We start from the raw sequence: 54732 nt of genomic DNA, 5'->3' as shown, positions 1-54732 counted from the left end.
TCACTTGCCCAAAGCCGTCAAGTTCAACGACGTGCTGAGCAAGGGGCATGGCCAGCCAGTGGCTGAAGCCAACCCGGCCAGCAGCGATGTCGCGGTGCTGCAATACACCGGCGGCACTACCGGCGTGGCGAAAGGGGCGATGCTGACCCACCGCAACCTCGTGGCCAACATGCTGCAATGCAAGGCGCTGATGGGCTCCAACCTCAATGAAGGTTGCGAGATCCTGATCACGCCGCTGCCGCTGTACCACATTTATGCGTTTACCTTTCATTGCATGGCGATGATGCTGATCGGCAACCACAACATCCTGATCAGCAACCCGCGCGACCTGCCGGCGATGGTCAAGGAACTGTCGAAGTGGAAGTTCAGCGGTTTCGTCGGCCTCAACACCTTGTTCGTGGCCCTGTGCAATAACGAAGGCTTCCGCAAGCTGGATTTCTCGGCGCTGAAAGTTACCTTGTCCGGTGGCATGGCCCTGCAACTGGCTGCCGCCGAACGCTGGAAAGCGGTCACTGGCTGCTCCATCTGCGAAGGTTACGGCATGACCGAAACCAGCCCGGTGGCCACCGTCAATCCGATCCAGAACATCCAGATCGGCACCATCGGCATCCCGGTCCCGTCGACCCGTTGCAAAGTCATTGACGATGCCGGCGTGGAACAGCCGCTGGGCGAAATCGGCGAGCTGTGTGTCAAAGGCCCGCAGGTCATGAAGGGTTACTGGCAGCGCCAGGAAGCCACCGATGAAATGCTCGACAGCGAAGGCTGGTTGAAGACCGGTGACATCGCGCTGATCCAGCCTGATGGCTACCTGCGCATTGTCGATCGCAAGAAAGACATGATCCTGGTCTCCGGTTTCAACGTGTACCCGAACGAACTGGAAGACGTGCTCGCGACCCTGCCGGGCGTGCTGCAATGTGCGGCCATTGGCGTGCCGGACGAGAAGTCGGGCGAGGCGATCAAGATCTTTATCGTCGCCAAACCGGGCGTGACGCTGACCAAAGAGCAAGTGATGGAGCACATGCGTGCCAACGTCACCGGCTACAAGGTGCCGCGTGCCGTCGAGTTCCGCGATGCGCTGCCGACCACCAACGTTGGCAAGATTCTGCGTCGTGAACTGCGCGATGAAGAGTTGAAGAAAATCGCCGCGAAAAAGGTCGGCGCGTAACACCAAAAAGCCCCGCGGATGCGGGGCTTTTTTTGCTCGTCTGACAGGTCTTTGTTGCCTGTCAGGCCGCCTTCGCGAGCAAGCCCGCTCCCACATTTGATCGCATTCTTATTGGAATAACGCGGTTTAATGTGGGAGCGGGCTTGCTCGCGAAGCTTTTGCTTTTGGCTTACAGGCGGAACGGCGCGAAGTTGACGTTGGTGCCCGCCGGGCGCATGTCCTGCAAGTACGAATCCTTGTCGGCACTCAGCTCCAGGCTCAAGGCCGCCTTGCGCTTGCCTTCATTGCGCACCACCAGGCCTTCAAGCTTCTCGCGCAGGAACACGGTCGGCACTTTCAGGTGCAGCAACTCGTCGGTGTCCGGCGTGTGCATCAGCAAGTGAACCCACTCGTACTGACCAACGGCCAGGCGCGCGACCGGGATATCGAACCACCAGATGTTGCGGTTGCGGTTCAATTCGGTGAAATGGCAGTTGTTGACGCCAAGCACGGCACCGCCAAGTTCCTGGTTTCTGCGGGCAATGGCCTGCTTTTTATCGAGTTTCATAACATTCCTACGGGGTTGGATCGTCAGCGCCAGGGCCTGAATACGTTGCGCATTCTCGGGTGTTGGTCGGCAAACATAAAGCCCAACCTGCTGAGATCGACGAAATGGGCGGCACAAATAAATGAAACTCCGCACAAATGCCCCCGGTCAATCCTTGTGTAACGACTTTTTCTCATTGAAACGTTCACAGGAGAATCACCATGAGCAGCACGGGCGATAAAGTAAAAGGCCTGGCCAATGAAGCCGCCGGCAACGTCAAGCAAGGCGTCGGCAAGGCCACCGGCAACGAAAAAATGCGCTCCGAAGGCGTGATGCAGGAAAGGAAAGGCGAGGCCCAGCAAGCGGTCGGCAAAGCCAAGGATGCCCTCAAAAAAGGCATCGACAAGGCGTGATCCGACGTGTGAAACGTCTTGCAAACGGCCATCCAGCGATGGCCGTTTTTGTGTCAGCCTGAACTTGAACCAGGAAATTGTTTCAAAGTCGCCAAGTAGGCTACTTTGATGTAGAAATCAGCCCCCTGAGTCGCCACGACTTCAACCCTCTTGCGGCGAATGGAGACGCTAATGATTTTCCCGGACATGAGAGGCCTGCCCCTGCACCGTGTGATGATGCGCACGGTCACCGAGTTCATCGACGATGAAATGTCGACCTATGCCTCGGCGCTGGCCTATCAAATGTTGTTTTCGCTGTTTCCCTTCATCCTGTTCCTGATTGCCCTGATCGGTTTCCTGCACCTGCCGGACTTTTTCTCCTGGCTGCGCCTGCAATCGGAACTGGTCTTGCCGCCCCAGGCGCTGGAACAGGTCAACCCGGTGATTGACCAGCTCCAGCAATCCAAGGGCGGCTTGCTCTCGGTGGGTATCGTGATTGCGCTGTATACCGCCTCTGCCGGTGTGCGGCTGATGATGAGTGCGATGAACGCCGCCTACGATGTGGTCGAAGGCCGGCCGATATGGAAGCGTTTTCCACTGTCGGTCATTTACACCGTCGGCATTGCCGGGATGCTGCTGGCCGCCGCCGCGCTGATGGTCCTCGGGCCGCAAGTCATGGGCTGGATTGCCTCGCAAGTTGGCCTTGAAGACTTTATCGTCACCTTGTGGACCATCGTTCGCTGGCCGGTCATCGTGATTCTGTTGATGGTCGCGGTGGCGTTGATCTACTACGTCATGCCCGATGTCAAACAGGAGTTTCGCTTCATCACCCCGGGCTCGGTGCTGGCGGTGGTGGTGTGGATCATCGCGTCGCTGGGCTTTGGTTTGTACGTCAAGGAGTTCGCCAACTACAACGCCATGTATGGCAGTATCGGCGCGATCATCGTGCTGTTGCTGTACTTCTATATTTCAGCCGCAGTGCTGTTGCTCGGTGCGGAGATGAATGCGGTGATCGAGCACATGTCGCGCGAGGGCAAGGACCCGGGCGAGAAGGTTGCCGGCGAGCACGGTCCTGGCCACGAAGAGAAACATCACGTTTCCGGGCTGGGACGCGATCATTCGGTTAAAACACCCACTGACGAAGTCATCAAATGATCCGTGAAATCCTGAAAATGGGCGATGAGCGCCTGCTGCGCATTGCTCCGCCGGTGCCAGCCGAAATGTTCGACAGCCCCGAGCTGTGGCAGCTGATCGACGACATGTTCCAGACCATGGAAAGCGTCGGTGGGGTCGGCCTGGCGGCGCCGCAAATCGGTGTCGACCTGCAATTGGTGATCTTCGGCTTCGAGCACAGCGAGCGCTATCCCGACGCCGAAGCGGTGCCGCAGACAATTCTGATCAACCCGTTGATCACGCCGCTGAGCCCGTTGATGGAGGAGGGGTTCGAAGGCTGCCTGTCGGTGCCCGGCCTGCGTGGCGCGGTGCAACGTTACCAGCAAATTCGCTACGAGGGTGTCGACCCCAAGGGCGAGCCGATCGTGCGCACGGCTTCAGGGTTTCATGCGCGTGTGGTGCAGCATGAATGCGATCACCTGATCGGCCGTCTGTACCCGTCGCGCATTACCGACTTCAGCAAGTTCGGGTTTACCGAAGTCATGTTCCCGGACCTTGATCCCAACGCCGACGATTGATCCTGTAGGCGCCCCCAATCCTTGTAGGAGCGGCGGTGTGTTCAGGTTGTGCGCGGTTCCAGCCCCATCGCAATCATCGGTTTGCTGCGGGCATAGCGGCTCAGGCGTTCGACCATGGCGTAAGGCATTTGTGGATCGAAAACAAAGCCGCGACGTTCATAAAAATCACGCAAATCCGGATGGCAAAACAGCCACACCGGCAGTTCAAGGTCCTTGACCGCCGCTGCGATCAACGCGCCGGCCACCCCTTGCTCGCGACAGGCCGGATCAACGAACAGCCCCGTCAACCAATGCCCGCCCGCTACCGGCCGCAAACACAATGCGCCGACGATTTCTTCGCGCCGGGCGACCCACAATCGAGCGTCGCGCACGGCTTTCATCGACGATTGGTGAGCGCGATAAAACTTGTTCATCAGCGGCCATAGCGGCTCGTCGAGCACGGTGTACTGAGTGTCTGGCATGGTTTGGGCTGTCGGTGTGCAAAGCGGGCGATTATAAAAGAACGCGCGCGCAGCGATAGGTGTATACCTGATCTCACATCCCTGTGAGTGGAGTACGCATCATGTCCAAAGGTATGGATTCGAAGAAAGCAGCGAAGAAAAAGCCGGCGAAAACCGCCATCGAAAAGCGCGCAGACAAGAAGGCCAAGAAGGTGGATGTGTTCGGTCATTGATCCTGCGACAAGGGAGCCCGGCAATCGGGCTCCTGCGGCAGGTCTAACGAAAAATAGCCAAATAATCTGCAAGATTTCCCAAGGCTATTGCACAGAAGGGGACTGGTCCCGATCTGAGCAACGCCATGCCCCATTACTTCGACAGTGCCCATCGAGAAGAAATCGAAACCCTGCGTCAACGCCTGACGGCCCGCACCGAATGGCCGACCTGGCTGTTGTTGATCGGCGTGTATGGCGGCTGGTTCAGTATTGTCCTGGCGGGTGACCGTTTGGGCGTGTGGTGGAGCACCCTGCTACTGATTCCGTTGCTGGTGCTGTGGTTGTCGGTGCAGCACGAATTGCTGCACGGTCACCCGACCCGTTGGACCTCGCTGAACAAAGTCCTCGGTTATGCACCGTTCGCCGTCTGGTATCCCTACACCCTTTATCGCGACAGCCATTTGCTGCATCACCGTGACGAAGACCTGACCCTGCCGGGTCGCGATCCGGAAAGTCGCTACCTGAGCGTCGAACAGTGGCAGGGCCGTTCGCTGTTCGAACAGGGCCTGCACTGGCTGAACAAAACCGTCCTGGGGCGCTTGATTCTCGGTGCGCCGCTGGCCTTGCTGGCACTGGCCCGGGAGGAGTGCCAGCGACTGAAAGCCGGTCAGCGACAGGCGTGGCTGATGTGGCTGAGCCATGGCGCACTGACGATTCTGATGCTGGTGTTCATCGCCCGCTACAGCGTGTTGCCGGTGTGGCATTACCTGTTCCTGATCAGCGTGCCGGCGCTGTCGATTGCGATGATTCGCTCCTATTATGAGCATCGCCCGCATGCCGAACCCGAGCAGCGTACGGTGCTCAACGAGGCCGGGTGGCCATGGCGCTGGCTGTTCCTGAACCTCAATTTTCATCTGGTGCATCACGACTTGCCGGGGTTGGCGTGGTACGACTTGCCACGTGCTTACCGGGCACGCCGCGAGCAGTGGCTGGCGCGCAGTGGCGGATTTCTGGTGCAGGGTTATGGGCAGTTGTGGCGTGAGAACGGTGTGAGGGCCATCGACAGCCCACAGCATCCGTTTAGCTAATGCATAGTCACCATTGAACCCTGTGGGAGCGGGCTTGCCCGCGATTGCTTTTTTCACATCCAACGCATCTGATGACTGGTCTAACGCTATCTCGGGCGAGCCCGCTCCCACAGGGTTACTGGTTGTGTGGAAGATTTCGATGACTCAACACATTGCCGAATTACTGATGTACGTCGCGCCAGAGCCGATCCGCCAGGCCAATGAACGCTGGTTGACGCGAATCCTTGAACGGCTCGGCAGCGATCGTCTTGATGCCAAAGACCTGTCACTGACAGACCTCTGGCTCTCTCCGCATCTGCTGCTGACCCAAACCTGCGGCTATCCGCTGATGACGGCGCTGCGCGGGCGGGTCCGGGTGATCGGACGGCCTCGCTATGAACTGCCGGACAGCAGCGGCGGCAACCATTGCAGCTTGCTGTTGAGTCGTGCCGATGACGCTCGGCGGACCTTGCCCGACTTTTGCGACAGTCGTGGCGTGATCAATGGTGAAGATTCCAACAGCGGCATGAACCTGCTGCGCCATCGACTGGCACCGCTGCATCGCGATGGCCAGTTCTTTGCCAGCGTGGCCATCAGCGGCAGCCACCGCGAAAGCCTGCGCTGGCTGCGTGAAGACCTGGCCGACCTGGCGGCCATTGATAGCGTCACTTACGCCTATCTGGCGCGGTACGCCGAAGAAGAGGTCGCGGGGCTGCACGTCATCGCGCGCAGTGCATTGAGTCCGACGTTGCCCTTTATCACGACGGCGGCGGCGAGTGATCAAGAGGTTGAACAGATTCGGCTCGTCATGAATCAAACCTTGAAAGAATTGCCTGACGTCGTCGAAATCCTCGGACTTGAGGAAGTACTGCCCGCAGAGGAAAGCGACTATCAGGTGGTACTCGACTACCAGCAAGAGGCTGAAATGTCGGGTTATGGTCGCTTGCGTTGAAATTCTTAAAAAGCATATAAAAATGCCTTTTAAATATTATTAAAGAATAAGGCTCCTTGTTAGGATCGCACCACCGGATCACCGGACATTCAGCGACCCCTAACCCAGGAGCCCCTATGTCCGGCCCCGATCTATCCCATCGTCACTCTGTGGACGGCTTGTTCCGCGCCCACTACCGCTGGCTCTGCACTTACCTGCGCCGTCATCTGCACGACGTGGCGGGCGCCGAAGATATTGCCGCCGACACCTTCGTACAACTGCTTGAAGCGCCCGGTCTGAGCGCGATTCGCCAACCCCGCGCCTTGCTCACCACCATCGCCCAACGCCTGCTCTATCAGCGCTGGCGGCGTGCGGATCTGGAGCGCCGGCATCTGCAGCAGATCGATGCGGATTGCGCCGCTTCGCCCGAAGAACTCGCGCAGGTCTCACAAGCCTTGAACCGCCTCGATCACAGCCTGCAGCGTTTGCCGGGCAAGGTCCGTTCGACCTTCCTGCTGGCTCGCGTCGACGGTTTGACCTACCCGCAAATCGCCGTCGAGCTGGGCATTTCCCAGCGTTCGGTCAGCGTTTACATGACCCGCTCCCAAGCGCTGTGCGATCGCCACAGCGCCAACCAACTCCTGTTAGACAAGAGGTCCGCATGAGATCGATCAAAACCCTGCTCGGCAGTTCGCTGTTGGCGCTGAGCCTTAGCGTCGGCGCGGTATCGGCGACGGAGAAAACCGCGCCGATTCACTTCGGCGATATCACGTGGGAGAGCGGCAGCCTCATCACCGAAATCCTGCGCCTGATTGTCGAGAAAGGTTACGGCTACCCGACCGACACGTTGCCGGGCAGCACCGTCAGTCTTGAGGCGGCGCTGGCCAAAAACGACATTCAGGTGATCGGCGAAGAGTGGGCCGGGCGCAGTCCGGCGTGGGTCAAGGCCTCTGCCGAGGGCAAGGTGTTTGGTTTGGGTGATACCGTCAAAGGTGCCACCGAAGGTTGGTGGGTGCCGGAATACGTGATCAAGGGCGACCCGGAACGTGGCATCAAACCGTTGGCCCCGGAACTGAAATCCGTTGCAGACCTGGCGAAGTACAAGGATGTGTTTCGCGACCCGGAAGACCCGAGCCGTGGTCGCTTCCTCAACAGCCCCACGGGCTGGACGTCGGAGATCGTCAACAGCCAGAAGCTCAAGGCGTATGACCTGACCGCCAGCTACGTCAACTTCCGCACCGGCTCGGGTGCGGCGCTGGATGCCGAGGTAGCTTCATCGATCCGCCGTGGCAAACCGGTGTTGTTCTACTACTGGTCGCCAACGCCGCTGTTGGGGCGCTTCAAACTGGTGAAACTGGACGAGCCGCCGTTCGACGCCGACGCCTGGAAGACCTTGGCTGATGCCAGCAATCCCAATCCCAAGGGCACGCGCTCGATGCCTGCCAGCCTGGCCATCGGTGTGTCTGCGCCGTTCAAGGCGCAGTACCCGGACCTGGTGGCGTTCTTTGAAAAGGTCGATTTGCCGATCGATTTGCTGAACCGGACGCTGGGGCAAATGAGCGAAAAACGCCTGCCACCGCGTGAGGTGGCGCAGGCGTTTTTACGTGAGCAGCCGCAGGTGTGGAAGGCTTGGGTGCCGGGGGAGGTGGCGACCAAGGTGAGTGCAAGTTTGTAGTTTATCGGGCACGTCGTCGATGCGATCAGCCAGTTCAACTCGACGTTGCAACTGAACTGACTCTCGCAGCGACACATTCGCTGTAGCAGCTGGCGCAGCCTGCGTTCGGGTGCGCAGCAGCCGTAAAATCCGAATGCCCGGTTCTTCTGTCGGACCGCGTAAACCGGATTTACGGCTGCTGCGCAACCGAACGCAGGCTGCGCCAGCGGCTACAAAACGGGTGTGGTATGTGCCGTTAAAGCGATGCCAGGAACTTGTCGACTACTTGAGTGCCGCTTTTTTCGCTACTGCCGGCTTCTTTCTCGACCTGCGCCAGTTTCATCTTGTCCTGCAGGCGATCGGCGATTTCCTGGGCGACTGCCTGTTGTTTCTCCGGCGGCATGGCTTTCAAGTCTTCCTCGGTAATACCCATTTCCTTCAGGATACTGTCGCGCAGACGCTGTTCCGGCGTTTTGCTCATGTAGTTCTTGAAGTCGGTCATGGCCGCGCTGTCGGAGGACTGGGCTTTGACATCGGCCGGAACTTTGGACGGATCGGCGGCTTGCAGCGCCACGCGGGTCTTGGCGAACGCTTCATCAACGTTGTCGCTGATTTTGCTCGCATCACTGACTTGTTGCGTGGCCTGTTGGGTCGCGGACGATTGCACCTGCGCCTGCACGTTGGTTTGCAGTGCCTGCATCATTGCACCCTGCAAGCCGCTTTGCAGACCGGCGGCGGCTTCGGCTGCCGGATCTTCGCCGGGACGCTTGGGCAGGGGAAGCATTTGGACTTGTTTTGCACTGACCAACATGATGGGTAGACCTGTGGGTAATGGCTGACCGATGGGCAGGAGCAAATACTGTGCCGCAGCGCAAAGCCTCGGGTTTGCAAAGGCTTTGCAAGGGGAGGGCGCAGGTCCGGCGGTCAGGGGTTGCCGTCAGGCGGCAGAGATCTACCGCGGCGCCGTCAAGGCAGGCCGTTACATCCGTGTTTCAAGAAGCCCTGGCGTTGGGCCAGGCGCTGAAAATACTCGTCGATGACGGGGAAGTCCGGCCGTTCCATCGGCGTCATCAACCAGCGATTGACGGACAGCCCGACGACAATGTCCGCCAGCGTGAACTCGGACCCGGTGACAAACGCCCCGGTTGCCGAGAGCTGATGGGCAAGAATGTCCATCTTCTGGTTCCAGCCACGCAGGCCGACGGCGATGCGATGCGGGTCCTGATATTCCGGGTCTTTGCGCACCAATGCGCTAAACGCGTAGCTCCAGGACGAATTGAGGTCGGTTGCTTGCCAATCCATCCATTGCTCCACGCGCGCGCGCGCCAGCGGTTCGTGTGGCAGCAGGTGAGTGTTGTGGTGTTTGCCGGTCAGATAGCGGCAGATGGTGTTGGATTCCCACAGCACGACGGTGCCGTCGATGATCACTGGCACCTGGGCATTGGGGTTGAACCTGAGGAATTCCGGGCTATGGGTTGAGGCAAAACCGCTGCCCCAGTCCTCGCGTTCGTAGGCGATGCCCAGTTCCTCGCAGGTCCAGAGGACTTTTCTGACATTGATTGACGAGGCTTTGCCGAGAATCTTCAGTACAGGGTCCATTGAGCTACTCCGTTAGCGAATACGCTTCGGGACTTTAAGGTTAGTTGAAAACGTAATCACGTGCTTTCGCGCACCTTCAACTCAAACCCCATGTCTTGCACCGGTTTGGCCACGCTATTCCCGGCCATCAGGGTCAGCATCAATTCCGCCGAGCGCCGGCCGATGGCCTCTCGCGGTGTGTTGATGCTGCTCAGGCGCGGGACCATGTGGGCGGAGGCGGGCAGGTCGTTGAAGCCGAGGATGGCTATTTGTTCCGGCACCTTGATGCCATGGCGCAGGGCTTCGAGCAGTGCGCCCTGGGCCAGGTCGTCGTTGCCGAAAAAGATCGCATCGACATCGGGGTGACTGGCCAGCAGTTGCAGGAACAGTTCTCCGCCTAATCCGACGGAGGAGGCGCGCGGGGTCAGCACTTCCAGATCAGGGTCGTACAAACCGGCCTTTTGCAGGGCTTTGCGAAAACCCTCGCCGCGCAACAAGGTGCGCTGGTCCAGTTGTGCGCCGATGTAGGCCAAGCGCTTGCGGCCACGGGACAGCAAGTGCCCGGCAGCGGTTTCGCCGGCCGCCAGTTGTGAGAAGCCGACGCAGTTCACGCCGGCCGCGCTGTCCAGTTCCATCATGTACACGCACGGGATGTTGCTCGCCTCGATCATCCGCCGCGAACTTTCGGTGCGGTCGAAACCGGTCAGCAACAGACCGCGAGGCTGATACGCCATGTAGTTGCGCAGCAGGTTTTCTTCTTCATCGCGCGAGTAATGGAAGTTGCCGATCAGCACTTCGAAGCCTTTGGGGCGCAAAACCTGATGAATGGCTTCCAGGGTGTCGATGAACAGCAAGTTGGATAATGAAGGCACCAACACCACCACCGAATGGCTCTGGGCCGAGGCCAGGGCGCGGGCGGCGGGGTTGACCACGTAGTTGAGTTCCAGCGCGGCTTTCTGGACTTTTTCCACCAGTTCGGTGGCCACCGTGCTGACGCCACGCAGGGCGCGGGAGGCGGTGATCGGGCTGACGCCGGCCAGTCGGGCAACTTCATTGAGGGTAGGGCGGCCAGTGGTGCGCGTATTTTTATCGTTTTTAGTTGGGGTCATCGACGGCTTGCCAAACAAAATTCAAGGCACTAAGGTAGCGCTGTCCCGAAGCAGCTGCAAATGCGTAAGCGAGTTTTGCCTGAACCTCGCTTCTTGGCGTTGGGAACGAACATGCTGCAACCCACAAAAATGACAAGAAGGCGTCGGCAACTACTGCTTTTGGTCTAGTGTCATAACTGGCAAAGGTAGCGCTGTCTGCGCGCTGAGGTGTTACATGAATCATCCCATCACCGCCCTGGTCATCATGGGCGTTGCCGGTTGCGGCAAGACGTGCGTCAGCGAGGCCTTGTGCCAACTCAGCGGCGCCACTGCCATTGAAGGCGATACTTTCCACCCTGCCGCCAATATCGAAAAGATGAGCGCGGGTATCCCCCTGAACGACGAAGACCGTGCCGGCTGGCTCGACAGCCTGTGCGATGAACTGCGCCGCATCGATGCCAAGGGCGAACGCCCGGTGCTGACGTGCTCGGCCCTCAAGCACATTTATCGCGAGCGCTTGCGCAGTGCCTTGCCGGGCCTGGGTTTCGTGTTCCTTGAACTGACCCCTGAAGTCGCCGCTGACCGCGTGTCCCACCGCCCGGGCCACTTCATGCCGTCGACATTGATCGAAAGCCAGTTCGCCACCCTCGAATCGCCCGTGGGCGAGCCGTTGACCCTGGCGCTGGATGCATCGGTCTACAGCGTCGAGCAATTGGCCGCACAGGCGCATGTCTGGTGGCAGGCCCATGGCCTGAAACACGCTGTATGAGCGTTCCCGGAAAAGATAGCGCTGTCCTGATGGCGTGCGAATTACCCGCTTTAATAACAACAACAACCAGGAGACACCCCTAATGTTTGGCATGTCCCACGAGACGTTCCTGCTGCTCGATGCAGTGGTCACGGTGATCGGGCTTATCGTCTTGATCACCAAGTTCAAGTTGCACCCATTCCTCGCACTGATCATCGCCGCAGCCTTCCTCGGGCTGACCTCCGGCATGCCGATAGGCACCATCATCAAGGCGTTCCAGGACGGCTTCGGTGGCGTGCTGGGTTTCGTCGGCATCATCCTCGCGCTGGGCACCATGCTCGGCAAAATGATGGCCGAATCAGGCGGTGCGGATCAGATTGCGCAGACGTTGATCCGCGCCTTCGGCAAGGACAAGGTGCAGTGGGCGATGATGTTCGCCGCGTTCCTGGTCGGCATTCCGCTGTTCTTCGAAATCGGCTTTGTGCTGCTGATTCCGCTGGTGTTCATCGTGGCCCGCCGCACCGGCGTGTCGATCATCAAGATCGGTATCCCGTTGCTGGCCGGCCTGTCCGCCGTACACGGCCTGGTGCCGCCGCACCCGGGTCCGCTGCTGGCGATCGGTGTGTTCGGTGCCGACATCGGTAAAACCATTCTGTACGGTCTGATCGTTGCACTGCCAACCGCCATCATCGCTGGCCCGATCTTTGGTACGTTCATTGCCAAGCACATTCCCGGTCATCCGAACCAGGAGCTGGTGGATCAACTGGCGCGCGAAACGGATTCGGCTGAACTGCCGAGCTTCGGCATCACTCTGGTGACCGTGCTGCTGCCGGTGTTCCTGATGCTGCTCAAGACGTTTGCCGACGTGGTGCTGCCCGATGGCAACATCTTCCGCGCTTTCATGGACCTGATCGGTCACCCGATTTCGGCATTGCTGCTGGCATTGCTGCTGTCGCTGTACACCTTCGGCTACAAGCAGGGCATCGGTTCCAGCCAAATGATGAAATGGCTGGACGCGAGCCTGGCGCCGACCGCCGCGATCATTCTGATCATCGGTGCCGGTGGTGGCTTCAAGCAGATGCTGGTGACCAGCGGTGTGGGTGACGTGATCGGCCACATGGCGGTGAATGCACAGATTTCGCCGATTCTGTTGGCGTGGCTGGTGGCGGCGGTGATTCGTATCGCGACCGGTTCGGCGACCGTGGCAACCATTACCGGTGCGGGCATTGTGGTGCCGGTGGTGGGGATGATTCCGGGTGTGAACCGTGAGCTGCTGGTATTGGCCACCGGTGCCGGTTCGTTGATCCTGTCTCACGTCAACGACGCAGGTTTCTGGCTGGTGAAGCAGTACTTCAACATGACCGTGGCGGAAACCTTCAAGACCTGGACCGCGATGGAAACCATCCTGTCCGTGGTGGGCCTGTGCTTTATCCTGCTGTTGTCGCTGTTCGTTTAAGCAACACCGCAAAACAAATGTGGGAGCTGGCTTGCCTGCGATGGCATCGACTCGGTCTGACGTTAAACCGAGTTGTCTGCATCGCGGGCAAGCCCGGCTCCCACAGTGTTATGTGTTGTCAGTTGGTTTTGGCGACTAACCCATCCGCCCTGAACATCCCGCGAATCCCGCGCACCGCCTGACGAATCCGGTCCTGGTTTTCGATCAGCGCGAAGCGCACATGATCGTCCCCATACTCACCAAACCCCACGCCTGGCGAAACGCAGACCTTGGCCTCGGCCAGCAGTTTCTTGGCGAATTCCAGCGAGCCGAGGTGCGCATACGCCTCGGGAATCTTGGCCCAGACGTACATCGACGCCTTCGGGTTCTCGACCATCCAGCCCAGTTCATGCAGACCTTTGACCAGCACGTTACGCCGCTGCCGATACTGCTCGGCGATGTCCTTGACGCATTGCTGGTCGCCTTCCAGCGCCGCAATCGCCGCGACTTGCAGCGGAGTGAACGTGCCGTAGTCGTGGTAACTCTTGATCCGCGCCAGGGCGTTGACCAGTTCCGGATTGCCGACCATGAAACCGATCCGCCAACCCGCCATGTTGTAGCTCTTGGACAGGGTGAAAAACTCCACCGCAATGTCCTTGGCGCCCGGCACTTGCATGATCGAGGGGGCTTTCCAGCCGTCGTAGACGATGTCGGCGTAAGCCAGGTCGTGTACCACCAAAACGTCGTACTGCTTGGCGAGGGCGATCACGCGCTCAAAGAAATCCAGCTCCACACATTGAGCAGTAGGGTTGGACGGGAAGCCGAGGATCATCATTTTCGGTTTCGGGATCGAGCCGCGAATGGCTCGTTCCAGTTCGGCGAAGAAGTCCACGCCCGGAATCAACGGCACCGAACGCACCTGGGCGCCGGCAATCACGGCACCGTAGATGTGAATCGGATAGCTGGGGTTGGGCACCAGAACGGTGTCGCCCTGATCGAGGGTGGCCAGCATCAAGTGCGCCAGGCCTTCCTTGGAACCGATGGTGACGATGGCTTCGCTTTCCGGGTCGATGTCGACCTCGTAGCGATCCTTGTACCAGTTGGAAATCGCCCGGCGCAGACGCGGAATGCCCTTGGACGTCGAGTAGCCGTGGGTGTCTTCGCGCTGGGCGACCTGTACGAGTTTTTCGACAATGTGCGGCGGCGTGGCACCGTCAGGGTTGCCCATGCTCAAGTCGATGATGTCTTCGCCACGACGACGGGCGGCCATCTTCAGCTCGGCAGTGATGTTGAAAACGTAAGGGGGAGTCGATCTATGCGCGCAAAGCGGCGCGGCGAACCTTGTTCGGCCATTGTTGCCTCGAATAACGTAAGCGCCCGGAACCGTCCGAGCGACGCTGGCCACTGCGGTGGCCTGTTGCGGAAGATAAGGGCTGATGTGGCACACTGTCCAGCCACTGCGTAAACAAATTTGTCCGAAGGAAATCGGTTGATGGAATTCACCAGCGGCTTCTTGCTGAGCCTTTCGCTGTGCCTGGATATCGGCGTGGCCAATATCGCGATGATCACATTGGCCATGCAGCGCGGCTATTTTCAGGGCTTTGCGCTGGGGTTGGGGACCTGTGTCGGCGACCTGATCTACGCGGTGCTGGCGTTGGCGGGCATGACCGTTTTGCTGCAATACGAAACCGTGCGTTGGGTACTGTGGATCGGCGGTTCGGCGTTGCTGATCTATTTCGCGGCGAAGATGATCTATTCGGCGATTCACCACGAAGCGGCCTTGGCCCAGGCCGAAGAGGTGGGGCAGAACTCCCATCGCAAAGAGTTTTTCCGCGGGATCTTCCTCGCCATGTCCTCGCCCAGCGCCATCCTGTGGTTCGCGGCAGTCGGCGGCACGCTGATTGCCCGTTCCGGCGGCGGTGGCGCCCTCAGCTCGGCGCTGTTTCTCGGCGGTTTTCTTTGCGCCGGACTGCTCTGGAGCGCCGGCCTGTGCTTCGCTGCCAGCCACGGCGGCAAGTTGCTGGGCGACAAATTGCTGCGCTACTCGTACATGGCATCGGCGGCGATCTTCTGCTATTTCGCGGTCTACGTGATTCTATCGGGCTACAACGAGTTTGTGGGGGCGGGTGCCGTCGAACAGTTGCACGCCCTGTAACTGGGCGAATCGGGTTTGGCTTCTATACTCCCAGCCGAACCCACTTTTTAGCCCAAGGAGTCGAGTCATGGATGAACAAATACGCGCCGAAGTGTCGGAACCGCGCTTCGAACACGGTCACTTCCTGCTGATAGCGGGGTTTGGCGGGGCATTTACCCAACAAACCGTGAAAGGCATTCCCGACCTCTGGGAAAAATTCAGTCCCCACATTGGCAAGGTGCCGGGGCAAAAAGGCGAAATGACCTACGGCGTCTGCTGCAATTTCGACGGCAAGGGCGGTTTCGATTACATCGCCGGGGTCGAGATCAGCAAGCTCGATGACTTACCGGACACATACCGCTGGGTAGAGGTGCAGCCCCAGCAATACGTAGTGTTCGAACACAAAGGGCCGCTGGCCGCCTTGCCGCAAACCTTCCAATACATCCATGGCACGTGGCTGCCTCAGTCTGGGCGCGAGCTGTTGGTTGCCCCGGAGTTCGAGCGCTACAGCGAAGACTTCAACCCCAAGCTCAACACCGGCAAGCTGGAAATCTGGTTGCCGATCAAAGCGTAAACAAGACGGCGAGAGACTGATTAGTAGAATCGTCTCTCGCTGTCGCGCGGGTGCTGATTTATGATCCCCAGCCTTTCCCACGCTGATTCCGAGCTGCCATGAACACCGTCATCCGCAACGTCACCGCCACTGATCTGGACCGCTGCTACGCCATTGAAACCGTTGCCTACGAAGGCGATGAAGCCGCCACCCGGGAAAAAATCGCCACCCGCATCGCCACCTGGCCCGAAGGTTTCATCGTGGCCGAAGTCGACGGCGTTGTAGCCGGTTTCATCAACTCCGGTGCGGCGTTTCAGGTGGAAATGTCGGACGAAGCGTTCAAGGAACTGATCGGCCACGACCCGGCCGGTCCGCAAGTCGTGATCATGTCGGTGGTGGTACACCCGGATTATCAGGGGCTGGGGTTGGCGAAGCGGTTGATGGGCGAGTTCATCGAGCGGATGCGTGCGTTGGGCAAGACCCACATCCACCTGATGTGCAAGGAGCGGCATGTCCCGTTGTACGCTGGGTTTGGCTTTGCCTACGTCAAACCGTCGGCTTCGGACCATGGCGGGATGGCCTGGCACGAGATGGTGCTGGATTTATAAGACCGCCGAAGATCCCCCTGTAGGAGTGAGCCTGCCCGCGATAGCGTCGGCACATTCAACATTGATGTGACTGACAAATTGCAATCGCGAGCAGGCTCACTCCTACATTGGTTCGGTGTTGGTCAGTAGAGCCTCAGAAAACCAGCCCCATCCGCCGTTCATACCCGATCCGGCCCTTGTACGCTTCACCACTGTCGACCCAGCCGAATTTTGCGTAGAGCGCGATGGCCGCCTGGTTGTCCGCATCCACCGACAACTCCAGCCCCTTTATTTCCGGAAACGCCTGGCGCGCCACGTCCGGCAGCGCTTGCAGGCAGGCCTTGCCGTAGCCTTTGCCTTGAGCGTGTTGATCCACTTGCAGCGCATGCAAGGTGGCGCTGTGTTCATCGGCCCAGGCCGGCAGCACGGGCGGGCGCTTGAGCAGCAGGAAGGCGACCGGAACGTCTTCGACCAGTAGCGCAAACCCTTTGACGCCCGGGCCCGGTCTGGACAGCAAGGTGTGCAATGCACCGTGAATGTCGCCGGAAAATTTGATTTGTTCCTGATGAACTTCGATGGCCTCGACCTGCTGGCGCTGGAGTGCGTTCAGGCTGTCGTATGGCACGAGTCGGGCTGTCACTGGAGTGTCCTTTTTCCAACACGAATGGGTCTTGGATTTTAGCGAGTTTGCGCAGATGGATTATTTTTATTTGGTTGTCGATTTGCCGTTTGGCCGAACGACTAAGGGTGTCTTCACAACAAAAACACGGAGAACCACCATGAGCGCTACCAATGAAATCCAGACCCTGATCGACACCTATCGTCAGGCAGTCATTTCTAAAAACGTCGATAAAATCATGGCGCTGTATGCCGACGACATCGTCTCCTACGACGCAGTCAAGGCCTTGCAGTTCCGGGGCAAGGCCGCGTACCGCGCGCATTGGCTGGAGTGCATGGAAATGTGCCAGGGCCAGCATCAGTTTGATTTCGATCATATGAACATTGTGGCGGACGAGCACGTCGCCTTCGCCCATTGGCTGGCCCATTGCGGTGGCACCAACGACAAGGGCGAGACCCAGGCCTGCTGGATGCGCGTGACCGCCTGCTATCGCCGCGACGGCGGGCAATGGCGGATTGTCCACGAACATTGGTCGGCCCCGTTCGACATGGTCAGCGGCACCACGCTCTTCAATCTGGAGCCCTGATCGTCGGGAATTTCGCCAAGGCGTCAATCTGCAGCCATAGTTGATCCGTTCGATTCAGGAGAGTCACATGAAGTACCTATGCCTGGTGTACAGCAACGAACAGGCGTTGCACTCATTGCCTGACAGTCCCAAGGACGCCGAGTGCATGGCCTACGCCGAGTCGATTCAGGGTAGTGGCCGCATGGTGGCGGCCGAAGCGCTGGAGTCGGTGCAGACCGCGACCACTGTGCGCATGCGTAACGGCAAGATGTCGATCACCGACGGTCCGTTCGCCGAAACCAAGGAGCAGTTGGCCGGCTTCTACCTGATCGATGCCAAGGACCTCAATGAAGCGATCCAGGTCGCCGGGGACATCCCGGCGGCCCGTGTCGGTTGTGTTGAGGTGCGCCCCGTTCGCCAGTTGAATCCTTGATGCCGGGCGAGTCGGTGCCGGCTCGGGTCGAGCAGGTTTACCGCGAAGAGTCGCGGCGGATCCTGGCGACGCTGATCCGATTGCTCGGCGATTTCGATCTCGCTGAAGAGGCCCTGCACGAGGCCTTTTTCGTGGCGGTGGAGCGCTGGCAGCGTGATGGCGTGCCGGACAATCCCCGCGCCTGGCTGGTGTCCACCGGGCGCTTCAAGGCCATCGATGCGTTACGTCGGCGTGCGCGGTTTGTCGCGGCGCAACCGCTGCTGATCGCTCAACTGGAGGCGCTGGAACAGGCCGACTGGAGTGCCGAAGACGTGGAAGATGATCGCCTGCGGCTGATCTTCACCTGTTGTCACCCGGCACTGGCCGCAGATGCTCAAGTGCCGTTGACCTTGCGCGAAGTCTGCGACCTGACCACAGAGGAAATCGCCCGGGCGTTTCTCTCGGCGCCCGCCACCATCGCTCAGCGCATCGTGCGGGCGAAAGCGAAAATCCGCGATGCGAAAATCCCTTATCAAGTGCCGACGCTGAAGGAATTGCCCGAGCGCCTCGACAGCGTGTTGCGGGTGATTTACCTGGTGTTCAACGAAGGTTACTCGGCCTCCATCGGTGCTGAAGTGACGCGCGAAGACCTGACGCGCGAGGCCATTCGGCTGGGGCGTTTGCTGCTGGAGTTGCTGCCCGAGCCGGAGGTCATGGGGTTGCTGGCGCTGATGTTGCTGCATGAGTCACGGCGCCTGGCCAGGACTTCGGCAAGCGGCGAGTTGATCGTGCTGGATGAGCAGGACCGTTCATTGTGGGATGCGGGGATGATCGCCGAGGGTTGCGCCCTGGTGGAACGGGCGCTGACCCTGCAGCGCTTTGGGCCGTATTGCCTGCAAGCGGCCATTGCGGCGGTGCATGCCGAGGCGTCAGCGCCGCAAGCCACGGACTGGCCGCAGATTGTCGGTCTGTATGACTTGCTGTTGCGGATGGTGCCATCGCCGGTGATCGAGTTGAACCGGGCAGCGGCGATCTCCCAGCGCGATGGACCGTTGGCGGGGCTGACGTTGGTGGAGGCGATTCTGGATCGCGGCGAATTGCTGGATTACCACCTGGCGCATTCGGCGCGGGCGCAGTTTTATCGGCAGTTGGGACGGGTGGAGGAGGCGCGGGCCGCGTATGAGCGGGCGCTGGAACTGACGCAGCAGGTGCCGGAGCGGCGGTTTCTGGAAGCGCGCATAAAGGCGTTGGGGTGATGTGATGTGTCGGGCCGGGCCTCATCGCGGGCAAGCCATGCTCCTACGGGGTTTGCGTTTAACCTGTAGGAGCATGGCTTGTCCGCGAAAAGGCCAAAGGACCTTCACTCCAGCATCTTGCTCAACAACCAACTCCCCGCTGGCCCCGGCGGATATTGGCGTGACCACAACGCATCGACAAACACCGGTTTCGGCCAGCCGCGCACCTGAAGTTCCTGCAACGAACCCTGGCCATAACGCTCCACCAGCCACCGCGGCAACGACGCCCAGCCAAATCCGCCCTGGGCCATTTCCAACAGCATCAAGTAACTCGGCGCCGACCAGACGCGACCCTTCGCCCGGCTTTCATACGGATTGACGATGGTGGCCAGGCGCAGCTCCCGGTGCTGTTGCAATACATGCTGGTCGATATGATCGAGCGCCGCCAAGGGATGCGCAGGGGAGACGAACAGTGCAATTTCCGTGCGCTCTTCGACGGTAGAGCTGACCAGGCTCGGAGGGTAGCTGTCCTTCATTTCCGCGAACGCCACGTGCGCCCGTCCCCGTTGCACCAGCGCTATCAGGTCATCGCATTCGGCAATCAGGCATTCGAGCTCCAGGTCCGGATAGCGTTGCTCGAACGCACTGAGCACCGCTTCGAACCGGTCGGATTGATAGGTGTCGGAAATCGCCACGGTCAGTTTTGCCTCAATGCCTTCAGACAATTGGCTGGCCGTCATTTCCAGCCGACTGGTAGCAGCCAGGATTTCCTCGGCGCGTTGCAGCATCACGTGCCCGGCCGGGGTCAGGCTGGGTTTGCGGCTGCTGCGGTCAAAGAGCACCAGGTTCAAATCGATTTCCAGGCTGGCCACTGCTGCGCTGATGGTCGACTGGCTGCGCCCCAGTTTGCGCGCCGCTGCGGAAAACGAGCCTTGGGTCGCCGCCTGGACAAAGGCGAGCAACACTTCGTGAGAGGCCATGAACTATCGCCTTGATCGATGGTTATTGGTTATGAAGTATCGGCTTGATGCCGGATCATGGCAACCACAGTCACTCAGAGGAGTCAGGCCATGAGCCCCAACAAATCCATCACAGAGCGTGTTTTCCAGGCCATTGGTTTCGAACTGCTGGCCATCCTGATCTGTACCCCGTTGCTGGCCTGGATCATGAACAAACCGTTGCTCGACATGGGTATGGTCACCATGCTCATCGCGGCGCTGGCCCTGGCCTGGAACGTAGTGTTCAACGGGATGTTTGACCGTGTACTCAACCACTACAACGTGGTGCGCACGACATGGGTCCGGGTGGTCCATGCGCTGCTGTTTGAAGGCGGTCTGGTCGCCTTCGGTGTGCCGCTGATTGCCTGGTGGCTGAAGACCAGCCTGTGGGAGGCGTTCTTGCTCGACATCGGCGTGCTGCTGTTTTTCCTGCCGTACACCTACATTTACCACTGGGTGTATGACGTGGTGCGGGAGAGGGTGATGGTGGGTCGGGCGACGTTGCAAAAAGCCAGCTGAGACAGGGGCTGCAACACATAACAAATGTGGGAGCGGGCTTGCCCGCGATGGCGACCTGACAGTCAACGATGATGTTGAATGTGCCGGCCTCATCGCGAGCAAGCTCGCTCCCACAGGTTTTGTATCAGCTGTACGGTTATGCGTCAGACGTGGAAGTAACCCACGCACGAATCAAACGGCAGACGCTTGAGTTCGATTTTGTTCAGGTCCAGCACTTCGCGCAGGGCCTTGGTTTCGCCCGGGAAGTTGCGGTAAGCGACTTCGTCCAGAACCACGATGGCGCCTTTAGGCATGTACGGCAGGAAGGTTTCCAGCGCGACTTTGGTCGATTCGTACAGGTCGGTGTCGAGGATCAGCATGGCCACGACCAGGTCCGGACGGGTCTTGACCCACTCAGGCACGGTCTTGACGATGTCGCCCTTGACCAGCTCGCAACGCGGGATGCGGTTGACCGGGCGCAGCAGGTCGTTGGCGTCGATCATGTCCTGGATCAGCGACTGGTCGGTGTCGGAGAACATGGTCTCGTTGACGTCGGCCGGGTCTTCTTTCTTGTCGATGCTCTGGAAGCCTTCGAAGGTGTCGAAGCCTACGATCGAACGGTTGATCGCGTACGGTTCCAGAATCATCGACAAGTGCATGTACAGCATCAGCGAGTTGCCCTTGTACACGCCGCACTCGATGATCGCGCCCGGTACTTCAGCGACTTTCTTGAACAGTTCCATGCGCGACAGTGCAGCGGTTACGCCGATGCGGTTGGCGAACACGAACGGCGCGTCGGCCACGTACTCGGCATCAACGCGCTTCAGAACGTTGGCACGGGTTTCGTTGTACTGGGCCTCTGCAGGCGTGATGCGACGCTTGGTCATTGCTGGATTCCTTGGAAATTCGAGAAGTCGTGGGCGTGGAAATAGTCTTTGAAACCGGCGCCGACGTCAGGGCAGGCGCTGTCGACGTTGATCGCGCCGCGCTTGTGCTTGAGGTCATCGAGGTGCATCAGGCGGAAATCCACGCTGAAGCGGGTTTGTTCGGTGTGGTTGGCGACTGTGCCATGCAGGTGCGAGCCGGAGAAAATCAGCATCTCACCGGTGTTGCCGGCAATGCGCACTTCAGAGGACGTGTTGATTGCCTCCAGTGGCACCGGGTGCACGCGGACTTCCTCCTTGAGGTTGTCCTTGGCCTTGTGCCGCTGGTTGTTGATCCAGTCGTTGAGGCTCCATTCGCTGGAGGTGTTCTTCACCGGCACATCAAAGTAACCCGCGTTGATCATCATGGTCTGGTCGGGGCGAATGGTGTGCACCGGCATCCAGGTGTTGATCTGGCAATCGACGCTGCCATACCACGTGTCGCGATGCGGCTTGTAGGCGTAGCTGACGCCGGCGTGCAGGTAGTCATAGTTCGGCACCACGCGAATGCGCGGCACGTCGAAAATGTACTCGCGCGGGTCGACGCCGATCTCGTCGATGAACGACAAGATCAAATCCTTGGCGCGCTGGCTGTTGGTGAACTGGCCCTTGAGGCGAGTCACCAGCACTACGAATTCTTCCACCGGCATCAGCGTGTGCAGGGCCTGGTGGTTGGTCTCGCCGTCGAACGCGGCGGTGATGCTTTCCTGGGCAAACGCACACAGCTCTTTGGCAGCGCGCAGCTGAGTGTTCAGGAAGATGTCGCCAGCGTAGATGGCTTCTTTGAAGTCAGCTTTTTGCTGAAGCTGATTGATATACAGATTCACGATTCCACTCCTGAATACATCGAGTCTCTTATGAGTCGGCCACACGTTAGCAAACTGAAGTGCAAACCGGCGGGAGGTGGATCAATAAAAGCGTAATCGCCTGAATTTGCGACGAAATGCTTTTCGGCCAGACAAAAAAATCCCCTGTAGCAGCTGGCGCAGCCTGCGTCCGATTGCGCAGCAGTCGTAAAACCATAACGCGCGGTCCATCAGACATACCGCATGCACAGGACTTACGACTGCTGCGCAGCCGGACGCAGGCTGCGCCAGCTGCTACAGGGGTTTGTCGATCAGAACAGTTGGGTGAACAACCAGTACAGGCTGCCCGACAACAGGATCGCTGCCGGCAAGGTCAGTACCCAGGCCATCAGCAGGTTGCGGATGGTCTTCATCTGCAAGCCACCGCCGTTGGCGACCATGGTCCCGGCGACGCCAGAAGACAACACATGGGTGGTCGACACCGGCAGACCGAACATATCCGCGGCGCCAATCGTCAGCATCGCCACGGTTTCCGCCGAGGCGCCCTGGGCGTAAGTCAGGTGGGTTTTGCCGATCTTCTCGCCGACCGTCACCACAATGCGTTTCCAGCCGACCATGGTGCCCAGCCCGAGTGCAATCGCCACGGCGATCTTGACCCATAGCGGAATAAACCGCGTGGAGTTGTCGATCTGCTGCTTGAACAGCTGCAGCTTGCTGCTGGTGTCGGCGTCGAAGTTGCCGACCTTGTTCTTGTCCATCAGGCGAATGGTTTCGCTGGTCAGGTACATGTCGTTACGCACGTTGCCCACAGCCTCGGCCGGCACTTTGGACAGCGCGCCATAGCCCTTGACCTCGGCGCCGATGCGGCCGGTGAGGGCGGCGAGCGCCGGCACCAGTTGCGGCGTGGCTTCCTTGCTGCGCACGTAGTCGGACAGCACCAGGCGCGGATCGGCCGGGGCCGGTTGCGGCGCGGCCTTGGCCAGCGCTTGCTGCGTCACCTCGGCCACCGCCGCGAACTGCAACGCCTGGTCGGCCGGCATGGCGCGGTTCAGCGCGTAGGCCATTGGCAAGGTGCCGACCAGAATCAACATGATCAGGCCCATGCCTTTCTGGCCATCGTTGGAGCCGTGGGCAAACGAGACGCCGGTGCAGGTCACGATCAACATGCTGCGAATCCACCACGGTGGCGGGGTGTTGCCTTTGGGGGCCTTGTACAGCGAGCGATTCTTGACGAACGCGCGCAGGGCCAGCAACAGCAACGCGGCGAAACCAAAACCGACCAGCGGTGAAAGCAGCAACGCGTAACCGATCTTGGTCGCCTGGGCCCAGTCCACGCCGCTGGTGCCGTCACGGCCGTGCATCAGGGCATTGGCCACGCCGACGCCGATGATCGAACCGATCAGCGTGTGCGAAGACGAAGCCGGTAAACCCAGCCACCACGTGCCGAGGTTCCACAGGATGGCGGCGATCAACAGGGCGAAGATCATGGCGAAACCGGCGGAGGAGCCGACTTGCAGAATCAACTCCACAGGCAGCAAGGCAATGATGCCGAACGCCACCGCGCCGCTGGACAGCAGCACACCGAGGAAGTTGAAGAACCCGGACCACGCTACCGCGAAGTTCGGCGGCATCGAGTTGGTGTAAATCACCGTCGCCACCGCGTTGGCGGTGTCGTGGAAACCGTTGACGAATTCAAAGCCGAGGGCAATCAGTAGCGCCACACCCAACAGCAGAAACGGGGTCCAGGTGGTCACCACGGTGCCGAGTTCGTTCATGTCGCGCATCAGGCTGTAGGCAGTAAACAGCAGCCCGATGGCCAACACGCCGAAAAAAATCACCAGCGTGAACGCACTGGGCTTTTTGTCGAGTTGGGGTTTACCGCTGCTGGCGGAAGCCTGGGCATCGGTTGGGTAGGAAGGAGTAGCCATGACTGACAATCCTGAGGAGGGAGGTGTGTCAGTGATAGTCGTTGCTAATTGTTACAGGGAGACTGCTTCAGGTCAGGGTTTGGGGTTTTTGCGTATCCGTTAATCAGAATTCACCGCGCTACCCTGTAGCAGCTGGCGAAGCCGGCGTCCGGCTGCGCAGCAGTCGTAAATCCTGAGCACACGTTTTACCTGAAAGACCGCAGTGACTGATTTTACGACTGCTGCGCAGCCGGACGCAGGCTTCGCCAGCTGCTACAGGTCTCGGGGGCTCAGTAATCCTGGCGCTTGCGAAAGGCCCAGCGCCCGGCGATCACGGTAAACGTCGCCACCAGCGCCACCAGAATCCAGAACCCTTCGGGGTCGCCCGACAGCGGCACTCCGCCGACGTTCATGCCAAAGAAACCGGCAATGATGTTGATCGGCAACGCGAGCACCGTGACCACGGTCAGGGTAAACAGGGTGCGGTTGCTCTGTTCGTTGAGGTTGGCGGCGATTTCTTCCTGCAACAGCTTGATCCGCTCACCCAGCGCCGTGAGGTCGTTGATGATCAGGGCGAACTCTTCGGTGGACTTGCGCAGCTCCTTGACGTCCTCCTTCTGCAACCATTGCGGCGGCCGATTGAGCAGGCGCAACAGCGAACCCGGTTCCAGCGCCAGCAGACGTTGCAAACGCACCAGCACCCGGCGGTTGGCACCCAGTTCAGCGCGGTTGGTCGACAGGCGTGAAGAGAGCAACTCATCTTCGATCTGATCGACACTCTGGCTGGTCTTGCGCACGATTTGCGTCAGCACTTCGCCTTGGTCGCGCAGCAGATGCACGAGCAATTCCAGCGGCGAGCGAAAACATTCACCGGCCTTCACCGAGGACCGCAACTTATCCACCGAGTGCAGCGGTTGCAGGCGCGCGCTGATGATCAGCCGGCTGCGGGCACACACCCACAGCGTCGAGACATCCGAGGAAACCATGCTGCTGAGGTTGAACACCACATCGTTGACCACCGCCAGCAAGGCCGAGTCCACATGCTCTATGCGGGTCGACCGGGAGCCTTCATGCAAGGCTTCGAAAAACTCCTCCGGCAACTCCAGATGGCTTTTCATCCAGCGCTCGCACGCGGCGTGAGCCAGGTTCAAGTGCAACCAGAGAAATTGTTCGTCGTCCTCGGGCTGTTGCAGGTAGTGCAGCGCCTTGGCCGAATCAATTTCCCGACCACGTTCACCGGGACGAAAGCTGAAACCGTAGAGCAGGCCGAACAGATCGGTGTCGCGATGGCTGTGGTCGATGCTGTGGTTCATGAGTGCTCGCAAGGGGGTATGCCGCTCCATGTAGCAGCTGGCGAAGCCTGCGTTCGGCTGCGAAGCAGTCGTCAAACCTGAGCACGCGGGCTTGCTGACACAACGCATTGCCTGATTACACGACTGCTTCGCAGCCGAACGCAGGCTTCGCCAGCGGCTACAGGATCGCGTTACGGCGGGTTTTACAGGTTCACTTGAGCCGCATCATCGCAAGGATTTTTGACGGTTTTGTGACAGGGCGGTGAAGGCGAAATAGTGGCTCTGCCAACGGTCGGATTTGATTAAAGAACCGCTCTGGCACGCCGATTACGCTTGGGTTAAGTTGCGCGCCTTCGGCCGTCAGCCGACGTCGCAGACAAGGAAGTCCGGACACCTTTCACGCCTTACCGGGGCGTGCCTAATTCCTGTCATGAGTACCCTTCGATGCTTTTGCAAAAGTCCTTGAGAGCGCAAATTCTCGCCCTGTTGAGCGGCAGCCTCTTTGCGATGCTGTTGATCGCCCTGGCCTGCTTTCATTTCCTTTCCAGCGGCGTTCAGCGCTACGCGAACCTGATCGACGGCCCGTTGCACACTTCCCAGTTGATCGATGAAGCCAACCTGCAATTCAAGGTGCAGGTCCAGGAATGGAAAAACGTCTTGCTGCGTGGCAAGCAACCGGCGGACCTGGACAAATACTGGAAGCAATTCGAAGACCGTCAGCGCGATGTGCAAAGCATCCTCGGCGAACTGGCCGGGCAGAAGGGCATCGAACCGCAGCTCAAGACTCGCATCGAACGCCTGCGTGATGAACACCGCCTGCTCGGGGCCGCCTATCAAAAGGGTCGTGATGCCTATGTGGCCGCCGGTGCCGACCCCACCGCTGGCGACACCGCGGTGAAAGGTGTGGACCGCGCAGCCAGTGACCAGATGAGCGAATTGGTCGCCGAGTTGCGCAAGCAGGGCAGCGAACAGTCGAAGCAGATCAGTGCCGAGGCTGAGCGCACCGTGTTGCTGGGGATCATCGTGATGCTCGTCTCGGGCCTGTTGATCGGGCTGTTGAGCCTGTGGCTGGTCAACCGCAACCTGGTCGAACCGATTCGCAAACTGATCGAATACGTGGCGCAACTCAGCCGGGGAAAAATTGCCGAGCGTGTGGCCAGTACCCGCCAGGATGAGTTGGGCAAACTGGCGGTCGCGGCCAACACCTTGCGCGATTTCCTCGCCGAAACCTTCAGCCATTTGCAGCGCAGCGCCAAGGATCTGGACAGTGCCAGCGGTGAACTGAATTCGATTGCCGGCCTCATGGCGGGCGGCACCAACGAGCAGTTCAACCGCACCGATCAGGTGGCCACGGCAATGAACGAAATGTCCGCCACCGCGCAAGAAGTCGCCCGCCACGCCGCCGATGCCGCACGGGCTGCCGACGACGCTGACCAGTCCGCGCAGCAGGGCGAAAAAGTCATGCAGGGCACCATCCGCACCATCACTCAAATGCGTGGCGAAATCGCCAATACCGCTACGGTCATTCGTCAGTTGGAAACCGACAGCGGCCGCATCGGCAAGGTGCTGGAAGTGATTCGCGGCATCGCCGAACAGACCAACCTGCTGGCGCTCAACGCCGCCATTGAAGCGGCCCGTGCCGGTGAAGCCGGGCGTGGTTTTGCGGTGGTCGCCGATGAAGTGCGCAGCCTGGCCCAGCGCACGGCAGCGTCGATCATCGAGATCAACCAAATCATCCAGACTGTGCAAACCGGTGCGGTCGACGCGGCGCAGGCCATCGAAAGCGGCCAGTCACGCAGTGAGGAAAGCGTGCAGCAAGTGACCGAAGCCGGCGCGATGCTGGAGCGGATCACCCAAGCCGTCGAAGCGATTCGCGACATGAACCGCCAGATCGCCACCGCCGCCGAAGAGCAGACATCGGTCGCCGAGGACATCTCGCGCAACCTCACGGAAATCACCAGCATCGCCAGTACCAATCTGGACAACGTGCAACGCACCGAGGCGGCCAGCCACAACCTGAACAGCGTATCGTCGCAGTTGAATGAAGTGACGGCGCGGTTGAGCGCTTAGCGGCACTGAATGTGTACCGGCTCGCTTACCGAGTCGGTACACAGTCGATCTCAAATCCGGCCTGAACTTGTCGATGAGGGAGATACCCAGCACCCACATTGGATAATTCCCATGGTCAGCATCACCTCTGTATCCATCAACCAGACCCTCACCACCTCCACCAGCAAAACCTCGATCAGCGCTCCCGCCGCAGACACCTCCGTCACCGCCACGCCTTCCGACGACACTAAACTGGCCGACGGCGGCGCTCCCGCGTCGAGCGACAGCAGTTCCAGCAGCAGCGAAGAATCCGATGCGGTGAAAACCTTGCGCAAGCAAATCGCCGAGCTGCAAAAGCAGATGCAGGAACAACAGCAACAGCTGCAAGCGGCCCAGGCGAAACAGGAGGATGCAGACGCCAAAGCCGCTGATGTCGCGGCGGCTCAGTCGCAGATTGCGACCACGGCGGGTTCATTGCAGACGGCGACGGCGGCGTTGTTGCAGGCGTTACAGGATGCCGATTCCAGCACGTCGGGTTCGCTGGTCAGTACGTCCGTCTAGAGGATGAGTGTTGCATGACCGGGGCGGTCAGATGCCCTTCGATTGCCTGTTCTCGGTAAGCGGCTACCAACGGCTACCTGTAATTTCTGACAGTAGACAGGAGTTTATCCTCAGCGCTTGATAAGCCTTGGTATGCATTTTCGGACTGAACATGCACCCAATTTACGAGGAGCTTTGAGATGAGCGAAATTTTGAGCCCAATGTCAGTTGTCGGTGGTCAGGTAGTCGTTTTACACGTTGATCAGGCAGACCCATTGATACCCAAGGTCATCATCCCGGCGCGGGAAGATTTTGAAATAGGCGAAGTAATCACTGTGTTGTTCGGCGACATCGTGGTTGCCACTCACCGCTATCGGGAAGGTGATTTCTTTCCTGTACACATTGATTTGGACAAAGAGGCGCTGGCTAGAGTAACTGGCTCGAAAGACGTTCACTACGCGATCAAGCATCTGGATGGCACTACCTCTACATCAAGTTCCTTCCGAGCCAAGGTCGAGGTGTTCAACAGTCAATCGTCAGTGAGTCACGCCAACGAGGCCTGATGCGTTGATGTTGTCGTCACAGTGCCAAAGCCAGTGTGAAGGTAAACGTCGTACCCTGTAGCGCGGTCGAGACCACGTCCAGTTTTCCACCGTGGGACTGCGCGATCTGACTGGCAATGTACAAACCCAACCCGAGGCCGGTCTGCGGAGTATCGCTGGCCGGTCGCGAGTAGGGGCGGAACAGATACGCCAATGCGTCCTCGGCAATCAGTCCCTGATTTTTTACGCTCAGTACGAAGTGTCCATCGTTGGTCTGCGCATTGACCTCGACCGGACCTTGGGGATCGCCGTGGACTACCGCGTTCGCCACCAGATTGGACAGCAACTGGGCGACCCGCTCGCGATCGCACGGGACGTTGTGTAAATCGCCGATGGAAAATTTTATGACGCGGTCCGGGTGAACACTCTGAACTTCGGAAATCACATGCCGTAAAGCCGCATCCAGATCCGCGCACGGTGCGATGTTCACCGGAATGCCCAGGCCAAAGGAACCGCGAGCGAAATCCAGCACGTCATCGACCAGTCGAGTTGCGCGTTGGGCACTGGTCAGAATGTGCTGGACCCGTTGCTGGTTCGCCGGGTCAGGCAGTTTGCGCAGGAGCATTTCGGCACCGGCACTGATGGCGAACAACGGGTTGCGCAAGTCATGGCCGAGCACGGCGATAAACCGATCGCGCTGTTGCGAGTTTTCACGCTCCTGCTTCAGCGCCAACTCGGTGTGTTGCTGGTTTTCTTCGACCTCGATTTGCAGTGCCAGCATGCGCGCGAAGGATTCCATGGTGCTTTGGATCGTGCTGGATTTTAGCTGAGCGGGCAGAGGATCAAGTGCGCAGAGGGTGCCGAAGAAGCGTCCGTCGGTACGGAAGATCGGCACGGAGATGTAGCTTTCGAACTGATAAATACGCGGCGTGTGGTGATCGCGGTAGCGCGGGTCTTCGCTGGCCTTGTCGATCACCACCGACTGGCGGGCCTGACGAATTTCGTGGCAAAGGGTCGTGGTGACCTCCAGTTCACCGCCGACCTGCAAACCGAAGTTCAGTTGGTCGAGCACGGCGCACGCCGTCCAGGAGTCCTCCGTCACGCGCGCCACCGCGGCGAAGCGCAGGCCGGTCAACTCGCGGACCACTTGAAGGATGGCCGGTACGGCGCTGATCCTGCCGATCAAGGCGATGTCTGCTGCCGCTGTTTGGCCCATTTCAATCAATCTCTGTTTGAACACCGTGGACAGATTCTAGCGGGCCGACGATGTGTTGGCGTAGTCTGAATTGCAGACGCAAAAAAGCCGCACGATTGGTAAATCGTGCGGCTTTTGCGGGGCGATTACTTGTCTTGTTTGTTGCTCAGGACTTTGCCGGTCGCGGCATCGAAATCCACATCCCACTCCACGCCGTCGGCGGTACGCAGTTCAACTTCGTATTCGTAGCCGTTGAAGTGGTTGTCCAGATCCGTGTCGGTGATGGTCGCGCCCGGGTGCAGTTTCAGCGCTGCCTGGTTCATTTCTTCCAGTGGCTTGATCTTGCCGCTTTTGACCAGTTCAGGGATCTGGTCGACGCGGACATCGGCCTGGACCAGGCCAGCGGTGAGGGTCAGGGCAGCGGCGGTGAACAGGGCAGTCAGGGTTTTCATGAAGATCTTTCCTTGGGTTGAGCTGTTTAAGTGGCGCCAGATTAACGGTGGCAACTTAACTCATCCTTAATTCCAGAAAGCCATCGCGGGGTTGCACAATCCCTGTGGGAGCGAGGCTTGCCCGCGATAGCCGCACCGCGGTCCCGAATCAGTAACCGTTATTCTGCAGCAACTGCGCAACAGTCCCCGCTGCCGGCCGCTTGTAGAACTTCAACAACTCACTGGCCCGGTTAGTAAAGATCCCATCCACCCCGGCATCCATCACCTTCTGGTAATCCAGCGCATCATCAATGGTGTACACGTGCACCAGCATGCCCTGATCGTGGGTGTATTGGTTCATCCACGGTTTCACCAGGTCCGAGTAGCTCTGGTCGCCCCCTTGGGTCAGCGCGGCGGAAGGGCCGGTGCCGATAGCGCCCTGAGCCTTGGCGTACTCGACCCATTGCTGGAATTCGGCTTTATCCTTCGGCTCTTGTCTGGCGTAGTAAGTGGCTTTGTCCTTATCGCCGGATTCGGCGAACGTCACCTTGGATTTGGGCTCGATACTGCCTTCGCCGACCCACAACAGCAGAATTTTCGGCACCTTCGGCATTTCCTTTTGCAGCAGTTCGAGGCTGCTCTTCTCGAAGGTCTGCAACACGACTTTGCCTTTGCCCTGGCCGACGGCCAGATCACTTTTCGCCAGTTTCGAACCGGCCGGGCTCAGCCAGCCACGGTCCTGCAATTTGTCCTTGAGGTCGCGCTCAATACCGGGGAATTGCTTTGGCTCTTTGGTCTCGATGTACAGGCCGGGTTTGTGCAGTGGGTTGCCCTGGGCAATGTCGATGATTTCGTCCAGCGTCAGAATTTTCAGACCCGCGTAGGAAGGACGCGCACGATCCGGGTAAGCGCTGTTGAACCAGCTGCCGGCGTCGAGGGTTTTCAACTCGGCCATGGTGAACGCGTTGGCGGGGCTGTCCTTGCGATCCGGGAACTTGCCGGCAACGTCGGTGGTGCGTTGCAGATTGTTGTCGTGCAGCACAAACAGCACGCCGTCCTTGCTGCGTTGCAGGTCCATCTCCAGATAATCGGCCCCCAGGTCGCGCGCCAGTTTGTAGGCGGCGGCGGTGGATTCCGGCGCATCGAAAGACGCGCCGCGATGAGCGATCACCGCCGGGTGCGGAATGCCCAAACGGCTTGCCAGCGCTGTCGGGGTTGGCTCGCTGGCGGCTTGTGCCTGGCCGAGACCGAGCATCAGGCTCAGCAGCAGGGCGCTTTTGGTGAAGGTAACCGGCATGGTCGAGATCCTTTCGCAATGAGTAATCAAAGAGGTCCCTTTTAACAACTGAGCGTTGCCGGCGCTATCGCCAGACCGACATAAACGTGTTCAAAGCAGAATTTTTCAGCGCAACTGTGCACTTCTTTGCAGTACTCTTGGTCACGGCAATTTCCCCGGCAGAGGGAAAACCGTGTCGTTTCCCTTGCGTGTAAACCATTGATCACCGGTCGTAGAAACGACTTTTTGTGAGGTTTATATGCGCATCACTTCCGAGCTTATCTGCCAGGCCGCCGACCAACTCAAAGGCTTTGTCGGCCTCAACCGCAAGACCGGCCACTACATTGTGCGATTCAGCGAAGACTCGTTCGGCATGGACGTGGCCGATGACGGCATTATTCCCACCAGTGAATTTGTCTGGGCGCCGGGGCCGGGGCAGGCCATGACGCTCAAGCGTGAGTTGATTCAGTTGCTGCTGGATCAGAACATTGATGACCGGATCAACATCACCGAGCCGTTGCGGGTGTACATGAATCGGCAGGAAGTGCCGGAGATAGCGGCGGTGCGGAGTCTTGTTCGGGGCTGAGTTTTGCGGCGACTGTGCTGGCCTCTTCGCGAGCAAGCCCGCTCCCACACTTGATCTGCGGTGCAACATAGATCAAGTGTGGGAGCGGGCTTGCTCGCGAAGGCGGCCGAAAGAACACCACAATTTTCAGTGCTGAAACCGGTAATCCCGTTCAACCCTGCACACCCGCGTCTGACACTCCGCATACCAGGTCGACCGCCCACGCTCACGAATCTCACTGTGCTCGGGGTGATGTTTCCACGCCAGAATCGCCGCTTCACTGGCCCAATACGAAACCGTAATCCCGAGCCCATCCTCACCCCGTGCCGACTCCACACCAAGAAACCCCGGCTGCTCACGGGCCAGTGCCACCATGCGTTCAGCAGCCTCGGCGTATCCCTGATCACCTTCAGTGCGCCGGGAGGTGAAAATCACCGCGTAGTAAGGCGTCGTCGTCATCTTTTCTACCTCACACAAGCCTTGATGAAAGCGCGCACCAGCGGCGGCAGAACCCCCTTCAGCGCCGCACGTTCCGGCTGGAACAGCGTGGCGACAAAGAACGGATGCCCCGTGAGCTCAACGGCCCGCAAATCCCCCTGTGAATCATGGCCAACGGCGTGTAGCTGCTGGATCAATAGCTCACGTTCGAACTCAGGATTCACACCGAAGCGGCAGTGATATCCCTCGCGTATTTCAGTCGTTTCGTACGCGTTGGCGATCAACGAACCTTCAACCAGATGAATGCTGTCCACCGCTTCCACCAGCGAACAGGTCAGCGGCGTCAGAAGCGCCCGCGCGGCGTCAGGATGCGTCTCGCCGTGTTCGGCATCTTCCCAACCCAACACATCGCGGGCGTACTCCAACACCGCATGTTGAAACCCGCCACAGGTGCCGAGGAACGGTCGCTGCTGCTCCCGGGCAAACCGGATCGCCCGCAACGCCCCGTCCATGTTTCGATAAGGACTTCCGGGCACGCACCAGAAACCATCGAAATCTTGCAGCGGTGTGTTGGTGCGGATCTGGTCGGTGGCCAACCACCGGAATTGCACGTCCAGCTGCAACGCTTCGGCGGCCATGCCAAGGGCAATGGGAATGGCTTGGTGGGCGGTGACTTGAAGGTCGTAGTCCCCGATCAGGGCGATGCGGGTTAAGGTGGTTTCCATGAGTGCTCTCTCGGCTTGTTGATTCCTGGTACCCACTATAGATTGGCGTTCACGCACTCAATATTGGCGTTGTCCCAAGTGATCAATGCAGCGACGCACTATCGACTGGACTATCCCGATCTGGCCCTGATCCTCGCCCTGGTGCGCGGTGGCTCTCTGTCCCGGGCCTCGAGCCTGCTGAAAGTCGACGTTTCAACGGTGTTTCGCGCCGTCCGCCGACTGGAAGCGGCATTGGGGCAACAACTGTTCGAAAAGAGCCGCGCCGGGTATTTGCCAACCACACTCGCGCAAACCCTGGCCGAGCAGGCTGAGCGAGCGGAACAAGCGTTGGACGCGGCGCGAATTGGTGTGGAGCAGGGCGGGGAAGTCATCAGCGGCACCGTGCGCCTGACCTGTACGGATTCGGTTCTGCAAGGTTTGCTGCTGCCGGCGCTGGCGCAGTTCATGCCGTCCTACCCGGCGTTGACCATTGAGTTGAGCACCTCCAACGACTTCGCCAACCTCAGTCGTCGAGATGCTGACATCGCTTTGCGCCTGACGCGTACACCGCCCGAGCATTTGGTCGGTCGACGTCTGGCGGATATTTCCTACCGGGTGTGTGCCAGTGCGCAGTATCTGAAGTCCGTCGATCCTGAGGACCTGGCTTCGCTGACCTGGATCGCGCCCGACGATTTTCTACCCGACCATCCCACTGTTGCCTGGCGGCGCCAGCATTTACCGGGTGTCACCCCGAGCTATCGCTGCAACAGCATGCTGTCGGTGACCGAACTGGTGCGGGCCGGGTTGGGCGTTGCGGCATTGCCGGATTTTTTGATCGGCGACACGCTGCAGCCGTTGACCGGCCCATTGCACGGCTACGACACCGCACTCTGGTTGCTGACCCGTCCGGATTGCCGTGCGTTGCGTTCGGTGGTGACACTGTTTGATGAATTGGGGCGGGCACTGCGATTGCCTTGAGCGAGCGCTAAACCGTTGGCGGCACCTTGCGCACGAAGTGCTGATGCATTTCCGAGGTCAGGTTTTCGATGCGTTCGGTCAGTGTCTTGGTCATCTCTGTGAGCCGGGTGTTTTGCTCGAGCAATGCCAGCAGTTGCGCGGTGTTGTGCGCGGCCTGGGCCTGACGTTCGCTGTTGGCCACGGCGAGGGCTTCACGGTGCTGTGCATCAGCGTCGGACTGCGCTTTATCACGCGCCGCCTGACGGGTCTGGGCCAGCAGAATCAGTGGGGCGGCGTACGCCGATTGCAGGCTGAAGGCCAGGTTGAGCAGGATGAACGGGTACAGGTCGAAGTGGGCCACGCCGAACAAGTTGAGGCACACCCACAGCACGACGATCAGCGTCTGCGCCCCGAGAAAGGTCGGCGTGCCAAAGAACCGCGCAAAGGCTTCCGCACGCAGGGCAAATTTGTCGTTGCCGAAGGTGGGCGCGAGATGGGCGTGAGGGCGGTGGAAGCGCAAATGATCGACGACGGGCTTCGTATCAGTGGTTGGGGTGGTCATGATGCTCTCTGCATGGCGCGGGGACTGACGCTCACTATAGCCCCCGCGCCAGTTTCATTCTGAAACACATAGCGCAGATTTATTTAGCACCGAGCCCTGCAGGGGAAGGGTGGAACCGTGTCATTTTTCGCAGACCTGATAACAGGCCAGGAACATGTCCAGCGCCGACTCCACCACGGTGGTCTGCATCTCCGGTGACAGCCCCGGCAACCCCATGGAAATCTGCGGCCAGAACGCAAATGACTTGAACATTCCCTGAATCTGTTGGGCGGCAAATGCCGGGTCGACCAGTTTCAATCGACCATCGGCCTGCGCTGTGCGAATCCACACGGTCAGGTCTTCTTCACGCTCGCCCATTCTGGCGACCATGTTCTGCGCACGTTCCGGCGAATGGATCGTGGCGGCTATAGCTACCCGCGCCAGGTCGAGAAAATTCTCATCGCCGAGCATGTGCATTTTCGCCAGCAACATCACGCGCATCTGGTCGCGCAAGGGCTGGTCAGGGCGGTAGGCCGTTTCCTGTTCGGACAGTACCCGCGTCCACAATTGATTGAGGATTTCGGCAAACAACTCTTCTTTGCTCGGGAAGTGGTTGTACACCGTGCGCTTCGACACGCCGGCAGTGGCGGCAATCTTGTCCATGCTGGTGATGTCGAAACCGTTGGCACGGAATTCGACAATCGCTGCCTGGATAATGGCTGCGCGTTTTCGGTCGGTGAGGCGCTGTGGAGCTGTCATAAGTACGCTTCGGCAGGAGGCAAAGGAAAGTTACACTCGGTAGTTTACTTGTCATCTGCTTTGATGCAACCTAGAAACTACACTGTGCAGTGTAACGTTTCGTTAATCCTGCCCAGCGAAAAATAGATCGTCCGGCTGATGCGTGCGTGCTTTGGCCATTTATCGTCCCACCGTGAAGAACTGCAATCTTGCGGTTTTTCTGGAGTCACTCAGTCATGGCCACTTCAACTTCCCCTGCGGATAACGCCCCTACGCCTGAAGCTTCCCGTCAGGCACAAGGGCTCTTTCGAAACCATGCGCCCGTGCAACGCGAAGGCGTTCGCAAAATGCTGCGCATCATGTGGAACATGATCTTCCACAAACCGCGCAACACCCGCCCGGCGGCCCCGGTGCCGGTGCAAACCCTGACCCAGGCGGCGTTGATCGCAGCACCCAACCACAGCGTCTACCGCCTCGGTCACTCCACCGTCCTGCTGAAACTGCGGGACAAATTCTGGATCACCGACCCGGTCTTCGCCGAGCGCGCTTCACCCGTGCAATGGGCTGGCCCCAAACGTTTCCACCAGCCACCGATCAGCCTGGAAGAATTGCCACCGATTGAAGCGGTGATCCTGTCCCACGACCACTACGACCACCTCGACTATCACGCGGTGCTCAAACTGGCGGACAAGGCCAACTACTTCCTCACCCCGCTAGGCGTCGGCGACACGATGATCAAGTGGGGCGTGGACGCCAGCAAAGTGCGCCAACTCGATTGGTGGCAGGGCACCGAGGTGGACGGCATCCAATTCATCGCCACCCCGTCGCAACACTTTTCCGGCCGTGGTTTGTTCGATGGCAACAGCACGCTCTGGGCTTCGTGGGTGATGATCGACGGCGACACGCGGATCTTCTTCAGCGGCGACAGCGGCTACTTCGACGGCTTCAAACGCATCGGCGAACAGCACGGCCCGTTCGACCTGACACTGATGGAAACCGGCGCTTACAACGTCGAATGGCCGCACGTGCACATGCAGCCGGAGCAAACCCTGCAAGCGCACATCGACCTCAAAGGACGCTGGTTGTTGCCTATTCACAACGGCACTTTCGATCTGTCGATGCACGCCTGGTTCGAGCCCTTTGACCGGATTTTGGCACTGGCCTGGGAGCGCAATGTGTCGATCACCACGCCGCAAATGGGCGAGGCGTTCAACGTGAAGTATCCGCAGCGGGGGAGTGCGTGGTGGTTCGGGACGGAAAGTGAACGCGATCAGGTCACAGCGCAGAACGCATAACAACGGGCTTACACCACTCAGGCGAAAATCACTTCAATCCGGCCCTCTTTTCTCGAACGGGGGGCCGATTTAATAACGATTTGCACATCACGTCCTAGCAGGGAAAGACATTCCATCATCTTGGCCTCACTGATACCGCGAAACTTACCGCGCAACATCTCAGAAAGCTTGGGTTGCGATAGGCCCAAAATTTGTGAAGCCTGAACTTGAGTTAAATGACGAGCCTTGATAATCTCGCCGATTTTTGCAGCTAGCTGAGATTTGACTCGCATTTCATTGGCATTGGGCGTCCCTAGGTCTTCATAGACGTTCCCACTGCTTTCTTCGATTTCAATCATGTTTTAGATCCTTTTGCAATGTTCCTGTGCTGCTTGGAGTCGGGTTCTGATCAACTCGATATCGCGCTGTGCGGTTTTGACGCCTGAAGTCGATTTTTTCTGAAAGCAGTGCAAAACATAAACTGCGTTATCAAAGCGAACGGTATAAACGGCACGGTAAGTGTTCGTATCGAAGTCCTCGACCACCTCAAGTACACCAGCACCTCCAAACCCCTTCAGAGGCTTTACTTCGGGATGCTTTAAGCCGCGTTCCGCCAAATCTAGAGCGTGACCAAAAACGTCTTGTACATCTGCGGGCATTTGCTTGAGATCTTTTTTACTGCTGCAAACCCACAGGAGTGACTTCCTTGTACTCATGCAAAAATATACCTATATGGGGATAATCGTCAATCGATGATTCTCTTACTCAACCATCGCATAATCCGCCCGCCCGACCGGGTTCGGCGTAGACCCTTTCACATTCATCCCTCGACCCGGCGCAAACCCCGGGAAAAACACCAAGCCCTGCGCCTCAAAGCAATACGCCAACGCCAGCCGGGTAACATCCAGCACATCGCGCTTGGCTTCAAACCGCTCGATGGCCTCTACCGAAACCGCGGATTCCCGAGCCAGCTCATCAACACTCCAACCCAGCATCGCTCGGGCCTGGGCGCAATGGGCCGGGGTGAATTGGAAGAGGGCGATACGTTCCAGGGTGATTTTCATCGCATGAGAGGCCATGGTGTTCTCCGGGCTCGAGAGTGCTGATTCAAAATGTACTGTGTTTTTGTACAGTTGTTTTGCGCCCGGATCAAACTCATTTTTCGATTTTTGCTATTTCGTGGCTTCCATCCAGACGGACGGTGGCTGCCCCAGCACACGACGAAACATGGTCGAGAACGCCGCCGGGCTGTCATAACCGAAATCCACAGCAATGCGCGTTACCGCCGTGCCCGATGCCAGCCGCGACAGGGCTAGCACCACGCAGGCACGCTGCCGCCATTGGCTGAAACTCAGATCGGTCTGTTGTCGAAACAATCGATTGAACGTCCGCAGGCTGATGTGCAATTGATCGGCCCATTGCTGCGGCGATTGGTGAGCATTCGGGTGTTGGAGAAACGCCTGGCACAACCCCAGCAATCGGGCATCGACTGGCAGCGGAATGTGCAACGGCAGGTGAGTGCTGCGCGCCAGTTCGTGCAGCAGCAAGTCGATCAGCGCACCGTCGCGCCCGGCCTCGTCATACGTCAGCGGGATCTCCACCGCCTCCATCAACAGGTGTCGCAACAACGGCGACACGCTGATCACCTGGCAGCGATCGCCCAGATCAACCGCCGCCGGTTCGATATACACACTGCGCGTACTCACCCCGAGCATCAGCACCTCATGCGCCACGCCCGGCGGAATCCACACCGCCCGCTGTGGCGGCACCACCCAATTGCCGTCATGCGTGCTGACCTGCATCACCCCGGTGGCGCCATACAACAACTGCGCCCGCCGGTGTGTATGACGAGGCAACACATGGCCGTGGGAATAATCCGTGCCGATCGCCACCACCGGGCGCGGCGTGTCATCCAGCAGATCAATCGAAACATTGCGCATCGAGCGGCTTCCAGCAGTTGGCGTAAACGCGAACATTATTGGCTGACTTGCTGAAGCAGGCCAAGGCGTATCGCTCTATCGTCGACCGCTTCCCATCAACGGACGACGCGCAATGTTCTATCTCCTGCTAACACTCTTCGGCTGCACGACCGGCATCACGGCGGTGCTGTTCGGCTTCGGCGGCGGCTTCGTCGTCGTGCCATTGCTCTACCGCATGCTCACCGCCAGCCACGGCGCCGACGACCCCGTCGGCCAATCGGCGATGCACATTGCCGTGGCGACTTCGACCTGCGTGATGATCGTCAACGCACTGATCGCCACCGGCAAACATCGGCGCGCCGGGAACTTCATTCGCCATTACCTGTGGCCATTGGGCGGGTTCATTGGTTTGGGCGCGGTGGTTGGCGCGGTCGCCGCGATATGGGTCAGTGGCGAGGTGATTCGTTATGCGTTCATCGCGTACTTGGGCGTGACCATTGTGGATTGCCTGGTTAGACGCGGATTTCTTACACGCACCGATAACGCAATCCCACGACGATTGGGCAGGGCGGAAGTGTCTGGCGGTGGCGTAGGCATTGGCGCTATCGCGACGTTTCTCGGCGTGGGCGGCAGCGTCATGACCGTGCCGTTGTTGCGGCGTTGCGGGTTGAGCATGAGTCAGGCGACGTCCATGGCCAATCCGTTGAGCCTGCCGGTCGCTATGGCCGGGACGGTGACTTACATGGCCATGGCGGGGTTCAGCGAGTTTGACCTGGGATCGTGGTTTATCGGCTATGTGGATCTGCTGGCGTTTGCGGTTTTGACGATGGGATCGTTGCTGGGGATTCGATTGGCCACACCTTGGGTCGGGCGGATTCCGGATCGGGTGCATGCGTGGGTCTATGTGGGGTTGCTGGTTATGGTGATGCTGAGTATGTGTGCCTACTAGGGTTGGATTCAGCAGCGTTATTCGCAAAAATATGCTTTCGTTCTGTCCAGGATTTCTACGCGGGAGCTTGCCATGTCGATCCTCGAAAGCGATTGGAAGAAGTTCAAGGAACTGCGCAAAATTGCGCTCGATCGATTTTGCCAAGGTGTTCTTGCCGATGCCAAGGCAATAACCCTACATGGAGCGTTATCAGCCCATGCTCGATATGGAATGCTCTATGGATTGATCCAAGGTCGAGATAAGGACATGGCCCGAGCCTTTGACCATCACAGCCAATCCCGCTCCAGTGCTCTCACCGCTTTAAGACTGTTTGTCATGCATGACTTGCTGACCACCGCAGAGCTATCAATTCTCAGCGAGGATGCGCTCGAATACATCTCGGATGTCGTTCGCCAGCCCTATGAGCTTGAGTGGGTTGAAGAGATCGTGCGGCAGGACTGAGTGTTCTTCAACACGCTTAACCAAGGACCTAGGATGCTGATTTTCAACTGCACCGAAGCGGCCAGCAGCTTCTTCAGCCGAGTACACAAGGGCAAAACAATCACGCCGGTGGAGGCCCTGCCGCCGTCGCCCACTCCTGAAGAAGATGAATTGGGGGATTCGGCGGAACAGTGGCTCGTCCATGCGATCACCGTTCAGCGCAAACACGTTCTATTCGTCATTCACATAAAAACCCGCTACTGCATGATCTTCGCAGACGCGAAAAAAGCCGATGTTGAAGGATTTATCCAGCGGTTTACGGAGCGCTGGATCAACGGCCTGATTCATCACGCGGGGCAGCACGATATTCTTCAATGGGTCGATGATGAGCCAATGATGGTTCGATTCGAAGAGAACTGCCGGCAGTACGCGCTGTACAAACGCAGGCACCGTGGTGCGCAAAAACACATCGATGAGATCGCCTGGATCTTCCAGGGCTTCGCCGCCGAGTGGGGCACTCTACCGCCGGATGAGTTCGCCGCTGGACGCTTCGATGCGCAGATGAACGACACCCTTCGAAACAGCAAGGGTCACAAAGATTATTACGCCCCTGACGAGGAGATGATGGCGCACTGGTTACGTCAATACTGTGGGCTTGATGAGCAAGGCATCCAGGCTGCACGTGATCGGCGCAAAGACGCGAGACGGGAGTTTCGTGAGCTGGAGAGGCAGCTTCAGCAGGACCTATAACTAGCTGTCCAACCCCGGCGCTTCCCGAATAATGAAGTGATCCAGGTTCTCGATATTCGCACTGAACACCCCGAACGTCTGCTCGGGGTTTTTCTTGCTCGGCACCTGCTTCAACTCCGGCGTCACGCCATAAAAGAAGCAATACAAGTCCTTGCCGCTCTCGATGGCGTGCTTGATCTCTTCCAGAAACGCTTTGCGCTTGCGGTAGTTGTCGATCAGCTTCTTGCTCAAGTACACATTGACCGAATAAGGCTTCTTCTTCGCCTCATCCGCCTGCTTGAACCAGACCTTCTGTTCGAAATCGATGCGAAAGCTCTGGGTGTAATCCTTGATCTCCTTGATCTTGCCCCAGTAAATCAGCCCCTTGTTGTCCTGCAAATACTCGATCTTCTTGAAGAACGACCCGTACGGCGCCGTGTGCTCGCCAATCTTCAGTGGCATGCGCTTGAGCAGCTCCTTGTCCTCGAAGTTCGACACAAAACACTCCACCGGGTGGGCGAAGACACTGGTCTTGTCCGGTGCTGATTCGCGGATTGGGTGCTCTTTGTGACTGTCCGCCAAAACGGTTTTCGGGATGTCTCGAACTTCATCCGCTGCCCCCGCCGGGTTCGACGGTTGACGCACATACTGACGCCGAGTCAGCAACAACTCCGACGGGAAATGCTCCTCGCGGCTGTCATCCGTTTCCGCACCGTCCGCGTCCACACCCGACGCCGAGGCTTTGAGGCTGACATAAGGACAATCCGCCACGTGCCGGGTGCTGGGCGTGTTTTTGAAGTGCGGGGTGCGGACGTAATTCACGTTTTTGGCGTTGAATGTTGTCAGTACGTTGGCCGCGTCGAACGCCGCCCTGCAATTGTCATTGGGGCATTGGAAGTGTTCTTTGGCGGAATCGAACGCCATGGTTTCGTCGAAATTCAAATCGCGCACGTCGTAGATCGACAGTTTGTCGTCGAGGCTGAGGCAGTAGGCGAGGTCGAATTTCATGGGCGTTTGGTCTCATCGTGGATCGCTTTTATAGCCGCTAGGGTCTTGCTTTGCACAGTTCTTTCGCCCCTCGACCAGCGTTTCTGCGTGTCTTTACCCGTGATATCAATGTCGTTACCGTTGTAGGATTAGTTTCCTGCGGTTGTACGCTAATTCCTACGTCGAGCTTCGGTTCCCACATGCTTCTTATCGACTGTAATTGAGCTGTAACCGCCGCAATCCCCATTATGCTCAGGATAGCGACTCGATGACTTCACCTGCACTCAATCAGATTTTGTTTGGCCCCCGGGAACCGGTAAGACATACGCCACCATCGAGGCAACGCTCGAAATTCTTGCTCCCGAATTTCTTCAGGCTTACAAAAACGACCGGGATTCTTTGAAAAGTCGTTTTGATGAGCTGGCCGCAGATGGGCACGTTGAATTTGTCACATTCCATCAAAGCTTCAGCTACGAGGACTTTGTTGAAGGTCTACGTGCCGAAAGCGGGGAGGACGGGCAACTACGCTATGCGGTTGTTGATGGTGTGTTTAAAAAATTGTGCACATCTGCCCTCACCGAGACAAAAAGCCTAGGCGCTTTTTTTACGAAGGGCGAGTCGTTCGGGAAGGGTAAAGGGTACGTAGTCGCGAGTGCATCTGATGAACTGCTCAATTTGATAAAGCCAAACGGAAAAGAGCTTCCGATTGGTATGAGTATGCTTAGAACGCTTGCTGAATATGTGCGCTCAGGGCGGTTAACTGTTGAAGATATCCACAGTAAACACGTTTTTAATAAGGTGCCAGAGACCAAACTAGAAAATCATCTCATCAATGGATATAACAATATCCTTTCGCTTTTGGTTGGGCGTGTTTTGGAGGAGTCTTCCGAAAACGTAGAGTTCGTTGCGCCAACTAAATCCAGCAATATGCGTGTTCTTATAGTCGACGAAATAAATCGCGGCAATGTATCGCGGATATTTGGCGAGCTGATTACTTTGATTGAGCCAACCAAGCGCGCGGGAGCAGCTGAAGCTCTTGCCGTGACGTTGCCATATTCGAAGGAGCGCTTTAGCGTACCGAGTAATGTCTATCTCATTGGTACTATGAACACTGCTGACCGTTCCTTAGCAGGCCTAGATATCGCGTTGCGTCGGCGTTTTACTTTTCGTGAAATGCCTCCTAAGCCGGAGCTGTTGAAAGACGTCGTCGTGGGTGGGCTCCATATTGCTCAACTCCTGATAGTGATGAACCAACGAATCGAGTTGTTACTAGATCGAGATCATTGCTTGGGGCATGCGTATTTCATGCCGCTCCAAAGTGAGCCTACGCTGGAACGATTGGGGCAGATCTTTCGCGAGCAAGTGCTCCCATTGCTGCAAGAGTACTTTTTTGAAGATTGGCAGCGGATTCAATGGGTCCTTAATGATCATCGCAAGTCTCCTGAAAATTGTTTTATCGGACAGCCGCCATCCAACACGGAATCTCTATTTGGCGATCAAGTGGTACTGAGTAACCAGAACAGCCGATGGATATTCAACGAGGACGCTTTTGCTCGGATTGAGTCTTTTTTTGGGGTCATTGATCACCAAGCAGCACCTCCAAAGGTTCAGGAAGCCCTCGAAGTTGAAAAAGGTGACATCCAGGTTCGTCAGCTTGAAAGCGGTTCGATCGAGGTTTTAAAGTCTGGGCAGATCGTCAGTCCTTCTAAACCAATTTTGCGAGAGCTTGCCGCGGCGCACGGCCTAACAACTCATCATGCAAGTGGTCGTGAGTTTAATACTCGTCATCTCGGTGCAGCTGTTATCGGTGCATTGAGAGGCTTGAAAGCGTGAAATCCGCTATTACAGTTCGCGAGTACGCGAGACTGACGACGGATAACGTGACTGCGCCGACGTTGGATCTCGCGCAAGTATCTGTGTCTGCCTTTGACTGGCTATGCAAACTCAACGCTTCTTTCAGCAATGCTGGAGCGGCGCTGGTTCAGCTTGAGAACCGTCGTTTACTGAAACTCGACAATTATGTCGGTGTACTGGAGACACCGTGCGGCACTCGTCTCGAAATTCTTCCCAAGCATTTTGAGCAAGAGGACTGTATCAAGCAGAGCAGGGTATTGTTGCGACGCATGATCCAAGCGTCTCTAAATTTGCCTACCCGAGAAGTCGGCGCAGCGGATCTACAAAATTTCGATGCGCCGTTGAGCGAATGGGTCATGGGCCGGTTCTTGCTGGCTCTGGATCATTTGATCAAGCGAGGTCTACGTTTCGACTACCAGCGCGTAGAGGAGGAGCAACGGTTCCTGCGTGGTCAATTGGATGTGGTTAAGCAGATGCGCCAACCCCTGGCCGTCAGCACCATTTTCAGATTCGACACGACATCTATCTGCCCGACCGCCCAGAAAATCGTTTGCTCAAATTAGCGTTAGATCAGGTCTGCAAAACGACTAATGATGCCGGTAATTGGCGACTGGCTCATGAGCTAAGAAGTGTCTTGTTAGAGGTGCCAACAAGCCGTGATGTGCAACAGGATTTTAAACAATGGAGCTGCGAGCGACTGATGGCGCACTACGTTCCGGTAAAACCCTGGTGCGAGCTAATTATTAAGCAACAGATGCCTTTGGCGGTTGCAGGGGAGTGGCATGGCATGAGTTTGTTGTTCCCCATGGAACGGCTGTTTGAGCGCTATGTCGCTGCGAGTCTTGGCAGAGATTTGCAGGGCGATGCCCGACTGCAAACTCAATCCCGCAGTGAGTATTTGTGCCAACACAAAGGCAAAAACTTCTTCCAGCTACGGCCGGACCTGATGGTTCACCATCAACAAAAGAGCTGGGTGCTGGACACAAAGTGGAAGAGGTTGAGTTCATCCGCTGAGGATAAGAACTACGGTTTGAAGCAGTCCGACTTTTATCAGCTATTCGCTTATGGCCACAAATGCTTGCCTAGCGAAGGTGAGTTGGTGCTGATTTACCCAAGGCGATCTGCGTTTGATAGCCCGTTGAAGGTATTTGAGTTTGCTCCGAAGCTCCTGCTTTGGGTGCTGCCGTTTGATATGGAGCGTGGCGTATTGCTGGGGGCACCCGAAGGATTCCCACTTAAGTCTCAGCAACTGCAATCGAGTGAACAATCGGCTTGATGCTCAATGCTCCAAGTCAAATGGGTGCAGGGTGCTGCACCCAATGTTTTAGCGGCTTTCTAAAGTTGAAATAGCCGCGAGGCCTTCCTCCACCAAGATGTCGGCTGCTGAGGTAGCAGGATGCTAGGCATGTCTCGAAGCCGAATCCATGGTTCATTCTGCCAGTGCAGCAAACTCAGCTGCATTTGTGGCCAATCCAAAACGCTCAAGGTCGGACGCTCCACAGGCCGAACTGTTCTGGCATCACGTAGTGCTGGCACAACCTGATGCGTGAGCCATTCGCGTAGTGAGCGATACTCCGGGCAGTAGTGATAAACCAACAATGCATACACCCCTGACTCGCTGAGCATCAGTCGTTCCTCTGCTGCTCCGTGGGCATGTACCAGCAACATCCGTCGCTGATCCGCATCGAGTTTCCGAGACATGCGTTCATCCAAATACTTGCCCATCAATCGCCCTATATCTCGTGCGTAAAACCAGACTTGGTTTTCGAATAGTAGGGCGTGGAGATGAATGTCGTGACGGGTGAATAGCGTGGAGGCGAGAGGCTCCCGCTCATAGTCCGTGGGTGTGGGAAAAATTCTGGAGACGCATTGAGTAGACATAATCCGTGACCTCTACGTTTAAGAAGTAGGGCTAGGCCCAACGTAGAGTGGATTCAAGAAACCCCAACGAGCAAAACCATCACATTCGACCAACAAATCACCCCAAGGTGGATTGCGCGTCTGAGTGATTGGCCAAGCTTCTACGTTGGGCGTTTCTTAGGCACCTGCAATGGAGCTTAGGGGGCTTTGAGCGGGCATCAATGCGGATACGGCTGTGAGTGCTGTAGGAGATTTAGCGTTGTCGCGTAGGGATGGAAAAGGACTAACCATCGCTCATAAAAAAGCCCCGATCAGATCGGGGCTTTTGCTTTTTCGATTTGTCGATTCAGACGGCAATCGTCAAATCGTGGCGAGCTCGGAAATCAATCCCAGCTAAGCGCCCCACCAGTCTGATACTCAATAACCCGAGTCTCAAAGAAATTCTTCTCTTTCTTCAAGTCCATAATCTCGCTCATCCAAGGGAACGGGTTAGTCGTCCCTGGATACTCTTCTTTAAGACCGATCTGCGACAGACGACGGTTAGCGATGAACTTCAGGTAGTCCTCCATCATCGCCGCATTCATGCCCAACACCCCACGAGGCATGGTGTCACGAGCGTATTCGATCTCCAGCTGAGTGCCCTGCAGAATCATCTGCGAAGCCTCTTCCTTCATCTCGGCATCCCACAAGTGCGGGTTTTCGATTTTGATCTGGTTGATCACGTCGATGCCGAAGTTCAGGTGCATGGATTCGTCGCGCAGGATGTACTGGAACTGCTCGGCGACGCCGGTCATTTTGTTTCGGCGGCCCATGGAGAGGATCTGGGTGAAGCCGCAGTAGAAGAAGATGCCTTCCAGAACGCAGTAGTAGGCGATCAGGTTGCGCAGCAACTCTTTGTCGGTTTCGACGGTGCCGGTTTCGAATTTCGGATCGGAGATCGAACGGGTGTATTTGAGGCCCCAGGTGGCTTTTTTCGCGACCGATGGGATCTCGTGGTACATGTTGAAGATCTCGCCTTCATCCATGGCCAACGATTCGATGCAGTACTGGTAGGCGTGGGTGTGGATCGCCTCCTCGAAGGCCTGGCGCAGGATGTACTGGCGGCATTCCGGGTTGGTGATCAGGCGGTACACGGCCAGGACCAGGTTGTTGGCAACCAGGGAGTCGGCGGTGGAGAAGAAGCCGAGGTTGCGCATGACGATGCGGCGCTCGTCGTCGGTCAGGCCTTCCGGGTCTTTCCAGAGGGCGATGTCGGCGGTCATGTTGACTTCTTGCGGCATCCAGTGGTTTGCGCAACCGTCCAGATACTTCTGCCAGGCCCAGTCGTACTTGAACGGTACGAGTTGGTTGAGGTCGGCGCGGCAGTTGATCATGCGCTTTTCGTCGACAGCGACGCGGGCGGAGGCGCCTTCGAGTTCGGCGAGGCCTTCGGCGACGTCGAGGGTGTCCAGGGCAGCTTTTGCACGGGCGATGGCGGCAGAGTCGTTCGCGGTAACGGCGCGAGCTTCTTGAGCGGCGACACCACCAGCGGTGTCGAGTCGGTCCATGTTGGCTTCGGTCGCGTGGCCGGCGTTAGCGCCTTTTACCACGGCTTCGCCGCTGTCTTCTTTGTCGAATTCGTCCCAGCTCAGCATGACGTGTCGTCTCCTGCGTGAGGGCCAGATGCCCGTGTGAAAACTGATAGGTTGGTTTTTCACACGGCCGTACTGGCCGCGTTGGATAGCGTTTTTTGCAGCGGTACACGCAGGCAAATAAACATAATTTTGTACGGGGTTCCGAGAGCCGCTGATGGCGCTGCAGTCGCTGGCGACGTCGCTTTGGGCTTCGGACTGGCTTTCATCCCTGTAAGGGAATATTGCAGGCCCGTTTAAGGCGGCATTATAGGGAAATTTTTGCGGCCGTGGTGGGGCGAATCCGCGCATGGAGCGGTCGAGAAGGAGGGTTTTTCGGTCGGAGCGAGGGTTTATAGGGCTTTGGCTGGAGATCGCGGGTGCAGATTTTTTTTCATAAATTTTGATGAATTGATTTCTTGTTCAAAAAACAGCCAGAAAATCAGGTTTTTCACTACATGTTGTGTTTTGAGCCGGTTTCCGGTGGCTCCAGACACAACTAAGCCCGACCGAAGTCGGGCTGTAAGTCACGCTCGATGATCAGCTCAGGCGAGCGGCACCGACGTGGTCTGTGCCATCAGCAGCAACCTTGGCAGCACCAGTGTGATCGAAGCCATCGGCGGCGAGTTTGGCAGCGCCAGTGTGATCGAAGCCGTCCGAAGCAAGTTTGCCGGCGCCAATGTGGTCTGCGCCATCAGCGGCGAAGGAGGCCGAGCCGGTGTGATCGTAACCATCAGCAGCGACAGCCGCTTCAGTGGTGTAAGAAGCCGAGCCGGTGCGGTCGTAGCCGTCGGCGGCAAAAGTGTTGGCGGCCAGGACGGACAGGGTCAGGGCGAAGATCAATTTGGTTTTCATGGTGGTGGCTCCAGGTTTGTGGACGTTTTGTGCCTTGGGTGTGGAATTCATACTACGCCAGCTATTTCGATTAAAAAGCGCAAATAAACGCTTAGAACAATCGAACAAATCGATATTCAAGGTTCGGCGCTGCATTGGCCTGGAAGGGCGGGCGAATGGGTCGAACCTTGGGGGAAGTGAGAGCCGGGAATTAGCCGTTAGAGCAGCCGTTGCCCATGATGCTGTAGCGCAAAATATGGCGTTGGCCCTTGGAATCGTCGTATTCCATTTTCATCGGGACAACTTCACACACGTTTGGTACTTCGCTCATGGAGACAACTTTGGCGATGTCCAGGTGGGTGGAGTAAGTGTATTCCTCAACTACCGGTTGCTGCTGTGCGACATCAGTCGGGACCTCGTCTGCCATGGCGGTTGCGCACAGGCTGCTGAGGACCAGAACTAATAAAGCTTTCATTTCGGATTTACCTTTTAGAGGTCGAATGGGGTCACGCAACCTTTGTGGGGTTGCGTGTGGAGCTTGGTTACCGGAGTGCTTGATTAACGGCCTTCGTGGGGGCTGCAACTTGGTTAATCAGATTGCCTTGTTGGCGTGGCAGATTTTAGGCGTGGGGGTTTCAATCATATAGCCGTGGTTTTGATAAACACTTTTGACAGATTTCGTAACAATCCACGTAAACAGCCCCGTCTATCCAGGACAACGCACGACGTGTAGCAGCTGGCGAAGCCTGCGTCCGGCTGCGCAGCAGTCGTATATCCGGCTAAACGCGGTCTGCCTGATACACCGCAATTGCTGATTTTACGACTGCTGCGCAGCCGGACGCAGGCTTCGCCAGCTGCTACAGACCGCATTGTGGCGGGGGGTTGAAACACCCTGAAAGAGGCGTGGTAGTTGGGGTTGCGGGCTATTCACGACATTTTGTAGGGGCTTGTTACTACCATCGTCGAATGGTTCTATAGGCCCGGCACGGCTAAAACGGTGCCATACAAAAACAACTATTCCACCGAGGTAAGAAAGATGAGTGCGGCTTCCCTGTATCCCGTTCGTCCCGAGGTTCTGGCTAATACGCTGACTGACGAGGCGACCTACAAGGCCATGTACCAGCAATCGGTCGTCAACCCGGACGGTTTCTGGCGTGAACAGGCCAAGCGCCTCGACTGGATCAAGCCTTTCACCACGGTGAAGCAGACCTCCTTCGACGATCACCATGTCGACATCAAATGGTTCGCCGACGGCACGCTGAACGTTTCCTACAACTGCCTCGACCGTCACCTGGCCGAGCGCGGTGATCAGATCGCGATCATTTGGGAAGGGGATGACCCTGCCGAAAGCCGCAACATCACTTACCGCGAGCTGCACGAACAAGTCTGCAAGTTCGCCAACGCCCTGCGTGGCCAGGACGTGCACCGCGGCGACGTGGTGACTATCTATATGCCGATGATCCCTGAAGCCGTGGTCGCCATGCTGGCCTGTACCCGGATCGGCGCGATTCACTCGGTGGTGTTCGGCGGTTTCTCCCCGGAAGCCTTGGCCGGTCGCATCATCGACTGCAAATCCAAAGTGGTGATCACCGCTGACGAAGGCGTTCGTGCCGGCAAGAAAATCCCGCTCAAGGCCAACGTCGACGACGCGCTGACCAACCCGGAAACCAGCAGCATCCAGAAGGTCATCGTGTGCCAGCGCACCGGTGGCGAGATCAAGTGGAACCAGCATCGCGACATCTGGTACGAAGACCTGATGAAAGTGGCGGGCACCGTGTGCGCGCCTAAAGAGATGGGTGCCGAAGAAGCGCTGTTCATCCTTTACACCTCTGGCTCCACCGGCAAGCCGAAGGGCGTGCAGCACACCACCGGCGGTTATCTGCTGTATGCGGCCATGACCCATGAGCGTGTGTTCGACTATCGTCCGGGCGAAATCTTCTGGTGCACCGCCGACGTCGGCTGGGTCACGGGCCACAGTTACATCGTCTACGGCCCGCTGGCCAACGGCGCGACCACGTTGCTGTTCGAAGGCGTGCCGAACTACCCGGACATCACCCGTGTGGCGAAGATCGTCGACAAGCACAAGGTCAACATCCTCTACACCGCACCAACGGCGATCCGCGCGATGATGGCCTCGGGCACCGCCGCTGTTGAAGGCGCCGATGGCAGCAGCCTGCGTCTGCTGGGTTCGGTCGGCGAGCCGATCAACCCGGAAGCCTGGGACTGGTACTACAAGAACGTCGGCAAGTCCCGTTGCCCGATCGTCGATACCTGGTGGCAGACCGAAACCGGCGGCAACATGATGAGCCCGTTGCCGGGCGCTCACGGCCTCAAGCCGGGTTCTGCGGCACGTCCGTTCTTCGGTGTGGTGCCGGCCCTGGTGGATAACCTGGGCAACATCATCGACGGCGTTGCCGAGGGCAACCTGGTGATTCTCGATTCGTGGCCAGGCCAGGCACGTACGCTGTTTGGCGATCATGACCGTTTCGTCGACACTTACTTCAAGACCTTCCGCGGCATGTATTTCACCGGTGACGGTGCCCGTCGCGATGCCGATGGTTACTACTGGATCACCGGTCGCGTGGACGATGTGCTCAACGTGTCCGGGCACCGCATGGGCACCGCCGAAATCGAAAGTGCGATGGTTGCTCACCCGAAAGTCGCCGAAGCGGCGGTGGTCGGGGTGCCGCACGACATCAAGGGGCAGGGCATTTATGTCTACGTCACCCTGAACGGTGGCGAAGAGCCAAGCGAGCAACTGCGCCTGGAGCTGAAAAACTGGGTGCGCAAAGAGATCGGCCCGATCGCTTCGCCGGATGTGATCCAGTGGGCACCGGGGCTGCCGAAGACTCGTTCGGGCAAGATCATGCGCCGGATTCTGCGCAAGATTGCCACGGCCGAGTACGACGGGTTGGGGGATATCTCCACCCTGGCGGATCCGGGTGTGGTGCAGCATTTGATTGATACGCACAAGACCATGAATGTTGCTTAAGTAGCGGGTCTTGAACCATTGAAACCCTGCCAGGTGGTGAGCCTGGTGGGGTTTTTTATTGCCTGGGTTTTGTGGTGGCAGGTCGGGCCTCATCGCGAGCAAGCTCGCTCCCACAAGGGATCTGCGTGGTAACCCAATCAACTGTGGGAGATTCTATGTTGCAGGGGAACCCTGCAGCCTTAAATTTGGCTGGTATTCGCTCTGGTTTTTCATGAGAGCGAATGCCACCCGGCATAGCTTGCGGGCGAGGATCACCAGGGCTTGGGTTTTTGCCAAGCCTCTGACGAGATAGGACTCATAGTACGGTTTCCAGGTGGCAGACCGACAAGCCGCCATCGCCGCGTTGTGAGCCAGGCGCCGCAGCTCCGTATCGCCTTTTTTGGACAGGTGGCGAGGGCTGTTCTTCTTGCCTGAATCCTTTGCTCGCAAGTCCATCCCCAAAAAAGCAATGAATGCATCGCCGTTGGCGAAGTGACCGCGCATGAATGCGGTCGCCAAGCCCATAGCCGTAAGCTCACCGATCCCCTCAATGGCTTTGCAGCGCTTGATGTTTTCGGTGATGCCTGCCTTTTTGCTGACTTTGTGCAGTAATTTCTGGATGGCTTGCTCCGCTTGTTTGAAGGACTTCAATTGCCGGGCCAATTCATCCTTCAGAAGCGGCTCACCTGACCAACTCAGCGTCATGCCCACACGCACATTGATAAGCTCTGCGCGTCTATGAAGCAGACTTTTCAACACCTTGTAGGCCTGCGGAGGTGGACTCCAGAGGCGCAGTCGATCCTGCTCGCTAGACAGGTAACGCGCGAGCAGGCGCGCATCACAAGGGTCGGTTTTCGCCCGTTGGCCAATGCTTTCGCGGTAGTGGCTCAGACGATAAGCATCCACAACGTAAACCCGGTGTCCCATTTCATGGGCCAGTTCGACCGTGTCCAAGTGGTAAATGCTGGTGGCTTCCAAAGCAATTGAGCTTTGCGCAGGCAGAGCTTTGAGCCAACGCCCAAGAGTCTCTCGGTCGTTGTTGATGTGTTGAGTGGTTTGCATGTCTTCGCGGTAAGCGACGATTTCGGCCTTGGCTACATCGATACCGATTACCGTTGGCGAGGTAAGGATTGTCATGACGAATCCTCGGAGCTAGGGTTTAAGGGCTTGTCGGGGTTTACCCTTGCGCTGGCTTGCCTCTATCGTCGGTTTTACCGATGAATTCCTTATCGGCGCTTCGGGTAGAAGGGGCGGGACGAGAAGTCTCCCACGGTCCGTACTGGCTAGAGTCGGAATCGAGCTTTTAGTCCCGCCCACCCCTTCAAGTCTAAACATACAAGCGAGCTTGCTCGCGATAGCGGTCGACCAGGCACTTCATAAACAACAGCCAATAATTATCGGGCTCAGTTGTAGGCCCTTTCCCACTGTTACCCATCCCCCTTCAAGTAACTGAATGTGTAACCGCACGCGCCAATTCGAGGCATAGGGAAACGCCAAGCCCCATTCCTGGACCTCTTTAGCCCCCCTGGAAAATAAGAACTAACGCCAAGCTTGCCGGATTAGAAGGGTTTGCCAATAATAGGCCCGCAATTTGCAACATAGATCGGTTAACTGTCTTTTGCTCCTGCATGATTTTGCAGGGCTGTCAACGCGCTCAAGCGGCTTTCTCTGTGCTTCTGTAATTAGTTGTCGCATTGAAGAAATATCGGCTTCGGGCCTGTCGTTAGAATGCCGGTCACTCGCTCGTCAGTGTCCGTGTTGAAAATCAACACGCGATTCCCAGGACGCAGCAATCGCTTTTGTGGTTCTACTCACTCGCATATTGGGCTGTCGCTCACTCTGCCGTTTTTGCCCTTTACCGATGGAGTCCCAAGATGAAGAAACTCGTGCTGCTTGGCGCCCTGGCACTGTCCGTGCTGTCCCTGCCAACCTTCGCCGATGAAAAGCCTCTGAAAATTGGTATCGAAGCGGCTTACCCTCCGTTCGCTTCCAAAGCACCGGACGGCAGCATCGTTGGTTTCGACTACGACATCGGCAACGCCCTGTGCGAGCAGATGAAGGTCAAGTGCGTGTGGGTCGAGCAAGAGTTCGACGGTCTGATCCCGGCCCTCAAAGTGCGCAAGATCGACGCGATCCTGTCGTCCATGTCGATCACTGAAGACCGCAAGAAGTCTGTCGACTTCACCAACAAGTACTACAACACCCCGGCTCGCCTGGTCATGAAGGCCGGCACTCAAGTCAGCGACGGCCTGACTGAATTGAAGGGCAAGAACATTGGCGTGCAGCGTGGTTCGATCCACGAGCGTTTCGCCCGTGAAGTCCTGGCCCCGCTGGGTGCCGAGGTCAAGCCTTACGGTTCGCAGAACGAAATCTATCTCGACGTGGCCGCCGGTCGCCTCGACGGCACCGTGGCAGACGCTACGCTGCTGGATGACGGTTTCCTGAAAACCGACGCTGGCAAAGGCTTCGCCTTCGTTGGCCCGGCCTTCACCGACGTCAAATACTTCGGCGACGGCGTAGGTATCGCTGTTCGCAAGGACGACAAGGCTGATCTGGACAAGCTCAACGCTGCCATCGCTGCCATTCGTGAGAACGGCAAGTACAAGCAAATCCAGGACAAGTACTTCGCCTTCGATATCTACGGCAAGTAATACGTCCAAGCGACAAGTCCGAAATGGCGCAAGCAACAGGATCTCTGAGGTTTGCGCCATTTTTTCATCCCAACTTTCGAGGACCTGAATCATGTTGAAAGGCTACGGGGCTGTCATCCTCGATGGCGCATGGCTGACGCTTCAGCTCGCCTTGTCGTCCATGGCCTTGGCCATCGTTCTGGGTCTGATCGGCGTTGCGCTGCGTCTGTCGCCGGTTCGCTGGCTGGCCTGGCTGGGCGATCTGTACTCCACGGTGATCCGCGGTATTCCCGATCTGGTGTTGATCCTGCTGATTTTCTACGGCGGTCAGGACCTGCTCAACCGCGTCGCACCGCTGCTGGGCTTTAACGACTACATCGACCTGAACCCGTTGGCCGCCGGTATCGGCACCCTGGGTTTCATCTTCGGTGCGTACCTGTCGGAAACCTTCCGTGGCGCCTTCATGGCGATCCCGAAGGGGCAGGCAGAGGCTGGCATGGCGTACGGCATGAGCAGTTTTCAGGTGTTCTTCCGGGTATTGGTGCCGCAGATGATTCGCCTGGCGATTCCGGGCTTTACCAATAACTGGCTGGTCTTGACCAAGGCCACCGCGCTGATTTCGGTGGTAGGTCTGCAAGACATGATGTTCAAGGCCAAGCAGGCGGCAGATGCCACCCGCGAGCCTTTCACCTTCTTCCTCGCAGTGGCGGCGATGTACCTGGTGATCACCAGTGTCTCGTTGCTGGCATTGCGTCACCTTGAGAAGCGCTACTCGGTAGGCGTAAGGGCGGCTGATCTATGATCTTCGACTACAACGTCATTTGGGAGGCCTTGCCGCTGTACCTCGGCGGCTTGGTGACTACCCTCAAATTGCTCGCGCTGTCGCTGTTTTTCGGCCTGCTGTGCGCTTTGCCGCTGGGCTTGATGCGCGTCTCGAAGAACGCCGCCGTCAACATGAGCGCCTGGCTCTACACCTACGTGATCCGCGGCACGCCGATGCTGGTGCAGCTGTTCTTGATCTACTACGGGTTGGCGCAATTCGAAGCGGTACGTGAAAGCTTCCTCTGGCCATGGCTGTCCAGCGCCACGTTCTGTGCGTGCCTGGCCTTTGCGATCAACACCAGCGCCTACACCGCCGAAATCATCGCCGGCAGCCTGCGGGCCACGCCGAACGGCGAGATCGAAGCGGCCAAGGCCATGGGCATGTCGCGCTACAAAATGTACAAGCGAATCCTGTTGCCATCGGCCCTGCGCCGGGCGTTG

General features: G+C 58.0%; 58 protein-coding genes and 3 pseudogenes (2 of these 61 only partly in view). 32 read left to right on the top strand and 29 right to left on the bottom strand.

Annotated elements, in window-relative coordinates; translation table 11 throughout:
- On the top strand, positions 1-1165 hold the 3' portion of the coding sequence (gene fadD1 / locus AB4N76_RS07160; protein WP_077431393.1) for a long-chain-fatty-acid--CoA ligase FadD1. The gene continues 536 nt to the left of window position 1, outside the view; the window shows 1165 of its 1701 coding nt (coding positions 537-1701); its start codon lies beyond the left edge, outside the window; the stop codon is at positions 1163-1165.
- A 169-nt stretch (positions 1166-1334) separates the two neighbouring features.
- Here fadD1 and AB4N76_RS07155 read toward each other — a convergent pair whose 3' ends face one another.
- Complete coding sequence (locus AB4N76_RS07155; RefSeq protein WP_046032015.1) at positions 1335-1712, bottom strand: hypothetical protein; 378 nt, start codon at positions 1710-1712, stop codon at positions 1335-1337.
- A 200-nt stretch (positions 1713-1912) separates the two neighbouring features.
- On the opposite strand from AB4N76_RS07155, the gene AB4N76_RS07150 reads away from it, so the two are divergent.
- The 3 genes from AB4N76_RS07150 to def all read left to right on the top strand — a co-directional run bounded on the left by AB4N76_RS07150 (position 1913) and on the right by def (position 3774).
- Positions 1913-2104 carry a CsbD family protein gene (locus AB4N76_RS07150; protein ID WP_046032014.1) on the top strand — a complete coding sequence of 64 codons (192 nt, stop codon included), beginning with the start codon at positions 1913-1915 and terminating at the stop codon, positions 2102-2104.
- A 171-nt stretch (positions 2105-2275) separates the two neighbouring features.
- Positions 2276-3238 carry a YihY/virulence factor BrkB family protein gene (locus AB4N76_RS07145; protein ID WP_046032013.1) on the top strand — a complete coding sequence of 321 codons (963 nt, stop codon included), beginning with the start codon at positions 2276-2278 and terminating at the stop codon, positions 3236-3238.
- Positions 3235-3774, top strand: a complete 540-nt coding sequence (gene def, locus AB4N76_RS07140) for a peptide deformylase (RefSeq protein ID WP_046032012.1) — start codon at positions 3235-3237, stop codon at positions 3772-3774. The genes AB4N76_RS07145 and def overlap by 4 nt, the downstream gene beginning before the upstream one ends.
- Before the next feature lie 41 nt (positions 3775-3815).
- Here def and AB4N76_RS07135 read toward each other — a convergent pair whose 3' ends face one another.
- Positions 3816-4235, bottom strand: coding sequence for a GNAT family N-acetyltransferase (locus tag AB4N76_RS07135; RefSeq protein WP_046032011.1), 420 nt, complete (start codon positions 4233-4235; stop codon positions 3816-3818).
- Between the two features lie 337 nt (positions 4236-4572).
- On the opposite strand from AB4N76_RS07135, the gene AB4N76_RS07130 reads away from it, so the two are divergent.
- The 4 genes from AB4N76_RS07130 to AB4N76_RS07115 all read left to right on the top strand — a co-directional run bounded on the left by AB4N76_RS07130 (position 4573) and on the right by AB4N76_RS07115 (position 8099).
- Entirely contained in the window at positions 4573-5514 is a 942-nt protein-coding gene (locus AB4N76_RS07130; RefSeq protein ID WP_460164318.1) for a fatty acid desaturase, read from the top strand.
- 139 nt (positions 5515-5653) lie between these two features.
- Positions 5654-6445: a phosphate/phosphite/phosphonate ABC transporter substrate-binding protein gene (locus AB4N76_RS07125; RefSeq protein ID WP_046032009.1), complete on the top strand. Its 792-nt coding sequence runs from the start codon at positions 5654-5656 to the stop codon at positions 6443-6445.
- A 116-nt stretch (positions 6446-6561) separates the two neighbouring features.
- Positions 6562-7089, top strand: a complete 528-nt coding sequence (locus AB4N76_RS07120; protein ID WP_460164317.1) for a sigma-70 family RNA polymerase sigma factor — start codon at positions 6562-6564, stop codon at positions 7087-7089.
- Positions 7086-8099 carry an ABC transporter substrate-binding protein gene (locus AB4N76_RS07115; RefSeq protein WP_460164316.1) on the top strand — a complete coding sequence of 338 codons (1014 nt, stop codon included), beginning with the start codon at positions 7086-7088 and terminating at the stop codon, positions 8097-8099. Before AB4N76_RS07120 ends, AB4N76_RS07115 begins: the two co-directional genes overlap by 4 nt.
- Positions 8100-8334: 235 nt before the next feature.
- On the opposite strand, the gene AB4N76_RS07110 is transcribed toward AB4N76_RS07115, so the two are convergent.
- The 3 genes from AB4N76_RS07110 to gntR all read right to left on the bottom strand — a co-directional run bounded on the left by AB4N76_RS07110 (position 8335) and on the right by gntR (position 10765).
- Entirely contained in the window at positions 8335-8889 is a 555-nt protein-coding gene (locus AB4N76_RS07110; RefSeq protein WP_460164315.1) for a hypothetical protein, read from the bottom strand.
- A gap of 155 nt (positions 8890-9044) precedes the next feature.
- Entirely contained in the window at positions 9045-9677 is a 633-nt protein-coding gene (locus AB4N76_RS07105; RefSeq protein WP_046032005.1) for a glutathione S-transferase family protein, read from the bottom strand.
- A 56-nt stretch (positions 9678-9733) separates the two neighbouring features.
- Complete coding sequence (gene gntR / locus AB4N76_RS07100) at positions 9734-10765, bottom strand: HTH-type transcriptional regulator GntR (protein WP_046032004.1); 1032 nt, start codon at positions 10763-10765, stop codon at positions 9734-9736.
- Positions 10766-10979: 214 nt separating this feature from the next.
- On the opposite strand from gntR, the gene AB4N76_RS07095 reads away from it, so the two are divergent.
- Both AB4N76_RS07095 and AB4N76_RS07090 read left to right on the top strand, forming a co-directional pair.
- Positions 10980-11513, top strand: coding sequence for a gluconokinase (locus AB4N76_RS07095; RefSeq protein WP_046032003.1), 534 nt, complete (start codon positions 10980-10982; stop codon positions 11511-11513).
- Between the two features lie 82 nt (positions 11514-11595).
- A complete protein-coding gene (locus AB4N76_RS07090) occupies positions 11596-12948 on the top strand; it encodes a GntP family permease (protein ID WP_046042277.1) in 1353 nt (450 codons plus the stop codon).
- A gap of 118 nt (positions 12949-13066) precedes the next feature.
- Here AB4N76_RS07090 and alaC read toward each other — a convergent pair.
- Positions 13067-14280, bottom strand: a pseudogene (alaC, locus tag AB4N76_RS07085) (alanine transaminase).
- 139 nt (positions 14281-14419) lie between these two features.
- Between alaC and AB4N76_RS07080 the strand changes: the two are divergent.
- The 3 genes from AB4N76_RS07080 (at position 14420) to AB4N76_RS07070 (ending at position 16222) form a co-directional block, all read left to right on the top strand.
- Complete coding sequence (locus AB4N76_RS07080; RefSeq protein ID WP_046032000.1) at positions 14420-15082, top strand: LysE family translocator; 663 nt, start codon at positions 14420-14422, stop codon at positions 15080-15082.
- Positions 15083-15149: 67 nt separating this feature from the next.
- Positions 15150-15635 carry a GyrI-like domain-containing protein gene (locus tag AB4N76_RS07075; RefSeq protein ID WP_077431398.1) on the top strand — a complete coding sequence of 162 codons (486 nt, stop codon included), beginning with the start codon at positions 15150-15152 and terminating at the stop codon, positions 15633-15635.
- A 98-nt stretch (positions 15636-15733) separates the two neighbouring features.
- On the top strand, positions 15734-16222 hold the full coding sequence (locus AB4N76_RS07070) for a GNAT family N-acetyltransferase (RefSeq protein ID WP_077431399.1): 489 nt from the start codon (positions 15734-15736) through the stop codon (positions 16220-16222).
- Between the two features lie 133 nt (positions 16223-16355).
- On the opposite strand, the gene AB4N76_RS07065 is transcribed toward AB4N76_RS07070, so the two are convergent.
- Complete coding sequence (locus tag AB4N76_RS07065) at positions 16356-16841, bottom strand: GNAT family N-acetyltransferase (RefSeq protein ID WP_046031995.1); 486 nt, start codon at positions 16839-16841, stop codon at positions 16356-16358.
- A 139-nt stretch (positions 16842-16980) separates the two neighbouring features.
- Between AB4N76_RS07065 and AB4N76_RS07060 the strand changes: the two genes are divergently transcribed.
- The 3 genes from AB4N76_RS07060 to AB4N76_RS07050 all read left to right on the top strand — a co-directional run bounded on the left by AB4N76_RS07060 (position 16981) and on the right by AB4N76_RS07050 (position 19053).
- The gene (locus tag AB4N76_RS07060; protein WP_046031994.1) at positions 16981-17406 is read left to right on the top strand and encodes a YybH family protein; all 426 of its coding nucleotides are present in this window, start codon (positions 16981-16983) and stop codon (positions 17404-17406) included.
- A gap of 67 nt (positions 17407-17473) precedes the next feature.
- The gene (locus tag AB4N76_RS07055; protein ID WP_046031993.1) at positions 17474-17818 is read left to right on the top strand and encodes a YciI family protein; all 345 of its coding nucleotides are present in this window, start codon (positions 17474-17476) and stop codon (positions 17816-17818) included.
- Positions 17818-19053, top strand: coding sequence for an RNA polymerase sigma factor (locus AB4N76_RS07050; RefSeq protein WP_046031992.1), 1236 nt, complete (start codon positions 17818-17820; stop codon positions 19051-19053). Before AB4N76_RS07055 ends, AB4N76_RS07050 begins: the two co-directional genes overlap by 1 nt.
- A 104-nt stretch (positions 19054-19157) precedes the next feature.
- Here AB4N76_RS07050 and AB4N76_RS07045 read toward each other — a convergent pair whose 3' ends face one another.
- A complete protein-coding gene (locus AB4N76_RS07045) occupies positions 19158-20012 on the bottom strand; it encodes a LysR family transcriptional regulator (protein WP_046031991.1) in 855 nt (284 codons plus the stop codon).
- Positions 20013-20102: 90 nt separating this feature from the next.
- Here AB4N76_RS07045 and AB4N76_RS07040 point away from each other — a divergent pair, with 90 nt between their 5' ends.
- A complete protein-coding gene (locus AB4N76_RS07040; RefSeq protein WP_223525658.1) occupies positions 20103-20549 on the top strand; it encodes a multidrug/biocide efflux PACE transporter in 447 nt (148 codons plus the stop codon).
- A gap of 143 nt (positions 20550-20692) precedes the next feature.
- Here the strand turns inward: AB4N76_RS07040 and AB4N76_RS07035 are convergent, their stop codons facing one another.
- The 4 genes from AB4N76_RS07035 to AB4N76_RS07020 form a co-directional block, all read right to left on the bottom strand.
- Positions 20693-21415, bottom strand: a complete 723-nt coding sequence (locus AB4N76_RS07035; RefSeq protein WP_046031989.1) for a TylF/MycF/NovP-related O-methyltransferase — start codon at positions 21413-21415, stop codon at positions 20693-20695.
- Entirely contained in the window at positions 21412-22278 is an 867-nt protein-coding gene (locus AB4N76_RS07030) for a 2OG-Fe(II) oxygenase family protein (protein ID WP_046031988.1), read from the bottom strand. Before AB4N76_RS07030 ends, AB4N76_RS07035 begins: the two co-directional genes overlap by 4 nt.
- A 290-nt stretch (positions 22279-22568) precedes the next feature.
- Entirely contained in the window at positions 22569-24185 is a 1617-nt protein-coding gene (locus AB4N76_RS07025; RefSeq protein ID WP_460164314.1) for an inorganic phosphate transporter, read from the bottom strand.
- 269 nt (positions 24186-24454) lie between these two features.
- Positions 24455-25477 carry a transporter gene (locus AB4N76_RS07020; RefSeq protein ID WP_046031986.1) on the bottom strand — a complete coding sequence of 341 codons (1023 nt, stop codon included), beginning with the start codon at positions 25475-25477 and terminating at the stop codon, positions 24455-24457.
- Between the two features lie 423 nt (positions 25478-25900).
- On the opposite strand from AB4N76_RS07020, the gene AB4N76_RS07015 reads away from it, so the two are divergent.
- The 3 genes from AB4N76_RS07015 (at position 25901) to AB4N76_RS07005 (ending at position 28608) form a co-directional block, all read left to right on the top strand.
- On the top strand, positions 25901-27526 hold the full coding sequence (locus tag AB4N76_RS07015; protein WP_046031985.1) for a methyl-accepting chemotaxis protein: 1626 nt from the start codon (positions 25901-25903) through the stop codon (positions 27524-27526).
- Between the two features lie 111 nt (positions 27527-27637).
- Positions 27638-28066: a hypothetical protein gene (locus tag AB4N76_RS07010; RefSeq protein ID WP_077431403.1), complete on the top strand. Its 429-nt coding sequence runs from the start codon at positions 27638-27640 to the stop codon at positions 28064-28066.
- Positions 28067-28245: 179 nt separating this feature from the next.
- Complete coding sequence (locus AB4N76_RS07005; RefSeq protein ID WP_077431404.1) at positions 28246-28608, top strand: hypothetical protein; 363 nt, start codon at positions 28246-28248, stop codon at positions 28606-28608.
- Between the two features lie 16 nt (positions 28609-28624).
- Here AB4N76_RS07005 and AB4N76_RS07000 read toward each other — a convergent pair whose 3' ends face one another.
- The 3 genes from AB4N76_RS07000 to AB4N76_RS06990 all read right to left on the bottom strand — a co-directional run bounded on the left by AB4N76_RS07000 (position 28625) and on the right by AB4N76_RS06990 (position 31510).
- Positions 28625-29803 carry a GAF domain-containing sensor histidine kinase gene (locus AB4N76_RS07000; protein WP_046031983.1) on the bottom strand — a complete coding sequence of 393 codons (1179 nt, stop codon included), beginning with the start codon at positions 29801-29803 and terminating at the stop codon, positions 28625-28627.
- Positions 29804-29928: 125 nt separating this feature from the next.
- Positions 29929-30234 (bottom strand): PepSY domain-containing protein, encoded by a 306-nt coding sequence (locus tag AB4N76_RS06995; protein ID WP_046031982.1) that lies wholly within the window; start codon positions 30232-30234, stop codon positions 29929-29931.
- A gap of 148 nt (positions 30235-30382) precedes the next feature.
- Positions 30383-31510, bottom strand: coding sequence for a glycerophosphodiester phosphodiesterase (locus AB4N76_RS06990; protein ID WP_046031981.1), 1128 nt, complete (start codon positions 31508-31510; stop codon positions 30383-30385).
- A gap of 238 nt (positions 31511-31748) precedes the next feature.
- Here AB4N76_RS06990 and AB4N76_RS06985 point away from each other — a divergent pair, with 238 nt between their 5' ends.
- Positions 31749-32075: a DUF2025 family protein gene (locus AB4N76_RS06985; protein WP_046031980.1), complete on the top strand. Its 327-nt coding sequence runs from the start codon at positions 31749-31751 to the stop codon at positions 32073-32075.
- Positions 32076-32201: 126 nt separating this feature from the next.
- On the opposite strand, the gene AB4N76_RS06980 is transcribed toward AB4N76_RS06985, so the two are convergent.
- Positions 32202-32513, bottom strand: a complete 312-nt coding sequence (locus AB4N76_RS06980; protein WP_046031979.1) for an antibiotic biosynthesis monooxygenase family protein — start codon at positions 32511-32513, stop codon at positions 32202-32204.
- A gap of 5 nt (positions 32514-32518) precedes the next feature.
- Entirely contained in the window at positions 32519-33217 is a 699-nt protein-coding gene (locus AB4N76_RS06975) for a CTP synthase C-terminal region-related (seleno)protein (RefSeq protein WP_460164313.1), read from the bottom strand.
- A gap of 15 nt (positions 33218-33232) precedes the next feature.
- On the opposite strand from AB4N76_RS06975, the gene AB4N76_RS06970 reads away from it, so the two are divergent.
- The gene (locus AB4N76_RS06970; RefSeq protein ID WP_080943062.1) at positions 33233-34174 is read left to right on the top strand and encodes a LysR family transcriptional regulator; all 942 of its coding nucleotides are present in this window, start codon (positions 33233-33235) and stop codon (positions 34172-34174) included.
- 7 nt (positions 34175-34181) lie between these two features.
- On the opposite strand, the gene AB4N76_RS06965 is transcribed toward AB4N76_RS06970, so the two are convergent.
- A complete protein-coding gene (locus tag AB4N76_RS06965) occupies positions 34182-34715 on the bottom strand; it encodes a DUF1003 domain-containing protein (RefSeq protein WP_046031977.1) in 534 nt (177 codons plus the stop codon).
- Positions 34716-34835: 120 nt separating this feature from the next.
- Positions 34836-35453, bottom strand: a complete 618-nt coding sequence (locus tag AB4N76_RS06960; RefSeq protein ID WP_460164312.1) for a TetR/AcrR family transcriptional regulator — start codon at positions 35451-35453, stop codon at positions 34836-34838.
- A gap of 215 nt (positions 35454-35668) precedes the next feature.
- Here AB4N76_RS06960 and AB4N76_RS06955 point away from each other — a divergent pair, with 215 nt between their 5' ends.
- Complete coding sequence (locus AB4N76_RS06955; RefSeq protein ID WP_460164311.1) at positions 35669-36727, top strand: MBL fold metallo-hydrolase; 1059 nt, start codon at positions 35669-35671, stop codon at positions 36725-36727.
- A gap of 17 nt (positions 36728-36744) precedes the next feature.
- Here the strand turns inward: AB4N76_RS06955 and AB4N76_RS06950 are convergent, their stop codons facing one another.
- The 4 genes from AB4N76_RS06950 to AB4N76_RS06935 form a co-directional block, all read right to left on the bottom strand.
- The gene (locus tag AB4N76_RS06950; RefSeq protein WP_077431412.1) at positions 36745-37065 is read right to left on the bottom strand and encodes a helix-turn-helix domain-containing protein; all 321 of its coding nucleotides are present in this window, start codon (positions 37063-37065) and stop codon (positions 36745-36747) included.
- Between the two features lie 3 nt (positions 37066-37068).
- Positions 37069-37365 carry a type II toxin-antitoxin system RelE/ParE family toxin gene (locus AB4N76_RS06945; RefSeq protein ID WP_218191591.1) on the bottom strand — a complete coding sequence of 99 codons (297 nt, stop codon included), beginning with the start codon at positions 37363-37365 and terminating at the stop codon, positions 37069-37071.
- A gap of 102 nt (positions 37366-37467) precedes the next feature.
- Positions 37468-37785 (bottom strand): helix-turn-helix domain-containing protein, encoded by a 318-nt coding sequence (locus AB4N76_RS06940; RefSeq protein ID WP_046031974.1) that lies wholly within the window; start codon positions 37783-37785, stop codon positions 37468-37470.
- Positions 37786-37878: 93 nt separating this feature from the next.
- The gene (locus tag AB4N76_RS06935; protein ID WP_460164310.1) at positions 37879-38646 is read right to left on the bottom strand and encodes an AraC family transcriptional regulator; all 768 of its coding nucleotides are present in this window, start codon (positions 38644-38646) and stop codon (positions 37879-37881) included.
- 112 nt (positions 38647-38758) lie between these two features.
- Here AB4N76_RS06935 and AB4N76_RS06930 point away from each other — a divergent pair, with 112 nt between their 5' ends.
- The 3 genes from AB4N76_RS06930 to AB4N76_RS06920 all read left to right on the top strand — a co-directional run bounded on the left by AB4N76_RS06930 (position 38759) and on the right by AB4N76_RS06920 (position 40744).
- Positions 38759-39574, top strand: a complete 816-nt coding sequence (locus AB4N76_RS06930; RefSeq protein WP_460164309.1) for a sulfite exporter TauE/SafE family protein — start codon at positions 38759-38761, stop codon at positions 39572-39574.
- 72 nt (positions 39575-39646) lie between these two features.
- Complete coding sequence (locus AB4N76_RS06925; RefSeq protein ID WP_046031971.1) at positions 39647-40015, top strand: hypothetical protein; 369 nt, start codon at positions 39647-39649, stop codon at positions 40013-40015.
- A 33-nt stretch (positions 40016-40048) separates the two neighbouring features.
- Positions 40049-40744, top strand: a complete 696-nt coding sequence (locus AB4N76_RS06920) for a DUF6933 domain-containing protein (RefSeq protein WP_460164308.1) — start codon at positions 40049-40051, stop codon at positions 40742-40744.
- Here AB4N76_RS06920 and AB4N76_RS06915 read toward each other — a convergent pair whose 3' ends face one another.
- Positions 40745-41731, bottom strand: a complete 987-nt coding sequence (locus AB4N76_RS06915) for a hypothetical protein (RefSeq protein WP_460164307.1) — start codon at positions 41729-41731, stop codon at positions 40745-40747. It lies immediately after the preceding gene.
- A 247-nt stretch (positions 41732-41978) separates the two neighbouring features.
- On the opposite strand from AB4N76_RS06915, the pseudogene AB4N76_RS06910 reads away from it, so the two are divergent.
- Both AB4N76_RS06910 and AB4N76_RS06905 read left to right on the top strand, forming a co-directional pair.
- Positions 41979-43543, top strand: a pseudogene (locus AB4N76_RS06910) (McrB family protein).
- Positions 43540-44840: pseudogene (locus AB4N76_RS06905) on the top strand (McrC family protein). Before AB4N76_RS06910 ends, AB4N76_RS06905 begins: the two co-directional pseudogenes overlap by 4 nt.
- Before the next feature lie 59 nt (positions 44841-44899).
- On the opposite strand, the gene AB4N76_RS06900 reads toward AB4N76_RS06905, so the two are convergent.
- From AB4N76_RS06900 to AB4N76_RS06885, 4 genes are all read right to left on the bottom strand, one after another.
- Positions 44900-45445: a BRO-N domain-containing protein gene (locus AB4N76_RS06900; protein WP_460164306.1), complete on the bottom strand. Its 546-nt coding sequence runs from the start codon at positions 45443-45445 to the stop codon at positions 44900-44902.
- 362 nt (positions 45446-45807) lie between these two features.
- Positions 45808-47058: a ribonucleotide-diphosphate reductase subunit beta gene (locus AB4N76_RS06895; RefSeq protein ID WP_007943877.1), complete on the bottom strand. Its 1251-nt coding sequence runs from the start codon at positions 47056-47058 to the stop codon at positions 45808-45810.
- A gap of 516 nt (positions 47059-47574) precedes the next feature.
- On the bottom strand, positions 47575-47889 hold the full coding sequence (locus AB4N76_RS06890; protein ID WP_046031966.1) for a hypothetical protein: 315 nt from the start codon (positions 47887-47889) through the stop codon (positions 47575-47577).
- 190 nt (positions 47890-48079) lie between these two features.
- Positions 48080-48343, bottom strand: a complete 264-nt coding sequence (locus AB4N76_RS06885) for a DUF2790 domain-containing protein (protein WP_460164305.1) — start codon at positions 48341-48343, stop codon at positions 48080-48082.
- A 561-nt stretch (positions 48344-48904) separates the two neighbouring features.
- On the opposite strand from AB4N76_RS06885, the gene acs reads away from it, so the two are divergent.
- Positions 48905-50860 (top strand): acetate--CoA ligase, encoded by a 1956-nt coding sequence (gene acs / locus AB4N76_RS06880; protein WP_046031522.1) that lies wholly within the window; start codon positions 48905-48907, stop codon positions 50858-50860.
- 153 nt (positions 50861-51013) lie between these two features.
- Here the strand turns inward: acs and AB4N76_RS06875 are convergent, their stop codons facing one another.
- Complete coding sequence (locus tag AB4N76_RS06875; protein WP_046031124.1) at positions 51014-51976, bottom strand: IS110 family transposase; 963 nt, start codon at positions 51974-51976, stop codon at positions 51014-51016.
- A gap of 737 nt (positions 51977-52713) precedes the next feature.
- Here AB4N76_RS06875 and AB4N76_RS06870 point away from each other — a divergent pair.
- The 3 genes from AB4N76_RS06870 to AB4N76_RS06860 all read left to right on the top strand — a co-directional run.
- Positions 52714-53490 (top strand): ABC transporter substrate-binding protein, encoded by a 777-nt coding sequence (locus tag AB4N76_RS06870; protein ID WP_460164304.1) that lies wholly within the window; start codon positions 52714-52716, stop codon positions 53488-53490.
- A gap of 91 nt (positions 53491-53581) precedes the next feature.
- The gene (locus AB4N76_RS06865; protein WP_077431437.1) at positions 53582-54271 is read left to right on the top strand and encodes an ABC transporter permease; all 690 of its coding nucleotides are present in this window, start codon (positions 53582-53584) and stop codon (positions 54269-54271) included.
- Positions 54268-54732 carry the 5' portion of an ABC transporter permease gene (locus AB4N76_RS06860; protein ID WP_140667450.1) on the top strand. The gene runs 234 nt beyond the window's last position, so 465 of the gene's 699 nt are visible here — the first part of the coding sequence; its start codon is at positions 54268-54270; its stop codon lies beyond the right edge, outside the window. Before AB4N76_RS06865 ends, AB4N76_RS06860 begins: the two co-directional genes overlap by 4 nt.

The sequence above is a fragment of the Pseudomonas sp. S2_F03 genome (assembly GCF_054668335.1).
This window is presented reverse-complemented; position numbering and strand designations above follow the sequence as displayed.

Coding starts and splice junctions, on each gene's coding strand:
- AB4N76_RS07105 (WP_046032005.1), bottom strand. CDS start 9,677: ATGGACCCTGTACTGAAGATTCTCGGCAAAGCCTCGTCAATCAATGTC.
- AB4N76_RS06920 (WP_460164308.1), top strand. CDS start 40,049: ATGCTGATTTTCAACTGCACCGAAGCGGCCAGCAGCTTCTTCAGCCGA.
- AB4N76_RS07050 (WP_046031992.1), top strand. CDS start 17,818: ATGCCGGGCGAGTCGGTGCCGGCTCGGGTCGAGCAGGTTTACCGCGAA.
- AB4N76_RS06900 (WP_460164306.1), bottom strand. CDS start 45,445: ATGTCTACTCAATGCGTCTCCAGAATTTTTCCCACACCCACGGACTAT.
- AB4N76_RS06885 (WP_460164305.1), bottom strand. CDS start 48,343: ATGAAAGCTTTATTAGTTCTGGTCCTCAGCAGCCTGTGCGCAACCGCC.
- AB4N76_RS06875 (WP_046031124.1), bottom strand. CDS start 51,976: ATGACAATCCTTACCTCGCCAACGGTAATCGGTATCGATGTAGCCAAG.
- acs (WP_046031522.1), top strand. CDS start 48,905: ATGAGTGCGGCTTCCCTGTATCCCGTTCGTCCCGAGGTTCTGGCTAAT.
- AB4N76_RS06990 (WP_046031981.1), bottom strand. CDS start 31,510: ATGCCGGTTACCTTCACCAAAAGCGCCCTGCTGCTGAGCCTGATGCTC.
- AB4N76_RS07070 (WP_077431399.1), top strand. CDS start 15,734: ATGAACACCGTCATCCGCAACGTCACCGCCACTGATCTGGACCGCTGC.
- AB4N76_RS06985 (WP_046031980.1), top strand. CDS start 31,749: ATGCGCATCACTTCCGAGCTTATCTGCCAGGCCGCCGACCAACTCAAA.
- AB4N76_RS07135 (WP_046032011.1), bottom strand. CDS start 4,235: ATGCCAGACACTCAGTACACCGTGCTCGACGAGCCGCTATGGCCGCTG.
- AB4N76_RS07115 (WP_460164316.1), top strand. CDS start 7,086: ATGAGATCGATCAAAACCCTGCTCGGCAGTTCGCTGTTGGCGCTGAGC.
- AB4N76_RS06935 (WP_460164310.1), bottom strand. CDS start 38,646: ATGCGCAATGTTTCGATTGATCTGCTGGATGACACGCCGCGCCCGGTG.
- def (WP_046032012.1), top strand. CDS start 3,235: ATGATCCGTGAAATCCTGAAAATGGGCGATGAGCGCCTGCTGCGCATT.
- AB4N76_RS07055 (WP_046031993.1), top strand. CDS start 17,474: ATGAAGTACCTATGCCTGGTGTACAGCAACGAACAGGCGTTGCACTCA.
- AB4N76_RS06965 (WP_046031977.1), bottom strand. CDS start 34,715: ATGACCACCCCAACCACTGATACGAAGCCCGTCGTCGATCATTTGCGC.
- AB4N76_RS07025 (WP_460164314.1), bottom strand. CDS start 24,185: ATGGCTACTCCTTCCTACCCAACCGATGCCCAGGCTTCCGCCAGCAGC.
- AB4N76_RS06960 (WP_460164312.1), bottom strand. CDS start 35,453: ATGACAGCTCCACAGCGCCTCACCGACCGAAAACGCGCAGCCATTATC.
- AB4N76_RS07040 (WP_223525658.1), top strand. CDS start 20,103: ATGAGCCCCAACAAATCCATCACAGAGCGTGTTTTCCAGGCCATTGGT.
- AB4N76_RS06890 (WP_046031966.1), bottom strand. CDS start 47,889: ATGAAAACCAAATTGATCTTCGCCCTGACCCTGTCCGTCCTGGCCGCC.
- AB4N76_RS07035 (WP_046031989.1), bottom strand. CDS start 21,415: ATGACCAAGCGTCGCATCACGCCTGCAGAGGCCCAGTACAACGAAACC.
- AB4N76_RS07075 (WP_077431398.1), top strand. CDS start 15,150: ATGGATGAACAAATACGCGCCGAAGTGTCGGAACCGCGCTTCGAACAC.
- AB4N76_RS07020 (WP_046031986.1), bottom strand. CDS start 25,477: ATGAACCACAGCATCGACCACAGCCATCGCGACACCGATCTGTTCGGC.
- AB4N76_RS07005 (WP_077431404.1), top strand. CDS start 28,246: ATGAGCGAAATTTTGAGCCCAATGTCAGTTGTCGGTGGTCAGGTAGTC.
- AB4N76_RS06950 (WP_077431412.1), bottom strand. CDS start 37,065: ATGATTGAAATCGAAGAAAGCAGTGGGAACGTCTATGAAGACCTAGGG.
- AB4N76_RS07125 (WP_046032009.1), top strand. CDS start 5,654: ATGACTCAACACATTGCCGAATTACTGATGTACGTCGCGCCAGAGCCG.
- AB4N76_RS07110 (WP_460164315.1), bottom strand. CDS start 8,889: ATGTTGGTCAGTGCAAAACAAGTCCAAATGCTTCCCCTGCCCAAGCGT.
- AB4N76_RS06915 (WP_460164307.1), bottom strand. CDS start 41,731: ATGAAATTCGACCTCGCCTACTGCCTCAGCCTCGACGACAAACTGTCG.
- AB4N76_RS06940 (WP_046031974.1), bottom strand. CDS start 37,785: ATGGCCTCTCATGCGATGAAAATCACCCTGGAACGTATCGCCCTCTTC.
- AB4N76_RS07095 (WP_046032003.1), top strand. CDS start 10,980: ATGAATCATCCCATCACCGCCCTGGTCATCATGGGCGTTGCCGGTTGC.
- AB4N76_RS07080 (WP_046032000.1), top strand. CDS start 14,420: ATGGAATTCACCAGCGGCTTCTTGCTGAGCCTTTCGCTGTGCCTGGAT.
- AB4N76_RS07150 (WP_046032014.1), top strand. CDS start 1,913: ATGAGCAGCACGGGCGATAAAGTAAAAGGCCTGGCCAATGAAGCCGCC.
- AB4N76_RS06975 (WP_460164313.1), bottom strand. CDS start 33,217: ATGGAAACCACCTTAACCCGCATCGCCCTGATCGGGGACTACGACCTT.
- AB4N76_RS07060 (WP_046031994.1), top strand. CDS start 16,981: ATGAGCGCTACCAATGAAATCCAGACCCTGATCGACACCTATCGTCAG.
- AB4N76_RS07145 (WP_046032013.1), top strand. CDS start 2,276: ATGATTTTCCCGGACATGAGAGGCCTGCCCCTGCACCGTGTGATGATG.
- AB4N76_RS07155 (WP_046032015.1), bottom strand. CDS start 1,712: ATGAAACTCGATAAAAAGCAGGCCATTGCCCGCAGAAACCAGGAACTT.
- gntR (WP_046032004.1), bottom strand. CDS start 10,765: ATGACCCCAACTAAAAACGATAAAAATACGCGCACCACTGGCCGCCCT.
- AB4N76_RS06895 (WP_007943877.1), bottom strand. CDS start 47,058: ATGCTGAGCTGGGACGAATTCGACAAAGAAGACAGCGGCGAAGCCGTG.
- AB4N76_RS06865 (WP_077431437.1), top strand. CDS start 53,582: ATGTTGAAAGGCTACGGGGCTGTCATCCTCGATGGCGCATGGCTGACG.
- AB4N76_RS07120 (WP_460164317.1), top strand. CDS start 6,562: ATGTCCGGCCCCGATCTATCCCATCGTCACTCTGTGGACGGCTTGTTC.
- AB4N76_RS07130 (WP_460164318.1), top strand. CDS start 4,573: ATGCCCCATTACTTCGACAGTGCCCATCGAGAAGAAATCGAAACCCTG.
- AB4N76_RS07010 (WP_077431403.1), top strand. CDS start 27,638: ATGGTCAGCATCACCTCTGTATCCATCAACCAGACCCTCACCACCTCC.
- AB4N76_RS06925 (WP_046031971.1), top strand. CDS start 39,647: ATGTCGATCCTCGAAAGCGATTGGAAGAAGTTCAAGGAACTGCGCAAA.
- AB4N76_RS07000 (WP_046031983.1), bottom strand. CDS start 29,803: ATGGGCCAAACAGCGGCAGCAGACATCGCCTTGATCGGCAGGATCAGC.
- AB4N76_RS06930 (WP_460164309.1), top strand. CDS start 38,759: ATGTTCTATCTCCTGCTAACACTCTTCGGCTGCACGACCGGCATCACG.
- AB4N76_RS07045 (WP_046031991.1), bottom strand. CDS start 20,012: ATGGCCTCTCACGAAGTGTTGCTCGCCTTTGTCCAGGCGGCGACCCAA.
- AB4N76_RS07015 (WP_046031985.1), top strand. CDS start 25,901: ATGCTTTTGCAAAAGTCCTTGAGAGCGCAAATTCTCGCCCTGTTGAGC.
- AB4N76_RS06955 (WP_460164311.1), top strand. CDS start 35,669: ATGGCCACTTCAACTTCCCCTGCGGATAACGCCCCTACGCCTGAAGCT.
- AB4N76_RS06870 (WP_460164304.1), top strand. CDS start 52,714: ATGAAGAAACTCGTGCTGCTTGGCGCCCTGGCACTGTCCGTGCTGTCC.
- AB4N76_RS06980 (WP_046031979.1), bottom strand. CDS start 32,513: ATGACGACGACGCCTTACTACGCGGTGATTTTCACCTCCCGGCGCACT.
- AB4N76_RS07090 (WP_046042277.1), top strand. CDS start 11,596: ATGTTTGGCATGTCCCACGAGACGTTCCTGCTGCTCGATGCAGTGGTC.
- AB4N76_RS06995 (WP_046031982.1), bottom strand. CDS start 30,234: ATGAAAACCCTGACTGCCCTGTTCACCGCCGCTGCCCTGACCCTCACC.
- AB4N76_RS06945 (WP_218191591.1), bottom strand. CDS start 37,365: ATGCCCGCAGATGTACAAGACGTTTTTGGTCACGCTCTAGATTTGGCG.